A 49,957-nucleotide genomic window follows, 5' to 3' on the forward strand; every position below is an offset into this window, starting at 1 on the left:
AATCAGTGCCTTCATGATCGGCATGCCTTTAGGAATCCCTCGAAAAACCACAACGGCTTGAGGTAAGGTGTGAACACGCTTAAGCAATGCCTTTAGCCCACTTTCCCCCATTGCGAGTGAGGCAAACACCAAAATTTTATGGAGCTTGTAATAGGAGGCTTGCTGTCGGTCTTGACGTGCTTGTTTAAGCGTTGGGTTGGTTTCTGATAACTGATGATAAAGTTGCATGGCCTCTTGTTTTTCTTCAGCCATTTTTGAGGGATGTAGAATATCTGCAAAGTCTTTCTCCTTGGCTTGTGCCATGATTTTTTGGCTTTGTTGAACGATTTTCATGTCCTGATCGGACAGAGAGTTGGCATAGAGAGTGTGAAGGCTCAAAGCCAACACGCTAAAACAACGGATACACACGACCGATAATTTGTTCATTGCTGACGGTTCCCCAATAACGTGAGTCGAAGGATTGATCGCTTTTGCCCATAAACCAATACTGGTTAGGCTTTAAGGTGGTTTTTCCATAGAGTTGTTGTGGTGTTCGACCAAGGATGTCTGCGTAAGTTAGACCATGACCGACACAAGCACCATTGACGAAAATACCTTTTGCATTGATTTGAATTTGATCACCGGGCAGCCCAACTAAGACTTTTGCCATGTGATCTGAGTCGGAGAAAAAAGGCTTTAATTTGCCGGAATGAAAAGCATAGATATGGCCTCGCACTAATGCTTTATCTTTGGTATCCACTAGAAAAAAAGAATAGCCGGGCAAGCATTTTACAGTTTGTGGGTCATAATCGAATCGATAGCGACTACCGAAGACTGCAACACTGCCGACGATGCTCATCACAATAAAAAACTTTAGTCCAAACCACCACCATGATTGTTTTTTTCTGAAGAGCTTCATAGGTCATGCCCCTCGATATAAATGTCACTCGGCGCGGCCATGACTTGATTGGCGTTAAGGACGAGATAACCTGCGTCTTTAAGCTTGGCAATATCAGAGTGCAACTTATTAAGTCGTGCATTAACCGTTTGTTCAGAGGCTCCTTTCGGGTAGCTTTGAACAAATTGGGTCAGATCAACGACTGCAATGGGCGGTGTTTGAGCAAGCTGATTTTCAAGGTGTGATATTTTGTTGTGAAAGAAAAGAAAAACGACAATTGTTGCAATGATACTGCTAACTATGACAGAAATGAGAGTTTGTTTGATGTGCATGATAGCCTCCTAACGAGTTGTTGGAGGCATTGTGACTCATCTCTCTAGGTGGCTACTGGGGCTAGAAGACCAGATTTTGACTTTCAGCGTCGATGAATTGAAAAAACTTTGGTCTGTTTTTGTGCTATAATTGAGACATTATTGAAGACATTTTTTATGGATTTTTGATATAAAGCTAATAATATCAATATATTGATGAATTAACCTTTGAGACATTTGTAGAGACAAAATGATAGATGACTCTGATTTGATAGGCTCTATGAGAAGTTACGATGATAAAGTAGTAACTCACAAGAGTGGCCATTTTAAATTTGTTGTTGGCATTAGTCCTGAAGTAGATCACTTGCTTTTGAGAGCACAAGATGCTCATGATCGCTACTATGAGGCGGCTGCATCTTTCCCTAGTCTTGCGAAAGAGCAAGCAAAATTTTTTCGAGTTTCTTCGATTTATTCAACCAACACCATTGAAGGAGGAACGCTCACTGAGGATGAAACAGAACAAATTGTAAGTCGTGGCAGTCATGAAGTTACAAAGGAACAAGAAGAGCTTAGAGTTTTAAATCTATTAAAAGCCTATGAGTATATTGATCAACTTTTACTCAATAATAAAATAGCTAAAAAAGTTTTAGACCTTAATGATATTAAAGAACTTCATAAGTTGGTTACAGAGGGTTTGGCGCATGAGCAGAATACACCTGGAATATACAGAGATAATAAGCCTGGGGCACCGACTAGAGTTGGCTTAACAGGGTATCGCCCCCCTAAGTGTTTAGATGACATCATTACTCTGATGAACTCATATCGTGCATTTTGGCAGCTTTTGGTAGAAAGTGGTGTTCACCCTTTGTATGTAGCTCCTCTAATTCATTTCTATTATGAGTTAATACACCCCTTTTTTGATGGAAATGGGAGAGTTGGTCGTATCATAGAGGTCTATGCTTTACAAAGTAGTGGTTATCATATAGTTCCCTACAAAGTAAATGACTATTATTTAGCAAACCAAGAAACTTATTTCAAACTGTTTGACGAGTGTAGGCTTGCAATCAAAAATGGAGAACCCTATCCATTAACACCCTTTATTAAGTTTTTCCTCGAAGGGTTTCTAGTCACAGTTAATCGCTGTCAGGCTAGCTTGATTTTAAAGCTAAAAGAGCGAGGCCAACAAGACCATGAAGATGCTGCTGTTGCGAATAAAAAAATCAATTCGCGTCAAGCAATAATATTAAAATTAATTCGAAGTAGAGAAGAAAGTGATAGAAACCGTAGAAGCATAATCAATAGTGTAGACTTCAAGGCGTTATATAAAAATACTAGAATGTATGATCGTGACATCAAAAAACTAGTTGAACTCGGCTTTATGGAAATTAGTGAAGACAATCAGTATGTCATCGCATATTGATTGCCATTAACTCATTAAATGCATTAATTCTCAATGTCTTAATAAAAAGGTGTCAATATGCGCCCTTTTGGAACCTTTTGTGCTATACTCTATCTAACTGATTATGAAAGCTAATGAAAATGAGGTGATAGCAATATGAGCACGACATCCATAAAAATTAATGACGATTATGTCGATACAGCGAGAGGGTTCAGTAACCTTTACGAAAGATCACTCACTGGCCAAATTAACTATTTTGTGAAACTTGGCATTTTAGCGCAGGAAAATCCAGAGTTATCTTTGAACTATATGTTATCCATAGCAGAGGATAACCCTGATTTACCTTTGAACTTTATTTTAGATATTTTAAAAGCTAAAGGTGAAGTAGAGCGTGGTGAGACAGTACCTTTCATCGCAGAAGGTGAATCTGGCGATGGCCGAGAGACTAATTTGTAATGCAGGTTAATCAATCACCATCGTTCAGGAAAGTGTACAAAAAGTTACACAATAACCAAAAAACTGATGTTAATACTGCTGTTAGAGAACTAATGGGCAACCCCTCGTTGGGAGAGTCAAAGACTGGGAACCTTACAGGTGTCTTGGTGTATAAATTCCGTATGGTTAAGCAAGAAACACTACTGGCTTATACTTTTGACGCTTATTCTCAGGTTTTAACCTTGATGAGCCTGGGGTCACATGAGAACTTTTATAGAGATTTGAAAAAGTAAGACACAGCCTTATAGCCCATGCCCCTTACCTCAGAAGGGGCTGAAATATTAGTTTTTGCTGTGGCTAAATTTAAGTACTGAAACCCAATTGAAGTTAACTTTTTAACTTAAGTAACCACTTTCTAAAAGCTTACTAATTGCTTCATTCACGCTTAAGCCTTGGTCAGTGAGATTTTTAATTGCATTTACATCATCCGGGTGCGTGCTATAAAGCAACTTCTGAAAATCATTGACAATTAAGCGACCTACGCCCAAAGACTCTTTCATCTTGATGAATATCTCAGAATATTCACCAGATAAAGTTCTGACGGACTCAAGGAGCCTGAATGCAGGTTCAGACATGACTAAGCGTTTTGACTCTTTTACTTCACTGATCGACTCAGGGTTTTGCATAAGCAGGCACGTAATTGCTGAGTTCGCAGCAATAGCTCGCCCTGCACTTCCTTTGGTGCTATCCAGGTCACTGATGGACTGAGTGGCAATAGCGGCTGAAGCGCCGTATTTTCTAAATCGACGGTAAGCATGTTCCATGAAAACGGCGGTGTCTCCATGCCTTAATAAATCCCAGGCTTCATCAATAATCACAATCTTTTTGCGGTCACGATCACCTAGATAAACCTCTTGCTGGATTTGATAGATCAATTGAAGAAGTACTACTTTTTGTAGGTCTTTTTTCCCCTTCAGCTCTTCGAGTTCAAGCACGGTAAATGAGCCATTGAGATCAACATTATTATCACGATTAAAATATCTGCCATATGCCCCTTTACTTGTAAACGCATAAAGTTGAGTGCCAACATCTCTGACACGCTGATCTTTATCGGTGAGTAGAGATTCTGCGATGTGATCAATCAGCGTGTTTCGATCATGAATAGCCCAAACATCATGTAAATGCTTTTTAAGTTGAGAAGTTTGTAAGTCCGACAGTTTTTCATTTGGCGCGGCCATTGCCTGTAAAATACCAATAATGGCATCTTCCTCACCTTCATCTTCAGTTTCTTTATTACCCACTAAGGATTCGACCATTGGAAATGGATTAATACAGGCATCAGAACTCGCACCGAAGTGTAAAAATGAACCGCCCAGCGTGTTGACTAATTTTTCATAAGAGCGTCCGACATCAATCACCCACACTTGAGCACCTTCAGATAAATAAGAAAGGATAAGCTCGTTTACGAAAAATGATTTACCACTTCCAGATTCCGCAGCGATAATTGCATTTTTATTGGAATTAGAGTCATGCAGTGAAAAACTCATGAGCTGTCCATTGCGTGAAATTAATGAAACATGTGGTGTTCCTGTGCCCTTCCACTCTGAAAATAAAGGCACAATCACTGAGGCATGCTCTGAGGTCATGGTTTTGTATCGAAATAAGTCACGTACTGCATAGCGGTCAGCACCCAGTGGTAACGCATTTAGTAAAACTGGCAGATTAATGTGAACGTCTGCTTTTAAGTTAAACCCTTTCGAGTGCCAGTACTTGTCTGACTTTGAAGTAATTTCATCCAACTCTTTTAGTGATTTAGCAAACAATACCTGTGTCATACTAATGCGTATGGGATTAGAGCTGTTGCGTGACATCGATTTATACATGAGATCAAGGTCATGATGCTTGTCTGCAAGAACAGGAACAAACTTTAATAGTGGCCCATAAGCTTGACGCACAGTAAAAGTTCGCTTTCGCTCAACCTTGCTTTTCTCCTTATCGCTTTTTGGAAAAAACATGTTGCAGACAACCATGTAGTTATTACTAACGGCAGACTTACTATCACTTCCCGCAATCCAGTCGCCTGAATAAGCGGTTGCATCACCAAAGCGTAGGGTTTTAGGAAACGTTTTGACTGATAAGGTGCGTGTGTATGTGTCGCCAATTTTGATATGGTCTTTGAAAACTCCCACCTCTTTACCATAATCAAAAACTTGCTCTGAGATTGGCGTTTCTTCATCCCATTGCATTCGAGTTGACTCGAACTCACGCCAGCCTGCATTTTCTTCCCAGTTCATCATTGTTTCAAGCAGGCGAATATAAATGTCAGGGTTGATATTGATGGGGTATAACTTTATGGCATCTAGGCTGCTGTAGATTTTATTTTTTAACTCAGCACAACGTACCAAGTCATCTTCTGTAGGTTGGTTGTTGGCAATAGGCATTTTACAGGAGACAATAAGCTTTACATCGGATATTCGGCTGCTAATCCGCTTGCTAATGGGTTTCGTGGTGTTACTCAGTAAAAAATCAGCTCGTTTTTTGATGACCTCATTCATATCTTTGTCATAAAAATGCTTGCGGATATTAAAAATCTGAGAGATTTGTTTATAAATATCAGGAGAGCGAAACAAGCAAAATTGCATAAGAAAGTCCGCAGGATAATCCCCATTTAGAAATGACTTCACTTCTTCAAATAAAGTGTCATTAACTCCATTAATCGGCTCACACAAAAACGCAAAACCTAGGCTTTTATCATCGGTAAGATAGAGTTCATCTTCAGCATTGTAGGCTTGAGCTGGAATTAAAGAAGAACAGCGCACAGACTTTGGTATGGTTTCATCGGAGAAAAAACTGCGCTTGATAAACATGCTATGCCTCCAAAAAGCGTTTAAGGTTTAGAGGGCGACCACGCATCATTCTGCCATCGGGAGCGATAACCACAGGCACTCCATTGATTCCTAAAACTTGTGCTGTGACGAGTGTTTTATTGTAAGCACTGAGGTCACAGTCTTTTTTTGACTGGGGTAATTGGTCTATTTTTTCATTAATCAGCGCCTCTAATGCTTTTTTCTTATTGGCTGTGCAGGCTAAAACTTTATCAAGTTGATTAGATTTATCCCCCAAAGCAGGTACAGGCACAACAGTAAAGGTGTAGTCATTAACTAGATGTTGAGCGTCTTTGAGTACACCGTGACAATAAGGGCAGCGAGGGTCTACAAATAGAGTGGCTTTTTTAGGGCCATGTCCAAGAGTTAAAGTGGCTAAGCCATCGAGCTTAATGCCCATTTTGCTAAAATCTAAACGGTTGGCTGTTTGTTGTAGGTCTTTCACATTATCAATTTCTTTGCGATACCAAGCATCAAACAACTCACCACGAAAAACATAGCGGCCATTTTCAGACATAAAATAGAGTTCACCGTTTGAGTCCACTACTTTCATGCTTTTAATGGGTAGAGTAAAGATATGGTTGATTTTAGCAGGGGCTTCGGCAAAAACCTGAGCACTGATAAGTGTAGTAAGGGTAAAGGCCATTAATTTTTTTAACATAGAAAACTCCATTGAAAAAAGTGGGGAGAATCCCCACGCTTATGAAAGTCCGTTGCTTAGGTGGATTAAGCTCGGCGCATAATGAGGCAGGCCGTCTAAAGTGGCAGAGAACAGTTTTTCAATGATGAGGGGTGAATAATACAAGCCCACACCACCGCCTGTTCCTGTTGCCAGTGCCATGATGGATTGGCGAGCAATCCCTGCCACAATACCGACCAAGACCATTGAGCCACAGACAACACGCCCCAAAGAGCCATCGACCCAATCCTTGAGTTTTGTCCATATGGCATCAAAGTCACTGTTCGGGTTCGAGCCGGGTGTGCCATCGGCGTTAATCGAGCCTGCAATCGCAGGTTCAATGAAAAAGAAAAATGCCGCGATGAGAGTCAGTGCATAAAATGCGTAGAGCGCAACACGCTGGGTCTCTTTTTGTTCAGGTGAAATACAGTTTGAATTGGCGAACATAGTGCCTCCTAATTATTTATGTTTTTTTGTTGATGAAACGGTTTGCAGAGGATGGAACACGGTTGGTGAGCTTTCGGCTTGATCATTACCTATAACCCAACGACGATGCTCAATCTCTGTATAGACATAACCGGGCACATTCAAGTCCCCGTCTTTGCTTTGCCAAGGTGCAACCCATATCCGCATAATTTTGGCTGGCGTGCGGATAGGTGTTGGCCCTTCATCTAAAGTCGGTGCAATATAAGCACGGCTTCGGTTGTCTGAAACATTGGTGATTGTTGCTTCTTGATGACTCTCCTCTGTTGAGTTTTCTTTTTTAGGGTGCATGGGTAATGGCACGTTGCCATTGTTGGTTTGGTGGTAAACGTCACGTGCAGACTGACACATCATGCCGTCTGGCATGCCTTTACAACCAAAATCATCGTTGCCAATAGCAAACATTGATGAGCAACCTGATAGTGTGGCTACTGCTAATGCAGCAAGAACTAAAACACGCATTAGGCTTGATCTCCTGCTTTCACTTTGAGTTTTACGCCGTACTCTAAAATCACATCGACCTGACGACCGGCACTGATTTCAATCACGGGGAACATTTTTTCAGCCATCTTGATGTAAAAATCAGCAATGCGTTTAAGTGAGTCCCCTGCCCCTTTTGCTGCGGCACTTTGGAACATGCCTTGGGACATCATGGATTGATATTGCACGGAGCTACCGGCATCACCGTTGCTAAAATTAATGGTGGGCACGGGCACTTTTTGAAAGCCTTCACCGAGTCCACCAAAGAAACCTGAGACAAAAGACTTGGCAATAAGCTGGCCTTGGCGTGACACTAAGCGCCCTCTCACTCCGGCAAGGCCATCTTCTCCTGCAACATAGCCTTTGAGTTCAGCTTCAGTCACATCACCGTTGTTACGAACACAAGACAGGGTTTCGCCGCGCAGATAAACACGTTCTGAACTTAAGTCACCATAACCGCCGACGAGCAAGAAGCATTCTTTAATGTCCTCACTGTATTTGTTGGGTAAAATGGCCTCTTTTTGTAAGCGCAACAAGGCAGGAAAAGGGTGATCTTGAGTGCCATCACTGGTGGGTGCATCCATGCCCGTGACTAATGTTCCTGTCAGGATAGAGCCTGCTGGAATATATAAGAAGTCATCTTTTTGCATGTCTTGCGCCACACTTTTTTCTTTGTTGCCAATGTCATCTAGCTTTGGTGCGCTGTAGGTTTGCACAGAAGTGATACTCCCCTCTTTCGACTTTTCTTCAGGCAATTGAGGTAAGGGGGCATTGGCGAAAATCGCGTTTTTATCTTGCCAATTAATCGGGTGGTTTAAGTAATGATCACCTTCAGAGTGAGGCGTATTGGCAATGGTTTGAACACCTGTTTGGTGCATGCGTGAGTTCAGTTGTTTATTTTCCTCCTGTAAGTAGGCTATTTTTTGGCTGAGCTGTTTATATTGCTCTTTGGAAGCATTTGATGAATCTTTTTTGATTTTGAGTAACTGCGCGTTGAGTTGTTTAATTTGTTGCTGCTTTTCTAGCCCTTCACGGCGCAGCTCATCAATGTTTTTGGCGATTTGATCCATTGTGAAATTGTGTGGACTGCTATCGGTCAAAACATGACGTATGGTGGCTTGGCGTGAGGTATTTTGAGCTTTGGAAGAGCCTCCTGAAAAAAAAGAAACCAGCCCAATTGCAGAAATTAACACCGCACCAATCATGCCATAGCGTCGAAACTTTGGATTAAGACTGAACCAAAACCGTTTAAATATGCCCATGTTGATCTCCTCCTTGCTCTAATAGCGAAGGCCGTTGACTCTCTTGAGAGAACGATTGATGAGGCATATTCATCACCACATAAATCTCACTGGACTGGCCAGAGGTTAAAAAAACATTTGGCCATGCGGCAACGGCTGCAACATTCCAATTTCCACAGGAAGATTCTTTGAGTTCGATGGGGTTGGGTGTGGCGTTGTGAACGGTGCCTACCAGAATTTTAAAATGGTGCCCTGCAATGGTTTGGCCACCATTAAAACTAAAGGATAGTCCGGGTTGAGCACAGTGAGGTAGCGCATCGTTGGGCTGTGTTTTTCCAAGACTATAACCGCTCGGCACTTTACCCAAAGCGGTGTCACGTAATGCTAGGCGTAGCGACTCAATATAGGGTTGGGATTCTTCCCAGCGTTGCGCTTTCTTATTGCTGAAGTTGTAGTGCTGTTGACCTTTGATGTTGAGTTCATATTGTTGCGGTGGAATACGTCTAGGCACTAATGTGATTGATAAAGCCACCGACTCTGAACCGGCATCACGAATATACAGTGTGATCGGAGCTGGGTTTTCAGTGGCGACATAAAGCACATTGTCTTTAATGTCGATGGTGGTTGAGCTGTCCATCTTGATGACTTTGGGTGACGAAAATGGAGTCACGATTCGATTGGCGTGTCCTAATGCAATGGGAAGCACTTCGTTCATACCGGGCTTTAAGCTGACCTGTGATGAAGCACGTAGTGGCACATCGTTGGAAAAAACAGCATGTCGTGGTGTGATGGTGTGACTGATGGGCGCAGTGCCCTTTTTATGATCACAGTCTTTATTGATTGAGCAGGTTTGTGCTGAATGAGAAGCTGTGGTCATAATGGGGAGGTCAGGTAGCACATTGGCACTGGCAACTAATGGCAAGCTGATCAGCAAGGTGATTTTTTTAAGCATCATGTTTGACTCCATGCTGCATGGCGTTGAGTTTTCTAAGGTAAGGCAGTGTTTTAGGTGGGCCTTGGTAAACATCGATGTAGCGAATGAGCGGCTGGTAATTCACAATGTCAATCACGTACTCATAAGTCTTCTCGTCTTTGACTGTCTCGCCTGTCGTTGCGGTTTGATAAGAAATGCCTTCAACAAACACTTTGTTGCTTTGAGGCTCGTAAATGACTTGTTTGGGTTCAAAGCGATAGGTAATGCCATCATGCTTGATTTGCTTGACCTGTGTTTGCATCGCTTTGACCGCTTCACGGTAGATTTTAGGGTCGAGCAGTGGCCCGATCTTATCCTGAATAAAAGAGGCAGTGGCTGGTGTGACATTGCCTGTGAGTTCAGCTAAAAACATGGCCCAGCCTTCCTTATAGGACTCTGAAGCACTGTTAATGCTGACTTGAGCTTCTTTAGTGAGTGTTGTGGGTTGAATAATGACGATGGTTTTTTTATTCAATACCGCAACAATCAATATCAAACTGATGAAAAGAAGTAATGCGATGAATAAACGGCTCCAACGATTTTCTGCTTTTGTTCCTTTCCATGTTTTTAAGTAGTTAGCAAGCTTCATGGTGTCACCTATGAATAAAAAATACGGGCAAAGGGATTCATTAAAGTGCGTGAGCGAGCAAAGAGGTTGACGAATCCATAGCGATATAAAAGATGTAACAAATACCCATCGGGAAACTGGTCACGAAAGCGTTTGTAAACATGAGCAATGACCAAGCCGATGCCAAGGCAAATAGGAACACTGGCTAACATAATCCCAAAAACTAGACCTAAGCCTATGGGCAAGAACTCATCCATGCTCCACAGGAGCAAGTGAGGAGGTTCATCAACACGACGAGGAATTTCAATGGGCTTCATAAATACGCTCCTAAATTATTGGCTTGCTTCATTGTCAATCAGGAACATAGGCTTGCACTTGGGCTAAAAGACCAAATTTTGACTTGCAGCGTCGATTGAATGTACTTAATCGTTGAGTGCTTTTTTGGAGGCTTGTGAGATATATCTCACACGGGTGTAGGAAAGATGCGCTATTTTTGCTTTTGATGTAACGCAAAAAAGGCTGCAACCTATTGATTTATCTTGCTTCTATGGTTTTTAGATAAAGTCTCACCGCATTTTTATGTTTTTGAGTGGTTGTCCTCAAACTTGTGAGTGGTACATTGTAATCAAGCGGTAAGGATAACCGCAAAGGAAAAGGCTCAATGGACTGAGCGAGTAAAGGAAGACATGTTACAGAATTTGGCCACAGGAGTGGTCATGGCACCAAAGCTAACGGATTAGCTATGTTGCTTAGGAAGAGCGGCAACGTGCCAGAGCTGGATGCTCATTATGGATAGAGAATGGCTGATGGATAGGCCGTACATTGGAAGTTGCAGGGACAAAAAAGACTAAAACAAACAAAAAGCAAGCAAGCTAGGCGGAACCACCCCTCCGCCTTGGCTCTATTCTCATTACCTTTTATGTAATTTTTTCTATATAAAATAAACCATATTGGTAGATTTTTAGCTCAAGTTTGGTTATGATCTACCATATTGGTAGATTTTGGGTCTAAACTATAGCATGAGTAAAGAATGCAGAGAGATGCCGACCTATTCTCTTGATACGCTCAAGGCCATTTTTAATTGTCCTGCGAACTTGGTTATGACTGTATTGGCAGTGCGTGGGTATACAGCATTGGGCTTTACTCAGAGCGATGTGGTTGCTGCGATTCAAGCATTAACCAGTGATGACTTTTTCAAAACGATGGAGCCATACACAGAGGGTTTTACTGCATGGCAAGATGTTTATAAGCCCATATATAATGGCATTGGGTTATATATTAAGTTTCAAAAAAACCCAGAAACAGGAGAAACGATTATTTCGTTCAAAGAGAGGTGATGGTGATGAGTAATAAAACACAAAGATGTCCTCTGTGTGGTGCTAAAGGCGCAGTCCATGAAGCACGACGCACTGAGTATACCTATAAAGAGGAAAAGTTTTATATCAACCAACCTGCTTTATGGTGTGATCGTTGTGATGATGCTGTTATAACTCCTGCGGACAACAAAGCGTCTTTAAAAGATATGGCAACCGCTAGAGCAGTGATTGATAAAGTATTAACTCCTGATGAAGTGAGAAAAGCAAGGAAGAAATTAGGATGGACGCAAGAACAGGCCGGAGAGTATTTTGGTGGTGGCCCGTCTGCTTTCGGTAAATATGAACGTGGTGAAATTCAAATCCCTAAAACAGTGAGCGTATTACTTTATACGCTATCAACAAATAAAGCGTTGTTAGATAGTATTGAGAAGTCACTTAACAGCATTATCAAAGAGCATGACGTATTTCTTGATGAGCATGGTGAGTATTTTATCAATACAAAAAAAGCAGGCTAATTTGAATATTGGCCTGTTACGACCAATATTCTTGTCATCTTAGATTCGTTTTTGTACATGTCCTACTGAAAACCCAAATACGACACAGACGATAATCATCACAATAAAAATCAGTAATGGGTGCAAGGGCAAAGGCAACCAAAACAGCATCATGAGTCCTAGCATCAAATGTGTAAATAAATTCCAACCAAAGCGATGAAATACGGGACTTGTATAGTCAAAGTTAGTGCGTTTAAGTTTCCAGGTCATCACTCCGTCAAAAAGTGCAGCCAGAAACAGTACGCTGAGATAGGGTAATAACGCCACGAATAAAATCACTCGCAAGATAAGTTGATAAATGACATAGGCAAACGTTTGTAATCGCCCATCAACCCATTGATACCAAGGTGAACTAATACGCTTAAAATCATCTTTTTGTAGCACCTCTTTGGGAGGAATAAAAAAATGATGTAAGGTTTGATATATACCGCTAGTCACGAAAAGGGAATGGAATAATGTTGTCGATTGGCTCACTATCCAGAGTTCTTCGTTTTTCCCCAAGCTTGCGGAAACGTATTCTGCCTCCTTGACCGAGCAATTCTTGACGAGTGAGCTGGGCAAACAAAGGCTCACGATTAATATTTCCAATATTAGTAACCAGATTCCCAGTTTCAAGGACTTTTTCATAGTCAAACCTCTTCATAATAATTTCTGCACGACCAACAATGAACTCATCGACGAGCCAACGGCGAATTGCGGCCTCATCACGGTATTGATAAGGCTCAACGATCAGAAATTTATCGTTGCGTATGCCTAACCAGAATGAAAATGGAATTTTATCGTCCAATGTCCAAGACTCATCACGAGCTTCATCAACGACTTTGAACTGCATTGTTTTGCAAATAGCTTCACAAAGCGCATCAATGTAAATAGCGAATGAAAGTGCACTTGGGTGATCTCTACGGTCAGATGCAAATCGAGCATATGCATAGTGATGAATGGCATAGCTGAAAATTGAATAAATTATCGGGTCATTGCGCCAACTGGGGCGGTGGCCTCTTAAATGCTCAGAAACAATGCGAAGGCATTGTTGAGTGGTATCCTTTGCATAGCGCCACTGGCTATGAAGCTGTTCTAATTCATCGGCTTCTAATGGCCACCGTTTTTTTAATACACAAAATAGGGGGTAATAGTCAGAGCGTGACCGAGGCACACGCTTAGCATTAGGATAGCGAAAATGCAGTGTATGACTGCGGTTTTGCCTCATCACTTGCATTTCAGCAAGTGGTGTTCCATAAATTTGATCTTCTGTGAACATTAATGAGTCTCCTTATTTTCAACAAGAATAGGAAGTCGGCCTTTGTAGATATAGCCGCCTGAAATTTTGGCGACATATTCGAGATTGGGGAGCATTCCCAAAAGAGGCGCTGGAAATAAATCAGCTTCCTCCTCCATAAGTCGCTCACCTGTGTTGCCGCCAAAAGTGGCTGGGTTATTGGTATTTGTGGAGATGCCTTGCGTTCGCATCACATATTTCACGCGCGTTTTAGGGATGTTATTGACAACAAACTCTTGGCTATCTGGGTCATTAATACGCAGTGAAAATACATTATTGATATTGCCAAGTACTTGTAGCGCCTTATCTTTATTTCCCAGTCGTGCGGTAAAGTCTGGAATGGTTTGAGTAGCAACAAATAAACGCATCGCTGCGCCACGGCCTTTATTAAGAAGCTGAATAAAAGGGTCGTTAATGACCTCCGCGGCCTCATCAACAAAGATATTTACAGGTCGGTTATTGACACCATAGTTATAGCGATTGCCAGCCACTGCGGTTAAGTCAGAGAGAAAAATGGAGCCAATGGTGGCACTGACCATGCCATCGGTTAAAGAATCTAAACCAATATAAGCGACCATGCCATTATTAATGATTTTTGAATTATCCATCACAGGCCGGGTGTCACTGGATTCATTCACGTCAGGTGATAATAAATGACCAATTTCACCGGATGTCAGCATATTTAAAATTGGTAATAAGGACGCAATCATCTTAGAGAGGTGGGTTTTATCATGCTGAAACATACCCAATAACCCTTCTAGGTCAGAGTTGGGGTAGTGGGGTTGGATTTTTTCTTGATAATACTTCATTAGCATTGCTGCTTTTGACTGTAGTGTTTTCGCACGATCTAAATAAGTTGCCGCTTCTGTTAACCAACTTTCACCGATGACACGTAATGCATAAGCACTAATTGCATCAACGACGAGTCCGGCCTCCCCTGTTTCGATATAGCGGCGCAATGCCTTTAAGTCAGGACGAGTGTTTGTAAAGAGTAAGCCTTGCACAATATTATTGAGCGCCATTTGTCCATAGGCTTTAAAAGGGTCGCCACCGCCTTCGCTGGGAATCAAAGCGGCAATTCGGCTGGCGAGTTCGGTGCCTGAGCTAAAGTTACGCAAGGGGTTTAAGCGAATGCTCGATTCAGGAAATGCTGGATGGAATTTTACAAAGCGTTCAGGCTGATTCATTGCTTTGCAAACGCGCTCTGCATTATCACATAATTCTTTATCTCCTTTCGGGTCAATGATAATTACCGTTTCATTGCGTAATATGGCTTGTGAAACTAAAGTATCAAAACAACGTGTTTTGCCTGAGCCTGTAGTGCCTAAGATTAATGTATGCCCTTCAACATGTTTCATAGGTTGATAGACTTTATGTTCCTGATGTTCTAACCCATGTATCCAAGTCATCCCCATATCAGGGCTTTTGTTGTGACGCTTTAATATCTCACTCTGATTGCGCTTTAATATTTCAAATGCTCGTTGAGCATGTGTGTTCTCCCATAGGAAGCCATACCCAAGCCAGAGCTGGTCAGTGTGTCCTTCGATTAAATCTTTCACTTCATCGAGGGTTATAAATTCCAAAGCACGTCCATGAACATGTTTTTGTATCTTGTATAAACGAACTGCCTGGCGTAAACGGGTGCAGCCAAGTAGAGCACAAACTGAACTGGCAATAAAAGCTGACGTGAGCGGTTGTCCCATTAGTTCTGCTAGGCCAAGACAGCCCAGTGCAGCAGTGCCCCAACCTGCAACAATGGCAAATTCGTAGTTGGGTCGCCATGTGACATCGTATTCGAGTGGATTATATTTAATGGCCATTTTTCCTCACAAATAGTTGTTGGTTTTCAATTTTGATTCGTGAATCAAGGCGGAATGACATTTTCAGCGAAGACAAGCTGACTCCTATGGTTTTTAAATCGTTTTCTAAACTCTCCAAAGAAAGGTAATACCAGTCTTTATCTTCATAGATTGGGCTTTTCACATAGCGCTCTTTGCGCGTGAGTATGTCTTCGATAACCTCTGAGGCTAAATCTTTTGTGCCGCCTGACCCTTTACGTTGGCTTTTTTTCTTGGTCAGTTTTAATTGATACTTTTCTAGCAAGCGCAATAATTCTTGTGATATTGGCTTTGATAAAGCGACCCCTCGTGCATTAATGGCTTTATATTCGGTGGCTTGGGAAATAGGAAATGCAGGGTTAAATACAGCAATTCCTGATGAGAAGAGTTGAGCAATACACTCTTTTTCATCCACACCTTCAAAGGCAATAGTTTCAATCAAAATAAACTGAGCGTTATTTTGTCGAAGCCCTTCATTGAGTTGTTTGCGATTAATTAGAGATTCAAGGAGAGTGAGCAAGACATGATGATCTGGATAAGACTGTATCGCAAGCTTGGCTTCATTTAGAAAGTCGGCTTCTTTTTTTGATTTTTTGTTTCTGACTAAAAAAATGCTCGCATGCGAACATTCTGCATCAATAACAGGTTTTTTGGTTAAAGACTCTTTAGTTGCTTTACTGTTATTCTCTTTTTTGTTTAAGGCGTTTATTTTGCTCGCATGCGAGCAATTTGTGTCATTAACATTTTTAGAGGCTTGGTTTTGATTTAAATTACTTAAAACATCACCAACAACCTCGTCAATGTTTAAGGGGTTAGAATTGCTCGCATGCGAGCAATCAACCTCTAAAGCAGAATTATTGTTTTTCTCTGCTTGTGCGAGCACCTGTTCCAATGAGCTTTCTTCGTTCTGGTCATTGCTTTCATGCGAACACGTTGACTCCTCAAAAAGATAATCGAGAGGTGGAGGCTCTGTGTTGTCTTCATCATTGTGCTCAAGATCAGCCGAATAACTTTCCAGAGGAGGTTCTACATCGCTGTCGCTAGAATGGTTCTCTTCATCCTCTACTCCGGCAATTTTTAATAGATCATCAATTGTTTGTGGCTTGCCTGTCACGCTTTGACATTCATCTTTTATTTCAATGTCCGTTTGTGACTGAGAGTTAAGCTCAATGTTCGTGTTGGACTGAGTATTATTTTCTGTGTCCGTATCTGACTTGCTTTTATCTTCTAGCATTTCAACTGCACCATCCACGGCTTTAGGCACAACATCGGGAAAGATGAGTTCAGGAGATTCCAAGTGAAGAGCTAAAAATTTAAATTCAACCTCTTGCTCATTGACTTTGATTTTTGGATTGATCTTCCAAAACTTATACTGCACTTCATTTTCTAGGCAGTTCGCAACAGCTAGGCCACGCTCGATTAAAATATCGGCAAGCGTTTCTGCATTGCTAGGGACTCCCGGCACTTGGTTTTTTTTGATGACCTCCATAATATCGGGCACCGCCTTTTCCCAAACAATAAATGCCCCCTGCTCTAGTACCCACACTTTTGCACCGGGTTCATTCACCTTCCATGTTTTCTCATTGAGCAAGGTTTTCATGGCGTTAAACAAATAGGCTTCAATGGGCACTCCATAGGAGAATTGGTCAACTTCAAGACGACTGGCTTCCATGTCTCGCTTCACACTCATTTGATCACCTTGTTTCATGAGCTTGGCAATTTGCTGTGTGGTTTCTGCACCAGAAATGGCTTCAAGCATGGCCTGTAGAATTTTAGGGCCGCTCTCAGCCAAATAATCCAAACGCTCTTTGCCAATCATGCGCTCGACATTGAGTACAGAAAATTGCTCATGACGTTTGTGGCGGTTTTCACTGTGTCGCCAGTGCAAGTAGTACTGAGTAATACCCTTCGATACCGCCCAGTCTGCCAGTGATTCTGCATAAGGATTCCAACGCTGCGTGCCTTCTTTGTCAGTAACGGACAAATCAGACAACGGCTTGCCGACATCGTGAAGTAAGCCAGCATAAAAGGTGGCAAGTCGCCAAACAGGTTCATTCAGACGGCGTTGACGTGGTGTGCCTTCCATTGTAAATATCACTGCTTCCGAGGCTTGTGTTGCAAAAAAGCCGACTTCAAGTCCGTGCCGAAACAAGCCTCCTGCTCCTCGATGGTGGTGCATTTGCGAGGCTGGTAATAAGTGAACAAAAGATGCATAGCTGTGAATCACAGGCATCACCCAGCGATTAAAATCTTCGTCAGGAAAACCAATCGAAAGTTGAATCCGGCTTATCCAATCTTTTTGTGTGGCAATCACCTGCTCTAAAGATTTAAAGGGAATACCCTCTGCAAAAGGTGGATAGCGAGGGACTTTATCATCATCAAAATGACCTTTGCGAATCATATCGATGGTGACAGGCTGTTCGGTTGGTTGTGGCTTAGCCTCTTCTTTTAGTTTCTTCGTCGGTGGCTCTTCAGCCATTAACGCTGACCAGATATTTTTAATTTTGCGTGTGATCTTCATGCTTCCCCCTTGTTTAGCACTATGATCACACGACCAATTTGCCTTTTACCCCGGCTTTGGAACCAAAAATGAACATGAAGCCGGGGTTAGCTGTAAAAAAGTGATCGTAGACTAGAAGCACGATGAATCACTGAGAGAACTGGAATGAAGAAACTTTGGTTGCCAATGATGCTCACTGCGCTTACGGCTGCATGTACAACACCGCCTGAAAAGCCTGCACCTCATAGCTATGTGCCGAGTAATAATGAGCACTTAAACACTGATCGTTATTTAACGGTTGAATGGGGCAATATGGGACGTGGTGGCGCGGCGCTTAGAGAGCCGGACTATATTCATGTAATTGATGAGCCACGCCTTACTAACCCAGAAGAGGAAACTCCTGCAAAAAACAACAAAAACCTTGCCGCTCAATCAATCTCGACAGTTCAGCAAGTGGAGCATGAGCTATACCTTGGGCCTTGGTATCGTTACTGTAACCGAGGTCAAGACATGATATTTGATGACTGGTCTGCGGTTGCGATTCAAGGTGAAAATAAAGGGATTCCGCAAAGCATGCTCAAATCCTGCTCGCCACCGCCTTATAATTTTGCGGATTATAAGGCAGCTTGGGCGCATTACTGTTATAAGACTGCGCCAATGTCCGTGTTGGACAGGCTAGTGGTGAAGCAGTCTGGGGTGAAGAATTTGCCGAGGGTGTTGTTTAAGGCTAGGCCGTGCTCTAATTTAAACCCTTAACGCTGTGCTCAACTTTTCACCTAGAGGGCACGGTATAGCTTGCTTTTAGGTTGTTAATTTATGAATGACTAGCTTATAAGGCTAGATAACATCAGGCTTTAAAAAAAGTTGAGCGCGGCGTTAGGGTTATAACTAGCCAGAAAAGTCTTGTCTATGCTGAAGAATGTATAACTAATAATATGGTTTTGGAGATTTCGTATGGGACAAGGCCTTTCTGAAGCAATATAGCTATATGAATTAAATTTTAAGTGATTGATTTTAATGGATAATATTTAATTAGAATCTACCGCTACCACAAAAGGAAGCCATTGCCGCAAAAAAATAGTTGAAAAACACTATCAATGGGATAGCACCACAAACTTAGTTAAGACGATAGTTTAGGTTAAATATGAGACACTCTCAAAGTGTTACAAAATGGGAATGTGGCCAACTAAATCCACTCAGAAAATAATTGATATCTATGTATTATCCTGTATATTCTCATTGTATAAATTTCAGAGAGGTGTGTTTTGAAGGTATTAGATTTATTTTGTGGTTGTGGAGGGCTCTCTTTAGGCCTTGAGCAAGCTGGCTTTGATATTGAGCTTGGTATTGACATTTGGCAAGATGCATTAACAACCTTTAAGGCGAACCATATAGACTCTGAGACACATTGTCAAGATTTGTCTGAGGTAAATTTTGATGAAGTTAGCAATCGGTATCTTCCAACTGGGGTTGATTTGATTGTTGGGGGCCCACCTTGTCAAGGCTTTTCTATATCAGGGAAAAGAGACCCAGATGACCCTCGAAATAAACTATATACAGCATTTTTAAAAGCTGTTGATCATTTTAAACCTAAGGCTTTCATTATGGAAAATGTACCTAATCTAGCTTCAATGAATCAGGGAAAAATAAGGGATACTATTGTAAAAGAGTTTGAGAGTATAGGTTACACAGTTTCTCATCGCAACTTATTAGCTTCTGATTTTGGGGTGCCGCAGAACAGAAGACGCTTTATTATGGTTGGTCTATTGGGCGGTGATCAATTTGACTTTCCTTCACCTACTCATATGAAAAATAAGATAAGCTGTGAGCAGGCTATATCTGATTTAGTAGAATCATCAATAATGGATGGAGCTAAGTACCCACTAGAAAGTCAATCGTTGTATCAAGCTGAAATGAGAGTTGGTTCGAGTGGTGTGTTTAATCATGAAACTACAAAACATACTGAAAAAACCGTTTCAATTATATCTTTGGTTCCAGATGGAGGTAACTACAAGGCTTTGCCTGATAGCTTGAAGGGAATCAGAAACGTCAATATAGCATGGACAAGGTATAATAGCCAAAAGCCTAGCCTAACTATAGACACTGGCCATCGCCACCACTTCCATTACAAGTTCAACAGAGTCCCTACTGTGAGAGAGTCCGCTAGGTTACAATCTTTTCCAGATAAATTCGTTTTCCTTTGTTCAAAAACAAGCCAATATAAGCAAGTAGGTAATGCTGTCCCACCCATTTTAGGAAGAGTATTGGGCGAACAGTTGAAAAAGCATTTATAGGGGTTGCAATGTATCAGGTTCCAGAAGAGTTTCATATTAGACTTCACCATTGTAGGCCAAGATTCAAAAACAACAGGGAAAATGTCCTTTTGTATATGGCCAGTGAGATTTGTACTATTGGGGAGTTGCCAAATGATGAGTTTTCTGAGCGCCTGAGTCAGGCAATTAAACTGTTTCCCGGGAATGCATTGAAAGCCAAGAAAACTATAGATAATTGGAGAACTGAAATAAGCGCTCTGCTTGGTCTAGTAGAATATAGTGAAGATGGTAGAAGCAAGCCAAGCAAGATGGCTTATACTTTAAATGAAGAGCAGGATTTGATCGAGTTTTTTAGGTTTTTTTGTTTTAAATTTCAATATCCTGGAGGACACCTTAAACCAGATAGGGTCCGTGAATTGATAGAAAATGGTGTAAAATTTAAGCCTGTAAAGTACATACTAAAGCTTCTTATAGAAGCTAGTAAAGCTACAAAAAAAAGTTTGGAATTTCTAAACAAGAGGCAACGCATTGTATATTTAATGATTTGAGAGTAGTTAGAGATGGACGCACAGTTTCAGAGACTATCCAGCTGATTACAGCTAACAGGGATTCTGGTTCAGAGTATGATTGCCGTGGCGATGTTGTGAGATATGCTGGCGATATTCTTGACTATATGGAGCTAGCAAATCTTGTAGATAGAAAGCCGAATGGTAAGTACTATGCAAGAACTATAGAGCTAGAAGTTATTAATGCGATTACTACAAATGAAGAGTACTTTCCTGCATATGAAGGGCTCTATGGGAAAACCGATTTAGTAACTCAAGATATCTCGAAAACACAAATAGCTTGGTTCAAGTATGTAAACACAGGGTTAAATTCAAAGATATTCCAAACCGACATTTTTAAAATTGTGGAGCCGGAAGCTGAAGAACAAGAAGAAAGTAGCTTCATAGTCGAACTCCTTAACAGCATAAGAAGAAAGCAAGAAATTAGAAAAAAAATTAGAACTAAAGATATTGGTGATGTTGGAGAAGCAATTACTATTCAGCATGAGCAAATTAGACTAACTAATATAGAAAGACCAGATTTAGCGAAAAAAGTCAAAAAAATCCCGGAAGAATTTGCTTTGGGGTTCGATGTAGCTTCACATGAAGGAACAACAGAAAATAAACGCTGTATTGAAGTTAAAACGACGATTAGCCGAAACAAACTTAGCATTCAGCGCTTTCATATGACTCCCAACGAATGGGAAGCTGCTAACACTTTTAGAGATGCCTACTATATATATAGGTTAATGATTTCGTCAAATACCGTATCCCTCTTTATTATGCGCAATCCTGTAGGCTTGTATAAAAATGATGTTATTAACATGACTCCAAGGCATGGGGCTGATATCACTTATGATGAAAAAGCTGGTAATTTTGAAGAGGTTTTGCTATGAAAAGTCTAACAGCTGTATCCCTTTTCTCAGGTTTGGGTGGGATGGACTTAGGCTTGTTAGGTGGGTTTTATTATCTAAATAATTTTTATAAAAGAAATTTATTCAGCATAAAGTTCGCTATGGATTTTCATCTTCCAACCTGCGACATTTACAACAACAACTTCGATCATAAATGTCTGCATAAAGATGTAACTGAATTAAAAGAAAATCAGATTCCTAAACATGATATTTTGCTAGGGGGGTTCCCATGCCAAGCATTTTCAGTTTCTGCGCAAAATCCTCCAAGACTGGGGTTTAAGGATGACAGAGGGAAATTATTCTTTGAGATGTGTAGAATTCTTAAGCATCACAAACCTAGATTTTTTGTTGCAGAAAATGTAAAAGGCATACTTTCAGCAAATAAAAAAAGAGCATTTCCTTTAATAATTAGTGAGTTCCAAAAAGCCGGATATTACGTAAAATATGAAGTGCTTAACTCTGTAAAATTTGGTGTTCCTCAAAAAAGAGAACGTGTATTCATAGTTGGATTCAAAAGAAAGAAAGACTATTTGAAATTCGAGTTCCCACAGGGAAACAGCTCAAGCTATGTACCAATAAAAAAGATTCTTGATGCAGAAGAAACAATTGAAGAAAAATATTATTTCAGTGAGAGAGCAGTTGAAGGATTAAAAAACACAAAGAACTATAAAATAATGAACAAAGGAAGAGCTCAATGCATTGAAGGCCCTAGCAACACAGTAAGCGCACATTTAGCTAAAGTGAGTTTGAATAGTACAGATCCTGTGTTAAAGATTGGTGGTAGATACCGAATGTATACTCCACGAGAGGTTGCAAGAATTCAGTCATTCCCTGAGTCATTTAAATTAACAGGTTCTAAGACAGTAAATTATCAAGCGCTAGGTAATGCTGTGGCTCCGGTTGTTATGTGGCATATAGCACAACAATTAGAAAAAAATTGTTTTGAATGTCGATAACAGCCTGAAAAAAAAGACTAATGAAATCGAATTACTAGTTTGTTAATGTAAGTTATACCATGTTAATTCGAAGTTATATTGAGTATTTTTCAAACTACATACTCCATTCGTTCATTTGTGAATGCTCGGCTGAATTAGAAGAAGTTTGATTTGTCAGTGTTAGAAATGTATTAATCATATTCATTTGAGCCTCATTCGCAGGCTGCGACTCAGTCAAACTTGGACTTGCTACTACAACCGCTAAGCATTGAGCACGAGATATAGCAACATTCAGACGATGCTTATCAAACAAAAAGCTAAAGCCTCTTGGTGATTCATTCGCTGAGCTGGCAGCCATACTCAAGAAAACTATCGGAGCTTCTTGGCCTTGAAACTTATCAACACTACCCACTTTTGCTGCCTCTCCAAGAGCACTGCGTAACTGGTTCACTTGGTGATTATATGGTGCGACAAAGAGCATATCTTCGAGTGAAATGTTACGCTGTTTGCCATTTTTATCAGTGAAAGAGCGTCCGATTAACTCTTCTGCAAGCTGCTTGATTACAGCCACTTCTTCATCGCTTGCTTGACTATTGCCTTCATGAGTTACTGGCACATAGACAATCCCTGCTTCTTTACCCAACATCCCACTATAGCCCTCTGGCACAGCGATGACTTGCCTGTCATTATCCGGGCTAGACTCTAACTTGCCAGCATAAATTGCATGACTGATAAACTGGTTAACCTTGGAGTGCATTCGATAAGTGATGGGCAAGAAAACTCCCATATGATCTTCAATGGTTGGGCTTTCATGCAGTAGATAATCAAGAACGGACAAGCCACTTTCTGCTGGGTGAACTCCCTGTGAAGGTTGGCCAAGCTGCATTTGATCTCCCATGAGTACAATGTTCTTTGTGGCATGACTAATCGCAATCAGATTAGCAACACAAACTTGTCCTGCTTCATCGACGAAGAGGTAATCTAATTGGTCAGCCATATCTTCTTTGGAGAAGCCCCAAGCGGTTGTTCCAATAACACAGCCTTCCTTCACGTAGTCGGTTAAGTCTTTATTCTTGATGATGCTGATGCCTGCTTCAGTTAGTTCACTGCCTGTATCTTTTGTGCAAGCGAAATGACCCTGAATCCCTTGAACAGAGCAATAATTTGCGGTGCCAATAAGAAGGTTATTAATCGCTTTATGGCTATTAGAACAGATTCCAACTTTTAGTCCTTTCTTGACCAGCTCAGCAATAATGTGTTTCCCTGTGTATGTTTTGCCTGCGCCCGGTGGCCCCTGTATCGGCAAATAACTGTGGTCTAGACTCAAAACGGCTTGAGTAATTTGTTGTAGCCGTTCTGTCGCATCATGACTGGGAGCAATTGGCTCTCCTAGGATATGCCCTTTTATTCGAGGAACGCTACGTTTCAAAAAGTCTAATGCTGCACAAGGTGGACATTCATGACGAGCAACTCGTTTAATTTGTTTGAATAGCGCGTCAGGAATAGGCGCTGGCGGCACATGGTCATTTGGTATTAATGTGATGACTTCAGGTGGCTCTTCGGACGTTTCAACAGATAGAACTCCATGCTCAAGTTGGCTTTCTTTTCTCAAAAGGTCAACTTGTTTGTTAAACCCACTGTCGTTTTGCTCACCATGTAGATAGTATTTAGTGGTGCCTGCTTTAAACTCTTGCTGAGTATCAAAGGAATATTCATACACCATTTTCTTTTTGCGTGGTGTTAGTTTGTAGGGGGCTGTCTGTGTGCGCTCACAACATGCCAAGCAATCTAAATCATCAATCAACTCGACGTGGTTTAACCCTAAACGCTCAAACAGTCGCCAGAATACAGGCTTAGCCTCACGCCGGTGAAACTCAATTAACCAAGCAAGGTTATAGGTTAACTTATCTTCTGCTGACTCAGGGAAGTCGCTAGCTTGCTTTAACAATTGATCACGAAACTGTGTGCGCTCATTGATTTCTTCACTTGCTTCAGCCTCAATAACCTCGGTTCGTCCGGCATAAGCAATCCCCTTTTGTTGCTGCTGATCTCTTAGCCAGTCAACCAGTTCCTGTGTTGAGTTGCAATCATCAATATTGTAATCGCGTAGATTCTTTAAAATATCAGAGTTCTGCCATGTCTCACCATCCGGCGCACTGCGCCATTGTTCGTAAGCAACAACAGAATCCCCACCACTGCCGACCTCGGTGTCGCGTTGCTCTCGGTAAAGGTGTTCGACATTTTTGATTGAATAGCGAGGCTCGCCCAGCAACACTCCACCTTTTACGATTTTATACAGATCGACAAAGACTTCGTTGCGTAATAATTGATCAACCTCATACTCACAGATACCATATCGGCTCATTAACTTACGGCAGGCTGCAATTTCATAGTTCGCATAATGATAGATGTGCATTCGAGGGTCTTTTTTCCAGCGTCGATACACCCACTGAATGAAAGATTGAAAAGCTGCTTTTTCTTCGGCCTCGTTATGCGCCCAGAAGTCTTTAAATTGGCGCGCTCCGTGTTCATCAAAGTAGGTACTGCCCCATAGGTACTCTAAGCCGCCTTCTGCTAGCGGATAACCCTCAATATCAAAAAATATATCCAATGGTGATGCAGGTGGTAATAGAGCTAAGCCCTGTAGTTCACCAACTTCAGGAATCATAACTTCAAACAGAGGCTTCTCTTTGCCAGCGCTGGCTTTTTGGATTGCTGCTTGGGCTTTTAGCCGTTTGAAAGCACCATGATTTAGCCCAGAAATGCTACTTAGATCGGTATTCGCTAACTGCTGCATCGTGATAATGCCTGCTGTATTGAGCTTTTTGATCTGTGATCGTGTGATATTGGCAACTTGAGATAAGTGGTCTTGCTCAACTAGGCACTGTTTTGCATAATCTGACCATCGACCCCACGAGCTGAATAAAGCTGGGTTAGGCTGTTTGTTAGTGTCGAAATTGCTTTGGTCTTTAAGGAAGCGAGTTTTGAGTGCTTGGTAATAAAAACTGTAATCGTGAATTCTAAATGCTTTACGTTCTTGATTGCCTAAAATAACAACTGCTTCATTTGAAGAGCTGCCTTGAATTTGAGCAAGCATTTCAGCATAGCAAGATAATTGAATGATGAAATGTGGCTTAACTTCTTTAGCTAACTTAGTGTCTTGAATTTGATATTGGTAATTGCCAAAGTTACTTTGACCTTCTTGCTTTACTAGGAAGTCTGGGTAGCCATGAAAAGGAGGTAGTGATAACTCCGCTTGGTAGATAACATCAACGCCATTTTGCATGGCTTCAATTGTAGCTGCCTGTCTGTTATGGACATGACTCAGATCAACAACTCTTAGCCCTTGTGAGATAAAGGTTTGCAAAATAGCGTGCTCGTGCTCATCCCCTTTGGATTGTAGCATATTGCCCATTAGGTCTTCTGAATCAGGAGTTGGTGCATAGTCTGGGTATTCTTTTGCGTAACGATTCATCCATAGAGCAAAAGGGCTTTCCATGTAAAGAGTCAGGTCAGATGGAGAGAAGGTAAAGGAATGCATTTATCCACCTATTAAAATGATAAACCCACTCTAAATTGAGTGGGTTGCTCTAGTATTGAATATAACTCTCTTAATTAGGATTACTTTTTGTTCATTAGTCCTTTTTCTATCATTTCTCTTTCAAAGTCGGGGTCAATCCACTTCTTTTTGAAAGTGACATCATTTTTACTAATAATATCATTAATATTTTCTTCATCACGAATAAGCTTCTTATCGAACTCAGTAATGTTATTTGCTATTTTTTGTAATGAGTCTGGTTCTTCAATTTCATGGTCCCAAAAAATGATTGCACCATCATGCAACCTTAGTAAAAAATAATTACCACAACCATCTTCAGCAAATGGGAGAAAGTCCTTAATGTTAAGTTCATTAGGCAGCTCCTCCTTAAACTTACTTAGCTCTATGAAATTATTAACGCTATATGTTTTCTCAAAGCTGTTAGTCTCCGGAGTTGAACCGTTGTACCGGTGTAGAAATCCAATGAAGTTTTGTGGTATTTTTAGCTTATTGCGCTCCTCAAAAGCCTTTATTTCTGTATCAGTCAAACTTTTGAAATTTTTTGCTTGTACTGCCATTAATCAAAACCACCATTCTTGATAATTGCCGCTCCACCTGTGTGCCTTGCTGCCCTGTGAATGTTTTTAGGTACTAGTTGCATAGTTTCACCATCCTCAACATGGTGCCAGACATAACCTTCTGGCGTACTAGAGAGTCCTATATCCTGATTAGCTAATCGTTCATCAGTGCTATATCTCCCAGTCAAGCCCTCAATTTGAGTCTCTGCTCTTGAGTAAGGACTAAAGTCAGGAAACCCTTGATCGTTGAATTTTACACCAGACGGATGCGTTTGCCCAGCATACTTACTATTAATCGGATTTCTACCATTAATTTTAGGGATACATATTTGTTCTGATGAAGCGCCAGTTTCATCTGCGATGGCCGCTGGTTCTGATGAGCCTTCAAAGTACTCAATTACACTGTTAACACCCTGCTCAATTTCCTCGGCAACATATTCACCAACTTCTGCAACTATTGGTGCAGCCTCTTCAACAACGGCTGCAACAGCAGCACCTTCAACGATGCATGCATCTTCGATACAAGTTCCATGAGGGTCACTTAGATTTACAGGATTGTTAGCGACATAGGCATAATTATTCAACGAACCGCTTGCTAACCCAAGAGGGTCTGCTTGCAAATACCTTCCTAAACCTGGGATGTAATCTCGAGCGTTGTTATAAACCAACCCTGTAACAGCATCGTCTAACTGACCAGCAAAGCGTAAAGGCTGATTAACGCTCCCTGAAGCATTGACTGAAAATGGATAAACATTGCCATGCCATTGCGATTTATTTGCGCTGTCAACGAGATATTCAGGAGTCCCCAGCGAGTTGTTGATGAAGTAATATACTTGTCCTTGTGTGACTTCTGCTAAAGGCTCGTTATTTAAATAGATGAAGTCTGTGATTTTCCCATTATCATTAATTTCTATCAATTTCCCATTAAGGTCGTAAATATAGTAAGCCTCATTGCTGCCATATTTTTTACTGATGCGTTGTCCTAACCCGTTATAACTGTACGAAGCTAGAGGTTTCCCGGCTTTTGATACGCTTAATAAATGCTTCTGGTCATCATAAGTGAAGGCTTCATCACCAAGTGCAGTAATGTTTCCTACAGCGTCATGAGTAACAGTCTTTGATGCAGAGTTAACTAGCTGATTATTTTTTGAGTTGTATTGATTATTTGATTGGCCTTTTGAAGATGAGGCTTCTGTGAGTCGATTACCATTAGCATCATAGGTATAGTTGATTGTTTCAAGCTGTGACTTAACACTAGTGAGGCGATCAGTTGCATCGTAACTATAGGTTTTGTTTTCTGTCGGTGTTAGATTATTCTTAAATTCAGTAATACTGCCACTTGCATCATAAATATAGCTGTCATCGCTTGAATTGTTGACTGCTTGGTGAGTGAGTTGATAATTGAGGTTGTACTCTCTCGAAAGAGTTGCCCCGTTACCCAGTTTCATTGAGTTCATTGGGCCAAAGGGTAAATACTTTATATTAGTTGCAATGGCCGTTTCGTCTAGCTTAACTGTATTGACTCGACCATCGTTATCATAGCTGAATGTAACTTTTTTTCCACTTGGATAAGTGATTGACTGAAGGCGTTGTGCAATATTGTAGTCATAATTTACTTTAAATTGCTTTTGCCCATCGGTATAAGCTTCTGAAGTTACACTGCCCCAAGGGTTATACGTAAAAGCAACATTTGATTGGTCTGTTGCAACACTCGACAAGCGGCCTTTGCCATAAGCTCCCTGATCAAAAGTGTAATGGATGGTTGAGTGAGGATATTTAATATTGGTCAAACGATTAAGAGCATCATAAGAGTATTGAGCTGTGATACCGTTTGCTACTGTTTCTTGTGTTAATTGCCCAGCCGCATTGTAGCTATAAGTTATCTTACCTTTATCAGGGCTATTTAACTCGATAAGGTCACCATATTTATCATAGGTATATGTTGTTTTATTCCCGTTATAATCGGTGACGCTCGTTATATGTCCTAGAGGGTCATATGTATAGCTAACAGATTGCTTTAATGCGGTTGTGCTTTTGTCTATCTGGTTATTGGCATTGTAGGTACTAGTTGAGGTGTGCTGAAGAGCATCAATGATTGAACTAATATTACCACTGTTATCATATTGATACTTGATTGTGTTGCCATAAGCGTCAATGATAGATGATAACCTTCCAAAGCCATCATAAGTGTATTTATTACTCTCTAATCTATTGCCAGCCTTGGTTTTGATTGTTTGCTCTATAGGCTCTCCTAGAGAGTTTAAGGTGTAAATAACCTGGTTACTTTGACTGTCTGTTTTATCTTTTAAGTGGCCCCAGTAGTTATATGTGAATTTCTTCGTTACTCCATCGGGCAAAACGATTTCTGAAATATGATTATCATCATCATATTTATATTGTGTGGTGGCTCCATTAACCGTCACCCCCGTCAGTAAATCCATCGGGTCATAGGAATACGTTGTCTTAACACCATTGGCTCCGGTACTTTGTGTTAGATAACCACCAGCATCATAAGCATCAAACGTTGTGGTTTGTCCAAGAGAGTTGGTTATGGAGCTTAACAGCCCATTAGCGTACTTATAGTGTGTTAACTGGTCAGGTGTATTGTATGGCGCTTGTGATGTTGATACTAGTTCATTCTTATCATAGGTGTATTGCCATACTCGTGAAGATTGTCCGTCAGTGAGGGTAACTGATAATGGTTGAGCATGCTTATCATAAGTAAACTTTTTTGTATAAAAGCCATTAATCGACACAGATGTTGGTAAGCGAGTTGTTGTATCCCATTGATAGGAGGTTCGTAGCTCTAGTGGTGTACCCTTTGCTTCTATTTTAGAGTCGAGTAGCCCTGCATCGCTATAGTAGTAAAAAGTTTCAGCCCCATTAGGGTATTTGATATAGGCCGGTCGCCCGTTAGCGTCATAGCCATATTTTGTTGTTATCTGTGTGCTTGAGTTAGGAAGTGTTTGTATGACTTGGGTTGAGACTTTTTTTCCGTTAATCGTTGTGAATGTCTCTGTGGTCTTACCACCAAGAGGATTCGAGTATTGTGTTTGTTTATCGGAATATGTGAAATCGTATTGCCCTTGTTCTGCATAAACATTGCTCAAAGCAAATACAGTGAGCAGTGAGCTGGCGATAAGTTTGAGTCTAAGAGGCTTGTTTTTTCTTTTCATGTTAAACCTTTCCGTTGAACTTACTGAAGTTGATTATTAGAAATTGCTTGATTACTATTGCTGTATGTCCAAGAAGACACTTTTCGATGATTACTGTCATATGCTGCAATTAATAACCCTAATTGGTTTGGGTTATCAGAATATTGATAGGATATTGAAGAGCCGTTTGGATAAGTCACTTTTGTTAGATACGGGCCTGTGTATGTGTACTTGATTGACTGACCGTTGGGCAACTCAGCAGAAGTAAGCTTTCCATTTAATGAAGAGAAAATGAGTTTTTGGCCTAAGAAATTTGTTGCGCTACCTTTGTTTAGCGATGGAGCAAAAATAATCGCATGTCCCTGGCGGTCAATAATTTTTGACAGCGCTCCCGAGGTGGTGTTGTAAAACTCAATCTTGCCGGAGGGCAAAGTATATTTAATTGTCGTTTTTGTCTTATCGACATACTCTAGCGAACCAGCTAGGTTGCCGACAGGTGTGAAAGAGTGGCCTGTATTAATAAATTTGTATGTATCCCCGTTAGGTCTGGTTATTGTAACGTATGGGGGTGACTGTGAAATATGTTGAGAGTAATAAAACTGCCATTGCCTCAAGTTACTGTTGTAGAAGCGCTCGACCTTGAACGTATGGTCTAATGGTGATATATAGTCGATTTTTTTCTCAAAGACTGTGCCCGATGAAGTATCTATGGGGTCAGCAACTGAGCTACAACTCTGATTGGTATCTTCTGCATTTATGGGCGTTTTCATTGCAATAGCACTTAGCGCGCCTCCGGTACAAAACAAACTGCTATCTTTATGTGCAAGTTGGTAGAGAAAACTTGTCTTTCCTTTAAAGTCAGGCAAATAATCTGGTTTTGGTGGGGTGCAGTCATAGTACTGGTCTTTGTTAACGTGAATAATCGACGTGGACTTTGATGTTTTGAACTGATATGTGCACTGATAATCATGCGTTGTTCTTAGAAGGTGCTGCATGCCTTGAGCAGTTGCAGGGTTACTCACATAGACAAATTTCCAGCTACCCGTGGATTGTGTTGAAGTCGATATGCAGCCCTGTTCATACTTGCAAGAACATGCTGCCTTTAGAGTGTCAGGCAAAGACTGTGAAGGCTGAAGTATATATTGTGCGCTGTATGTTATTGGTTGCTTAGAGGGTATAGGCTTAAACTGTATTGCATCAGTGGGTATCGTATACATCATTTCCGTTGAGCCTGTTGGCAAAGGAAATGATGCACTTAATGTCAAGAATTGACTGAGGTAGCCGAAACCATGCAAATACTTCTCTAGTGTTTCTTGAGAGTTAAATGATTTTTGCTCTTTTGGTGATTCAAAGGATGTTTGATATAAAAACTGCTTCCCCTCTGCGTTGACTTGTAGGGTCGCAGCAAATAAAGACGCAATAAGTAGAGTTCTAGTTATTTTCATTGGATTACTGACTTTGATTATTTGAAATGGCTAAATTATTGCTGTATTTCCAAGAGGCGACTAAATTACCTGTTCCATCATGAATGCCAGTAAGTAAATCGGTATCACCTTGGTGGATATAGTTATAATGTAGTGTTGACCCATTTGGATAAGTGACTTTAGAAAGCAGATTACCTTCGTACTGATACTTAATCACTTTCCCATTAGGGAGTTGGATGCTTTCAGGTTGATTATTTTCATTATGAATAATTACTTGATGCCCGAACTGGTCTTGAATAATTTTCTCTTGACTAGAAGGATATGAGATAGCTAGAGATAAGCCCTCTCTATTGCTGACTTTAAGTAATTTACCAGAGGAGGCACTGTATGTTTCAATGCTTCCATTGGGTAAGTAATAAATAAGTTGTATATCTGTCGGGCTAGGCTGTACTAATTTTAATTCTCCGACAGCACCGTAAAGACCTTTATAGCTATACCCCTCTTGCGTGAATTGGTATTTGTCTCCATTTGATCTGACGGCTTGTATCCCTGTCGTTAAAATATTAAGGTGCTGGCTGTAATTAAAAAGCCATTTTCCTGTATTACTGCTGTAAAACCTACTGATGATAAGAGGAAAGGCCCATCGTGACCGATAGTCAGTAACGGACTCATGCACAAACCCTGTTGCTATATCGATCGGGTCAGCCATTAAATCACAGCTTTTGTTTTGTGTTCGATCGCCCATCGAAGGAGAAGCAATAACTATCGCGGTTAAATAGCCATCGTAAACACAAGTGGGTTTGATTGTTTTACCTAGCGTATATCTGACTGAAGATTTATCAGTATCCGAAGTTAATTTGTCTTCTGTCGGCGGTGTGCAGCTAAATTCACTTGACTTGTATATTTTTAAGTTGTCTTTGCTGTTAAAAACTTTGCCATAATCAGAGCTATTGGGGTCTTGTACTCTATATGTTTTTGTACATAGATACTCTCTTTGAGTAACAAGGGTTGAATTTTTCTGTGGTGTATCAGGGTTATGCACTGAGTTAAATTGCCAGTCGCCTTTTGCAGCATACTCTGCTTTGATACATAGAGGGAAATCTTTAGAACCTGTATTTATACATTGGCAGTCTTGATTAAGTAATTCGGTTGGAGTACTACCAGTATGGCCAAAGGTATCGCTGAAAGAGTCACGGTTTTTGCTTGTTGCTTTAAAATTAATGATGTCTTTGGGAATAGAGTACGTTAATGAATAAGTTCCACCGCCCAGTGGAGAGCGCTCTGTAAGAGCTAAGTGTTCACTCGCATAGCCAAAGCCATGTAAATAACCTTCAAGAGACTTGGATGTGGAAAATGTTAGCATATTGCCAATTTCTTTGACCTCAAAGCTAGTTTGGTAGTCGAATTGATTTTTAGCATGTGCTGTTCCCAATAGGCTGATGGAAAGAATCAGTGTGTAGTATTTGTTCATGGTGTCATTGATTGATCATGTTAGTTTTTGTTTTGCCTTGAGCATCATATGTCCAAGTAGAAATTTTCTTATCAGAACTGTTAATCGCCCTAGTAAGCAGGTTAGAACTATTGTATTTGTACTGGATGCTACTGTTATTAGGGTAATTAACGAATGAAAGATTTGACTGATTATCATAGGTGTATCGAATTAGATTACCATTAGGAATGATAACGCTTGTTATATTTTCACCTAATTTTTCAAGAGTAATTTTATTGCCAAAATTATTATTTAAAATGATTGATGTTGGGTTGTCTTGGATTTTTATATAATGGTTATTTAAAAATCTTTCCTCAGTTAATCGGCCTTCTTTGTTGAATATTAACTTCACTTTTTTAGGGGTGTCTAATATCAGGTTATTATCTTGTATAGTTAGGTGGTACAGCCCTGACATTGAATACCAGTCAATATTTGCTATTTTGTATAGCGTGATTGCTCCCCATAGTGGGTCAGTAAAAATATAGTGGTCACCTTGTGGAGTTAAAGTTTTTTGAAACCAGAACAACCATTTTTTAGATTGGCTGGTGTAAATGCGCTTTATGATAATTGGCTGAGCACTTTTTAGAGTGTAATCAACCTTTCTCTCAACGAGTTCACCGGAGTTCGGTACGATTGGGTCGGCGATTTGGCTACACAGATTCGAGGTGTCTTGTTTGTCTATGGTGATAGAGTGTGACGCTCTTGCATATCCATGGCTAATGTAATCGGTGCAAGTACCGTTGCTCGAGTTGTCAGCAAGTCCGTACTGTGGCAGGCCAGCATATAGAAAGGGGGGCTTGTCAGGAATGGGGGGAGTGCATCCCCAGGCTATATTTTTAAAAAGGTTTACTTTGGCATTGTTTAGGTTATGATCTTTATCTTGGTAGCTCAATATAAATCTTTTGTACCACTCACTGGTATGGCTTGACGTGTTTTCAGTAAAAATCCAATTAGTTTTAGGGGTGATACTGCATTTACTGACATATTCCTGACATTTCTTCACCAAAGCATTAGTCGCTGATTGCTCTGAATTTAGACCACTCACCATAAAAATAGGCAAATCATCGCCAAATACTAGGGAAGAGTAATCTTCTTCTCCAGTCTTCTGACCTTGAAAAGATAACGATTTTTCAGGCACTGAAAAATAAATATCATAGTAAACTACTCCACTGGGTGTATGATCTCTATCATGCCGCTTTATTGAGGTGATTTTTAAATGGCTGCTGATATAACCAAAAGAGTGAATGTAGTCCTCTAAACTTTCTATTGTTTTAAAAGATTTAAACTGTAGCCTCCCTGCCATTGATTCCAAGTTGTAGCCCTTGCTTGCTTCAGCTCTGCCCTGAATAAAAAGTAAAGTTAATAAACAAGCTAAAATGAAAGCTTTGAGGTTTCTCATTGGGTTTCCTCATTTTTTATTACTTTGCCTTCCTTGTTATAGTTCCATGAGGAAACGGTTTGACTGTTCTTATTCATAACTGCTACGAGTCCATTTTTGTTATAGTTGTATTTGATTTCACGGCCATTAGGGTAATGCACCGAGGATAGTTGACCGAGCTGGCCATATGAATAATTAATTTTGAAAGTGTTGGGTAGAGTTACACTCGTAATATGTCCACCATCCAACCTATAAATCACTTTATGCTGGAACGCATCGCTAATCGTTAAGCTATCAGTATCTGATGTAAGAGAAAGAATCTGACCTTTGGCTGTTGTAATTTGAGTTAGCTGGCCATTATAGTCGTACAGCTCTTTTGCTCCATTGGGTCGAGTGTACTCATAGGACATAAGGCCAATTTTCTTCAGCTTTCCAACGGCTCCATCCACAGCATCATAGCCCTTGTAATTCGATTTAAAACTAAATGAGTCGCCGTTTGCTTTTGTTAATGTGGCCTTGCCCTCTGCGGTAAAAGAAAGGTGTTGTTGATAGTTGAAAGACCACCTTTTAGTGCCTGAGTTGTAAAACCGAATAATTTGAATGGGGTTGATGGTATGGGTTGAATAGTCCTCTACTTGCTCTTGTAAGTAACCAGATGCAATATCAATGGGGTCGCCTGCGAGCTTACATCCTTTGTTGTCTGAGTTATCACTGCCAATTAAAATTTTAGTGACATGAGCTTCCAAACCACTATCACCTGTTTGACTGACTGTGCAGATAGGGTTAGAGCGATTTTCTAAAATATACCATGCCAGGTTAAGGTCATAAGGGTTCGTTAATTGGTCAGTTTCGGGAGGATTGCACTTATAAGCCACACTTTTATAGACACTAAATACTGTTGGAGGGCTATAAGGCTTCCCATCATCACCAAATAGAGCGCAGTTGTATTCTCTTGAATAAATAATGCTTCTGTTACCTGTACGATCACCCCCATTGTCTAGTGCAGATAACTCCCAATCGTTTTTCGGTGAAAAGTGTGCAGTTTGGCACCCTGTCATGCTTTGACAAGAGCAAGCTTGTACTAAAATATCCTCGATATTTTCACTTGTATGGCTCCCACTGCTGTATTGTATGGTTCCTGTCTTTGTTGGAGAAAATGTAATCGTGTCACTTGGAACACTGTAGGTCATAAGAAACTGGCCACCGGGGTAAAGCTCTTCATTACTTAACTTTAAATGCGCACTTAAATATCCAAAACTATGAAGGTATGTTTCTAATGTTTTAAGGTCACTGAAGTGTTTGGGTGGATATACGACTTCTGACTCAAATGCTGTTTCATAGCGGTATATGTTTTTGGAGATACACTGGCCGCTCATAGTCAGCCCTACAAGTAAGGCAACAGTAATAGTTGTTCGGTTCATTTAATTACATCATGCTTCTGGGCAGATCAATCACTGATCTGCCCTATATTGGTTGCTAAGCTTGCTTTTTGGGTTTGGTTGCAGCCGGATAGCCTGCAACATAAGTTAATTTTCCTCCAGCTTTTTTAACGGCTGCAATGATGTCATTAAAAGTGCGAGGTATGAATTGTTCTGAAGAACCCAGCGCAGGCTTCACCATCATTTCACTCAGAGTATTAACATCCCATGCGCCCTCTTTCTCGCTATAACTTGCATTAATATCCAAGGCATATCCTTTATCGTAAGCGTATAAGCAGACCCACATTGTTGTATGTTGGCCATATTGCATAAATCGAGACTCAGTAGCCGTTGCAGAAAGCACCGCGTCAGGACATGACACAAGTGTTGGTAGACTAGTACCTGATAATGCAGCAAAAGCGCCAAGGCCAGAGTCGTTCAATGATTTTTTGACAAAATGGCCGGGCTTCTTAGGTAAAGGATAAGGAGGTGGATTTTCATTGATAACAACTTTAGACGTGTTTTTTTGTAGTGCTTCTTTGATTCCTTGCATCATGGGGTCTAATTCTGCTTCAGAAGCCTTAACGTCATAGATCACATAACTTGCTTTTGTTGTTTGAGTCGGAGTTAAAGAACTACAGGCTGAGAGTGCTGCGGTTGAAAATATAACACCTAAAACTGACAGTTCCTTTAATTTTGAAATTACTTTGTTCATCATACGTCCTTTCACTAAATCAACAGCAAAAGATATTACATTGAAAATGTAAAAAAATCATATGTTTATCATATAATGTTACTAGTTATTGATAATCTGTATTTGCTGTTACTCGACCATCACTGTTAAATGACCAGTCAGTAACCAATTTTTGGCCACTATTTTTCTCAGATGATAATGAGTTAGTGTTGGTAAGAACACCATAGCTATAATAAATTTTCCTGCCATTAGGAAAAGTGATATTCACTAAATTTGTGGTCATGCCATGCCCATCGTCATAGTCGTAAAAAATTACTTTCTTGTTTGGCAATATTATTTTTTCAATATAGTTATAGTGAATTAAGGCTGTAACCTTGTGATTGAAATCGTCCGAAATTGTGATCTGATTATCTACAGAGCGATCAAAAGTGTGAATGAAGCCAGCTCTGTTGATTGTTTTTTGGAGTAGCCCTTTATTGTTGAAAATATAACTCTCACCATTTGATTTTACTAAGGAGTAGCCTGTCTTTGTTTTTAGAAGTTGATCAGGTAGACCTTGTGAGCTAATCCATCGTGAACCAGATTTTTCAAAAACTAGAGCACGGCCATCTTTGTCAAAAAAATACGCATGGTTATTTGATATTGTTAAATAGACACTAAATATACCTGTCCAACCTAGACCAAAAACAGGTGCAGCTCTTACTCCTATTTGAGAATTGTAATATCGATCAATAGTAATTGGGTATGGAGATTGAACCGAATAGTCGACTTGATGCTTGTACAAGTTGCCTGTACCAAGGTTTACCGGGTCAGCCACTAAATTACACGATGTGCCTAAATCTTTTTTTTGGTCTGAAAAGAACTCTTTTGCATCTGAGTCAGTTAGTAAAACTGTCTCTCCTGATTTCACAGGTGAAAATTTGACGACAATGCCTTTTTCATAAGAACTATTGTTGTCCCAGATAAAGGTATCTTCACCATAGGTTTTCCACCATGATGCACAACCTTTCGAATAAAAATCATCTGCATTGCCTGTAATGAAGTCACTAATACATGCTTGGTTGCCTGAATAAAAAGGGATAAGATTAACCGCCCCTAAATTACCATTTGGAGATGACCAAGACTTCATTCCATCAAAGGTCATGGCAAAATATTCACTTGTATTATCGAATGAGCTGCATTCTCCTTTTTGCAGTTGTAGCCAGCCTGCATGAACTGTCGGAGTGCCATCGGGGAATGACTTAGCAATGAAAACCACTTTTTTGGTGTTGTTGCATATACAAGGGCCGTTGTAGGTTTGTGTTTCACAGCGATTGGTGCTTTTGATTTTTGCATTGACATCTAGGCTAGAGGTATTTGTACAGGTGCCGTTTTGGTCTGTAACTGTGTACCTTCCAGTATACAGGTTATCTTCTGTCTCACAGTCAAATGTAATGTATTTTTCTATTGTAATATTAGTACTGTAATCGTCATATTCTTCGGAGTACTCTCGCTCAAGAGCAACCTCAGAAGACATTGGGTATATTTTTCTTAATTTCCAATCACTGGTTGGCTTAATTGATTTAAGCCCTGAAGATGTGCGGATAATGTAGTTAATCAACTCGCCTTCAGTATTGTAAGATTTACCTGCGTATTCATAATACTCAGAATTCTTTTTGCCTTGAAAATTATAAGCTCTTTCTGGAGTCGTCAGAACCAGCTTGTCTTCTGTTGATTTACTACTATTTACTTCCAAGAGATTACTGATTGGGCCTTCTGAGTGAATTGTATTCAGTAATGCTGATTCGTCAAGATACCAGTTAAATGCTTCACCATCTTTACTCCAGACATAAACTTTATCTGGGAATGAGAGGGCAATGCTTGCATGTACTGATAGTGTTGAGATGAGTAAATATTTGTATAGCTTTTTCATTGGCAGGTTAATTATATCCGTATCTCTTCCTTCGTGGTCGCTCATGTTAACCCAAATGAGATTAAAAGAGCAATAAGCCGTATATTTTTTAAGAAGGAGGTTATAATTAGACTCATTGAAATTATGAGATTATCTATGAACCTCTATATCTGCGAAAAACCCAGCCAAGCAAAAGACCTTGCCAAAGTTATCGGCATCACGCCACGAGGCAATGGCTATTTTCATAATGGCGATACCCAAATCACATGGGCGGTTGGTCACTTGCTAGAGTTGTATACGCCTGACCAATATGACGACAAGTACAAATCATGGAATATTGATCTGCTCCCTATTCTGCCTGAGAAATGGAAGTCTAACGTCAAGAAAAAAGTGTCTGGGCAATACAAGATCATCAAGTCACTGTTGGACAAGGCTAACCATGTTTATATTGCCACTGACTTTGATCGTGAAGGTGAAGCTATTGCAAGAAGCTTGTTGGAACGGTGTCGCTATCGAGGTCATGTACAGCGTGTATGTTTGACCGCACTCGACCCCACAAGTATTAAACGTGCTTTGCAGAAAATTAAGCCAGGAAATGAAACTGTACCTTTATATCATGCCGCTTTAGCTCGGCAACGTGCGGATTGGCTGGTCGGTATGAATTTAACGCGTCTCTACACTGATATTTGCAGAAAACTGGGCCACGATGAAACCATTCAAATTGGGCGTGTGTTAACGCCGACTGTGACAATGGTGTGTAACCGAGATGAAGTGATCAAAAATTTTGAGCCGAAGCCTTACTATACGATTGAAGCTTTAGTGAATGTCACAAATGGACAATTTAAAGCCTTTTGGCAATCACCCTCTCATGTCACAGACGGACAGAAACGCTGTATCAATCAAGAGTATGCTCAAAATGTGGCGGCTGCGATTAAAGGTCAACCTGCACAAATCACTAAAGCTGAAACAAAGCCTGCCAAGCAAGCGGCTCCCCTGCCCTTTGATCTGACATCATTGCAGCAATATGCTTCAAAACGTTGGGGCTACACGGCTAAGAAGGTTTTAGAAGTGTGTCAGAAGCTCTATGATGGGCAAGCGATTAGTTATCCTCGAACAGATTCACGTTATATTCCAGTGTCACAGCATGGTGACGCACTTGCCATTCTGAATGCAATGTCTATGTCCGACTCTGACATGCAGCAATTAGCTCAATGTGCGGACGTGACACGCAAGGGCCGAGCCTTTAATGATAAGAAAGTCACCGCTCACCATGCGATTATTCCGACAATGGCGAATGTCAGTGTTGGACAATTTAGTTTAGAAGAGCGTAATCTCTATGATGCGGTGCGTCGATTTTATCTTGCTCAGTTCTATCCTGACTTCTGCTTTATGAAAACTGAAATCGAAGTGATGTGCCAGCAAGAGCGTTTTGTGGCGAAAGGCAAAGCGCCAACCGAGTTAGGCTGGAAGCGCGTTATTGAGCTACCGAAGAAAGAAAAAAGCGACAATGAAGATGAGCAAGAGCAGTCTAATCTACCGCAAGTACAGACGGGAGATGCTGCAAATATCATTGATGCGTTGTTGCAAAATAAAATGACCAAGCCTCCGGCACATCATACTGAAGCGAGTTTGCTTTCTTCAATGGAAAATATTGCAAAGCTGGCTGAAGATGATCGATTTAAGAAAATCCTTAAAGAAACGTCAGGTATAGGCACACCAGCAACACGCGCAGGAATTATTCAAGGCGCTGTAGACCGTGGGTATTTGGTGCGCGAGAAAAAGTCGATGAAAGCGACCGATAAAGCCTATACGCTGTTAAAATTAATCCCTAAATCCATCAAGTCGCCTGAATTAACTGCCGCATGGGAGCAAGAGCTAGAGAAAGTCGCTACAGGTGAAGTAGAGCTGGATAAATTTCTGAACGATATTTCAGGCTGGTTAAATAAATTGGTCACTAAAGTCAGAGAAAGAGCCAAAACGATTCAACCGCAAGTTCAAGCTGTGAGTCAAGATGGGACAGCAACCAGTGAACATGCTTGCCCTGCTTGCAATGGTGCGCTCAAGCGAATCAAAGGCAAATATGGTTTCTTTTGGGGTTGTCAAAACATGACATGCAAGAAAACGTTCAAGGATAATCGCAATAAGCCTGTCCTGATCGTACAAGAAGATGGGCCTGTGTGTCCTGAATGTACAAAGCCGATGAGGTTAAGGCAGGCTAAAGGCAAGGGGAAGAAAACTGGCCAATTTTGGGGGTGTAGTGGCTATCCTGAGTGTCTGGCGACGATGGAGGTTGAAGCAAGTGCGTGATTGATATTGTGGTTTTAAATAATATTTATCAAATGTACAGTGATTTAATCACAGCGTAAATGATACAAAATTGGAGACTAATTTTTATGAAAAAAACTTTCGCTCTACTTCTTGGCCTTGGACTAACGGTGACTACTTTCGCTACTCCCTTAATCTCTAGCTTTGAGGATATTTTAACAGCAGCAGTTAATTATGCCAAAGATGGCAAATTCACAAATTATGTTTGTACAAAAGAGAATTTTAATAATACGTCAGTTTGTGAGTTAGTAAGCTCTGTTTCCTACCCAAGCTGGTCTGGTACAGAAACAAACAAACTCTATAAAAATAAAATTGATGGAATTCTCACGACTGAGTATACACAGCAAGGTTCTACTTTTTATAAATTTGGAGCTTCTGGAAGTCTAGAAATTAAAGGGGTTAATAACATGTACATGGCACCTGCTCAGATGTATATGCAGTATAAAGTATTCAAAGAACATCAGTAGCAAATCGTTTTAAAAAATAGGAGGCTTATAGCCTCTTAATAACAATCCCAGTTATATTGCACATTCGAGAATTTTTTGTTTTTCAAGTCTTCTTCGCTGATGAAAAAATGTGCTACCCCTGAGTCACCCCAGCCAATTTTATTTTTGTAATCACTGTCAATTTGAAGGAGAAGGAAGTCTTTATCTTGGTGATCTTTGTTCCAGCGAGGGTCTTCTTGTGTAAATACTGGGTAGCCTCCTACTTGGTGGCAGCAATCATAACTGGGCACTGTGTCAATGTATTCTTCTTGTGCATCGTCTGGCATGTCAATGTCAAATCTGTGGTCTGAAGCTGTAATTGGCATTTCAGCTTGTTCAAATTTCATTTTAAGAGGATTACCCCAAAAAGGTTTGATCTCAGAATCTCCGACCTCTGGAACATTTTTTTGTTGTGGCGCAGAAACCTTTTCATGATAGACAACCTTAAATTCGTTGGAAAATAGACCATAGCAGTCATCTTCACCAATATAAAACTGCAAAATCCCACAATCAGGCAGAAGATCGAAGCCTATAGTATCTGCTAAGTTAATTTGTGCCAGAAACAATAAAGCGTTGTCGTTGATTTTTGGATAGCTAAATCCTTCTTGGCAATAAGGAGTGCCTCCTATCTTGCTAGATAAATGGTCAATATATTGGTGCTCATTTAAGCTGATTTTTAAGTAAGGTCTGAAGGTTTTTTCTATTCCATGGTAATACTGAGCTAATACTTGGTTACTTTTTATTAAATCACGGTAATTCATATGATTTTGTTTCCTATATGCTTTGGGAGATAACCCAGGATGGGAAGTTGCGTTTTGTATACTTAAGTAAATGACTTTTCTCAGCCAAGTAAAACTGCCTGTAGGCTGCAACTGGGTCGCCAGTGACCTTATACTGTTCAGGCATTGTTTGAGGCCGTTCGGTAATGCCTAAGCTTTTAAGTGGCGGCAGAGACAGTTCCTTAACAACCCCGATGGACTTGTGATCATCTTTTTTATTATATCGATAGCGATATTCGTCATTTAAAGCGAAAGCCAATTGCTTGAGCCATAACCAATTATCAAGAGACTCACCTAACCAAACCACGCATGGGTGATTAGCATGAGTCGGTCGATATGGAGCCTCAATACCTTGTTGATGAAGCACGGTGCACAGCATTTGCGCCGACTCTAAGATCATTTTGACGACATGTGCATCGCAATGGTATTGAGCACATTGTTTGATGTCATTATCGAGATAAAAGATATTCATTAACCGTAATGCGTCTTCCACATTTTACTTGTTGTCGAACTTAACTTTTCTTGCTCTGTGGCAGGTAATGCACTCAAAAATTTAAAGCCAGTTAGTCTTTCTATGTGCTGAATGTTGGTGCGATAATCAGCCACCTTGTTTTTAGCAACTCGCTTATTTGGCATGACGAAAGCAATGGTTTGCTGTTGTTTTGGTGCGTAGATTATTTTGAAAAAAGATGTGGGCACTGCAACTTTACTTTTTCCAATGGTTTTAATCTTTTTGCCTTGAAAAATTGGCCCCGTGTAAACGTACACTTCTCCCTTGTATTTTGCCCAAAATCGAACGTCAGACTCAAGTCGCGCCCAACCTTGACGGTTAAGACCTGCTTTTTGAGGACTCATGTTTGAGAGATAAAATGACTCTTTGGCGCTTTCTTTGTTGAAGTCCATACTTGCATAGCTAGCAAGATGCCCCCGGTCATAGCCTGACTTTTTCCAATCAGAAAGCTCTGATCGGTATTTTTGAGGAATCGTTGGGTCAGGCATGAATTGGTTATGTCGTTTAATGCGCTTTGATACTGATTGCCCTGTTAATTTAAAGGCCACCCATGCAGGCTGTTTTGTCTTATAGTTATAACCCACGGTGTACGCCCTCCGGCATAGATACTGATCAGCTTTACTTGGAGTGCCGTATTTCAGAAAATCATGGCATTGAAAGTCGTTTGCAGCATAAGACGCAATTGTACACGTTGAGAGTGAAAATGAGATAAGTAAGGCGTTTGCTAAGGCTTTCATTGCTTACCTTTGATATTGTTGGATGGTGTCGTTAAAAATTCTATCGACTTCTGCTAGCCAAAACGTGACATCTTCTGTAACGTTGGACTGGCTGATAACATTTTTTATGACTAATAATGTTTTTTTCATCTGATTAAGATCACGAACGCTTTCCCAGCTTGTTGCCTCATAGTAGTGAAAAATAACACGCTCTAAATTAGTAAAAGGTTCATTGGTAGTAAGTGCATTGAAAAAGCAGCTCCATGCCCCTTGCAAATCTGAAAGTATCGTTTTTTCGTAGCCGGTCGGCTCAGTTTCAAATGTCATAATAAGCTAATCTGCAATTGAGTTAATTGTTTTCACAAAAAGTTCTTCAGGTCTTGAGTATTGGGAGCCATGCAGTCTTACTATTGTGTTGTGAACATAGCGATTGATCTCATCCCAATTAATTGATTCGAAATCCACTCCCTGATACTGACCTTCTGCCATATATTTTAAATCTGTCATATGTCCGACTAATTTGCGGTTATCTGTTTTGCAATATCTGACTGTGGTATCTGTATCAAAAAACTGCTCTGCACGCCTTACGTATTGATCTAAGCCATGTTCATATAAGAAATTAACTAAAAAAAGGCGAGTTGCATGGTGAATTTCAGATGCACCACCAATTTCTGAGTATGGAACAAAAAATGTTAGAAACGAGTGCACATGAGTTATCATGCCCACTTTTCTGCGTCCTACTCTAATCATATCGATTACCCAGTCGTCAAAGATGGACTGAGTTTCTGCTGGACTGCCAAGGGCTTTAAGCTTTAAATCTTTTGCAAATTTCTGCGTGACTCGATATTGAGGCATAACTACTCTATGCCGTTTTAACTGGTTTAGGGTCGCCAGCACCCGTTAGTTTATGTTTGCGCTGGTAGCTTTTCCATGACTTTTCGAGTTCAGCCAACTTGTCTGCGCTAATTAGTTTATGAGTGTGTAATGCAAAAATTATTGCCCTTACAGTGACTGCTGTTGGGTTCATGTGATGGTGACCACCACAAGAGTGGCACTTCATCCTTGGGCCTAATATTTTTCGGTCTTCTCTAATTTTATCACGCAGGGCGGTTAACTGTTTTCCTAGAGCGATGAGCTGCTCCCAGTCCATAGATGACTTCCACTTTTTCTTTAGCTCTGTAATCACTTCGTCAAACCATGTTTTCGATGCATCACCTGCTGCCATAACTACCTCTATTCATTATTTTTCAAATGTATTCTAACGTTAAGTTGAGGAGAAAAACAAATAATCAAGTATCAATAAAACATAGAGTCCGAACTTGAACAGCCAGTGTTGTTCTATGCTTCAAGTAGGTCAAATTTATTGTCAATGGTATACGGGCTATGCCAAAGTTACTTCTTGTTATTTGTTTTGTCTCAACCTTTCTAATAGCGAATGCATTTGCCTTTCGTGGCACAGTGAAAGTGTGTGGGGTCGAGTGGCCTCCTTTTACATATAACAAGAATGGGAAGTTGACTAAAGGCATCTCAATAGCTATTTATACCGAAGCCTTTAAACGTATGAATATGACTCTTGATGCCGATACGATACCTTGGGCGCGTTGTTTAGATGCCGTTAAAGAAGGACAGTATATGGCAGTTATAGACAACGCTGCTCTTCCCCCATTTATTTTCGGGAAGCACCCCACAGGTATTTACCCATTAGCGATCTATACCCGAGAGAATTATCCTCTCTCTATATTCTCTTGGAGAGCCATGTGGGGTAAGCCTGTCGGCATGGTAAGAGGTTACGATTACACTCCAAAGATCAAGCGGTTTCGTCGTTGGCAACCGGATTATTCTGACAGTGACGAACAGGCGTTACAAAAGTTAAATGCTCATCGTTATGATTTTGTGGTGATGGATATTTTTGCAGCACCATTACTGGCTTCAAAGTTGAAGATTAATATTAAGCGCCTTACTCCAATGGTTGATGGGACTTATCTCTATTTAGTTTTTAACAAAAAGCACCAGAGGCTATTGCAAGAATATGACAAAAAAATAAAGCAAATGATTGAGGATGGCACGATAGATAACATCTATTTAGACCATATTAACATGACTTATTCGGAATTGATGAGCTTGATGCCGGATAATTGAGTAGACCAATATCATTGGAACGGTCTACCGAGCTGAAAAGCTGTGGCTTGACTTTCAGCAATCATTGTAAGGCCAATGAATAGAAAGATAATGGCAAGAAAAACAGTGGCTCTGATCACAACACACACCTAACCACTTAAAATTGGATAGCTAGAATATAGCTCAATTTGGCATAGACTATGTTAAAAACAGCGCAACAAATAAACTAAACTTTAGTGAAGGGGCAGTTAATCGAATTCCTCTTCGCTCTAAGTCCAGAGCATCTGCCTCAACTACATTTTCAATCAACACAGCACCTTAGACTAACGAGCAATCTTGCTCAATCCAGCTTCCACTATACTTAGCTCATGTTATTGCAACATGAAGAGGTCATTCGATGAAAAAGTTTATCACTACCATGATTTTATTGGCTTTTTCTTTTGGCTCTTATGCTAGCTTGAAGTCAATCAATATCATGACTGAGGAGTATCCTCCGTTTAACTTTAAAGGCGCTGATGGTCAGCCTACAGGGATGGCCGTAGATATTCTGATAGAAGCCTATAAGCGAGCTGGCGTGCCGTTAAGTAAGTCTAAAATCAAACTGTTGCCTTGGGCAAGAGGGTATCAATCAGTTCAAAAACCAGGTGCTAAAAATATGCTGTTTAGCATGACAAGAACGGATTCTCGTGAAAGCTTGTTTAAATGGGTTGGCCCTTATGTGAAATCCTATAATGTGTTTTTCGCACTTAAGTCAAAAGGAATAAAAATAACTTCACCAGACCAAATAAAAAACTATAAGATTGCGGGTGTACGAGGTGATATAGGCTTAGTGCTGGCAACACAGTTAGGAGCTAAAGAAAAGCAACTTATGACGGTCAATAAGTTTAGTTTATTGCCCAAGTTATTGAAAAAAGGGCGTGCTGATTTGTTTTCTTACAATGAGCAAGTCAGTTTATGGTTGATGAAGAAACAAGGGGTTAACCCAAACGACTTTGAGGTTGTTTATAAAGGCGAGCCACCAAGTGAGTTTTACTATGCCTTTAATCTCAGCGTTAGTGATGCGGATATTGATAAGCTTCAAAAAGCAGTCGAAGAAGTGACAAGTGATTCTGCATTCATGGATAATGTTAATAAAAAATACAAATAACCTCATGCTGCCCTGTCGTTCTTTGACAGGGCTATTTTTTGAAGTTAATCAGCTTAAGACCCGTATTAATTTCATGCACAATTTCTTTCGCATATTTATGTTTTTTGGACACCAAAAAGTATGTTGGGATGGAGACAAGAGGCTTTTCAGCAAAAGATAATGCATTTGCTTCTTCTTTTGTGAGGTGTTGCTTAACAAGGCTTAAGCATACTTCTTTGTCACAAGGGAAAGCTTCTATTCGCCCTAAAGCGAGTTTTTTTAAGTTAATCAGGTCGCTACGGGCTAGCTCATAGTTAAACTCTGCCTGAGATGCCTTATCGAATTTTTTACCATAGCTGTAACCTATCGTTCCACCAACCACCACTCCCTTTAAGCTATCGATAGAATCAAAAAATAAAGGGGATTTCTTGTTATACCAAATCATTGTGTCTGAAAACCCAACAGGATCACTAAAATAAAAATACTTCTCTCGCTCAGGAATTTTGAACCAAGGAATAGTTCCATCATAGTTAGCTTCTCTTGCTTCAGAAAAGGCTCGCTTAAAAGGTAACCACTTAAATTCTACGGCAACCCCTCTTGCTGCGAATGCCTGTATCACCACGGAGGAGGTAATACCATAGCCTGTTAGTGTTTGAGTAGTATAAGGAGGCCACTCGCCGGTGACTACGGTGATGTCGGTAATGGGTTGAGCATAAGCTTGATTTAAAGTAAATATCCAGATCAAGATGTTAAGCCAGCTTCTCATAGTCAGTCTGCCGTCTTATCTGATAAATTAAACCCTTCTGCAATAAATTTAATTGCAGCATCCAAAATCGTCGTAAGGGTTTCTTTGTCATAGGGCTTAATTACAAATCCTGCGGCCCCAACTTCTAACGCTTGTCGAATATATTCTTCGTCGTTTACTGAAGTGACCATAATGACATGAGCATCGGGAGCTTGTTTCATAAGCTGCTTCAGCGCATCTAACCCACTGTTTTCCATTTGAATATCGAGAAAGACAAGGTGTGGATGATATTGATCAAAAAGAGAGATCAAGTCTTTCCCATCGTGCGCAGTAGCAACAAGATCAAATCGATCTTTATCAAGTGTACGCTTTAAAAAATCCAAGCTTGTCTGAGAGTCATCGATAGCAATCACGCGAAATAGGTTGCTCATGTTTCATTCCTTAAAGTAAGCACACACTACCTTCCTGTATATTGATGAATTATTTTATTTAAGTAATTGTCATTCTTTAGCTTCTTAAGTGCTTGATCTATTTTTTGAGGCAAGTCAACGAGTTTACTTTTTTTGCTGACCGCTAAATACGTTGGGCTTTGAAAATATTTTAAAGGAAGGTTAGCTTCTGCCACCATCTCAATATCATTAATTTTCATTTTGCTTAGATAAAACAAGGCTGGATGCTTATCAGCAATGAAAGCATCTACCCGGCCTTTATTGAGTAAATTAATCATTGTGGCAATATTTTTAACTTCTTTTCTTCCTGCAAAATGCTTCCTATCAAGATAACTTTGAAGCTCCCCTCCATAATGGTAGCCAAGTTGTGTTGCTAGTTTCAGTGTACTTAGCATGCTTGAAGAGTAAGATTTTTGTGTGTTTACCTTCATAAACAAGACATACTCTTCGTTATAAAGAACTTCTTGTGTGTATATTAAATATTTCTCACGTTTGGGGTTTTTAGCGGCATTATAAATAATGTCAGCCTGTCCATGCTCGACTTCGCTTAATGCCCTTTTCCATGGTTTTATTTTTATTTGTGCTGATAAATTTAAATCACTTAATATTTTTTTTACGTAGTCATATAAGATGCCTTTTCTTTTCCCTTCTTCGCTGTACGTTAAAGGTGGATTATCTAGAGTCACAACGGTCAAAGTAGTCGCATAACAAGTGCAGGCACTGAAGAAAACAAAGAAGCCAATGAGCTTAAAATAAGTCGTTCTGCTAAAAGAAAGCATAAAGCATTAGGGAGGCTCTATTTTTTGCTACTACTCTAAATATAGACTGAGCTTCTTTAGTTGCAGGTATCGCATTAAGTTTTATCTTTGCCATAATTAAATGTAGAAGCTAGCAGTTGATTAAGGGTGTTATGGCTGGTGTTTTAGATACTGTTGATGCAAGAACACAACTTGTTGGAAAAAACAGATTAGAATCACTTTTGTTTCGTTTAGGTGATGATAACATCTATTCGATGAATGTTTTTAAGATTAGAGAAGTATTACAGCAGCAGCCATTGACTCACTTGCCTAAAAGCCATCCATGTGTGCTTGGCGTTATGCATACGCGAGGTCATGCAATCCCTGTAATCGACCTTTCGCGCGAAATAGGCATGAAAAGTTTGGCTAATGATAAAAATGCGGTCATCGTTATTTCAGAATATTACGGCCACACCCAAGGTTTTCTCGTCAGTAGTGTCGAACGCATCATTAATCTTGAATGGAATGAGATTAGGCTGCCGCCTAGTGGACTAGGGAACTCTCACTATGTCACTGCAACGCTGTCCTTTGAAGACCATACGGTGCAAGTTATCGATGTTGAAAAAGTGTTAGCTGATATTATTGAGTTTGAGGTTGATGCTGGTGATATTGATGTTGATGAAAACTTGGCGGATAGTGAAGCTTCTATTCTTGTTGTTGATGACTCAACCTTCGCACGTAATCATATCTCTAGGATTTTGAGTAAGCTCAAAATTAATATTGTCACTTGCAATAGTGGTGCTGAAGCGTTTGTCTTGCTGAAAAAAGCAGCTTATGAAGAAGGGGCTGATATTAATAAGCTCTACCCTCTTGTCATTACTGACGCTGAAATGCCTGAAATGGATGGGTATACTTTGACAGTCAAGTGTCGCGAAGACCCGAAGCTCAAAGACTTGTACATTATTTTACATACATCATTGAGTGGTGAATTTAATAAGGCAATGGTTGAACATGTTGGCTGTAATGGCTTTATTGCTAAGTTTGACCCTGCTCAGACACTGAAAACTGCGCAAGATCGGTTCAAATCACTTAAATCTGCCAAGTGAAGGAGCCTATCTTGTCATTAGAAGCGTACTTACAACAAGCAAAGAAACAATGTTTTATAGTCACTCTAAACGGGTTGATTGTTATTAATGATTTAGAGTGGCAGTATGAATACACAGGCTATGTTATAGAAATCGAAGGTGAAACTATTCACCTTGATCCCACATTCCGCACACCCAATTAACTATATGAATATTTTGTAATTTCCGGCGATAATGGAGCTTTTTGGACAAGGAAACTCTTAAGTGTCAATGCATATTGAAACCAATAATATGGCTCCACCAAGCAATCTGAGCAGTAAAACTATCAACCACCTCGGTTTAGTTGCTGGGATGTATGATGAATTAGAGATTGGCGAATTGATAGACAAAATCATACCCCAAGACAAAATCAAACGTGTCGTGTCAATTGGTCAAACTGTAAAGGCAATGGTTCTTAACGGTTTAGGTTTCACTAACAGAGCGATGTATTTAACACCGCTATTTTTTAAGGATAAGCCTACTGAGCGCTTAATTGCTCAGGGAATAAACCCTGAGCATTTAAATGATGATCTGCTTGGCAGAAGTTTAGATAAGCTTTATGAATATGGCGTAGAGTCCTTGTATTCTCAAATTTCAGCTTATGCCCTTAAATTGCTTGGGCTAAATGGAAAATTTAGTCATCTTGATTCTACAAGCTTTCACGTGGATGGGAAGTATAATCATGAGCAGTCTGAGGATGAGCATATTATCCATATTTCAAAAGGTCATAGCCGAGATCATAGACCAGACTTAAATCAGGTGATATTACAGCTAATTTGTGATGGCAAAGCTGGT

Annotated in this window: 49 protein-coding genes and 1 pseudogene (1 of these 50 only partly in view); 17 read left to right on the forward strand and 33 right to left on the reverse strand. The window is 40.3% G+C overall.

What is annotated here, in order from left to right:
- The 3 genes in view from BGC07_RS16610 to BGC07_RS16620 are tightly spaced (each overlapping or abutting the next) and all read right to left on the reverse strand, a layout consistent with a single transcriptional unit that may run on beyond the window.
- A protein-coding gene (locus tag BGC07_RS16610; protein ID WP_069314186.1) for a TrbC family F-type conjugative pilus assembly protein crosses the window boundary here: on the reverse strand, window positions 1-426 show its 5' end (the start). The gene continues 810 nt to the left of window position 1, outside the view; only the first 426 of its 1,236 coding nucleotides appear in the window; it begins with the start codon at window positions 424-426; its stop codon lies beyond the left edge, outside the window.
- Window positions 389-898: a signal peptidase I gene (gene lepB / locus BGC07_RS16615; protein WP_069314187.1), complete on the reverse strand. Its 510-nt coding sequence runs from the start codon at window positions 896-898 to the stop codon at window positions 389-391. Before lepB ends, BGC07_RS16610 begins: the two co-directional genes overlap by 38 nt.
- Complete coding sequence (locus BGC07_RS16620) at window positions 895-1,209, reverse strand: hypothetical protein (protein WP_069314188.1); 315 nt, start codon at window positions 1,207-1,209, stop codon at window positions 895-897. Before BGC07_RS16620 ends, lepB begins: the two co-directional genes overlap by 4 nt.
- A 229-nt stretch (window positions 1,210-1,438) precedes the next feature.
- Here BGC07_RS16620 and BGC07_RS16625 point away from each other — a divergent pair, with 229 nt between their 5' ends.
- The 3 genes from BGC07_RS16625 to BGC07_RS16635 all read left to right on the forward strand — a co-directional run bounded on the left by BGC07_RS16625 (window position 1,439) and on the right by BGC07_RS16635 (window position 3,315).
- Window positions 1,439-2,608, forward strand: coding sequence for a Fic family protein (locus tag BGC07_RS16625; protein ID WP_069314189.1), 1,170 nt, complete (start codon window positions 1,439-1,441; stop codon window positions 2,606-2,608).
- 135 nt (window positions 2,609-2,743) lie between these two features.
- Window positions 2,744-3,043, forward strand: a complete 300-nt coding sequence (locus BGC07_RS16630) for a TA system antitoxin ParD family protein (RefSeq protein ID WP_069314190.1) — start codon at window positions 2,744-2,746, stop codon at window positions 3,041-3,043.
- Window positions 3,043-3,315, forward strand: coding sequence for a type II toxin-antitoxin system RelE/ParE family toxin (locus BGC07_RS16635; protein WP_069314191.1), 273 nt, complete (start codon window positions 3,043-3,045; stop codon window positions 3,313-3,315). The genes BGC07_RS16630 and BGC07_RS16635 overlap by 1 nt, the downstream gene beginning before the upstream one ends.
- 102 nt (window positions 3,316-3,417) lie before the next feature.
- Here BGC07_RS16635 and traC read toward each other — a convergent pair whose 3' ends face one another.
- Genes traC through traL form a run of 8 tightly spaced genes read right to left on the reverse strand, consistent with a single transcriptional unit; the run spans window position 3,418 to window position 10,648 of the window.
- Window positions 3,418-5,889, reverse strand: coding sequence for a type IV secretion system protein TraC (traC, locus tag BGC07_RS16640; protein ID WP_077217016.1), 2,472 nt, complete (start codon window positions 5,887-5,889; stop codon window positions 3,418-3,420).
- A gap of 1 nt (window position 5,890) precedes the next feature.
- Complete coding sequence (locus BGC07_RS16645; RefSeq protein ID WP_069314192.1) at window positions 5,891-6,568, reverse strand: DsbC family protein; 678 nt, start codon at window positions 6,566-6,568, stop codon at window positions 5,891-5,893.
- Window positions 6,569-6,607: 39 nt separating this feature from the next.
- On the reverse strand, window positions 6,608-7,033 hold the full coding sequence (gene traA, locus BGC07_RS23545; RefSeq protein WP_069314193.1) for a TraA family conjugative transfer protein: 426 nt from the start codon (window positions 7,031-7,033) through the stop codon (window positions 6,608-6,610).
- Between the two features lie 12 nt (window positions 7,034-7,045).
- Window positions 7,046-7,531 (reverse strand): type IV conjugative transfer system lipoprotein TraV, encoded by a 486-nt coding sequence (traV, locus tag BGC07_RS16655; RefSeq protein ID WP_069314194.1) that lies wholly within the window; start codon window positions 7,529-7,531, stop codon window positions 7,046-7,048.
- On the reverse strand, window positions 7,531-8,811 hold the full coding sequence (locus tag BGC07_RS16660; protein ID WP_077217018.1) for a TrbI/VirB10 family protein: 1,281 nt from the start codon (window positions 8,809-8,811) through the stop codon (window positions 7,531-7,533). Before BGC07_RS16660 ends, traV begins: the two co-directional genes overlap by 1 nt.
- Window positions 8,798-9,745, reverse strand: coding sequence for a TraK domain-containing protein (locus BGC07_RS16665; protein WP_158006997.1), 948 nt, complete (start codon window positions 9,743-9,745; stop codon window positions 8,798-8,800). Before BGC07_RS16665 ends, BGC07_RS16660 begins: the two co-directional genes overlap by 14 nt.
- Window positions 9,735-10,352 carry a TraE/TraK family type IV conjugative transfer system protein gene (locus BGC07_RS16670; RefSeq protein ID WP_069314195.1) on the reverse strand — a complete coding sequence of 206 codons (618 nt, stop codon included), beginning with the start codon at window positions 10,350-10,352 and terminating at the stop codon, window positions 9,735-9,737. The genes BGC07_RS16665 and BGC07_RS16670 overlap by 11 nt, the downstream gene beginning before the upstream one ends.
- Before the next feature lie 8 nt (window positions 10,353-10,360).
- On the reverse strand, window positions 10,361-10,648 hold the full coding sequence (gene traL / locus BGC07_RS16675; RefSeq protein WP_069314196.1) for a type IV conjugative transfer system protein TraL: 288 nt from the start codon (window positions 10,646-10,648) through the stop codon (window positions 10,361-10,363).
- Window positions 10,649-11,371: 723 nt separating this feature from the next.
- On the opposite strand from traL, the gene BGC07_RS16680 reads away from it, so the two are divergent.
- Window positions 11,372-11,668, forward strand: coding sequence for a type II toxin-antitoxin system MqsR family toxin (locus BGC07_RS16680; RefSeq protein WP_069314197.1), 297 nt, complete (start codon window positions 11,372-11,374; stop codon window positions 11,666-11,668).
- Window positions 11,669-11,673: 5 nt separating this feature from the next.
- A complete protein-coding gene (locus BGC07_RS16685) occupies window positions 11,674-12,162 on the forward strand; it encodes a type II toxin-antitoxin system MqsA family antitoxin (RefSeq protein ID WP_158006998.1) in 489 nt (162 codons plus the stop codon).
- Window positions 12,163-12,201: 39 nt separating this feature from the next.
- Here the strand turns inward: BGC07_RS16685 and BGC07_RS16690 are convergent, their stop codons facing one another.
- From BGC07_RS16690 to mobH, 4 genes are read right to left on the reverse strand one after another with little or no spacing between them, the layout of a single operon-like run.
- Window positions 12,202-12,675 carry a DUF4400 domain-containing protein gene (locus BGC07_RS16690; RefSeq protein WP_235603471.1) on the reverse strand — a complete coding sequence of 158 codons (474 nt, stop codon included), beginning with the start codon at window positions 12,673-12,675 and terminating at the stop codon, window positions 12,202-12,204.
- Window positions 12,632-13,459: a hypothetical protein gene (locus BGC07_RS20915; protein WP_069314200.1), complete on the reverse strand. Its 828-nt coding sequence runs from the start codon at window positions 13,457-13,459 to the stop codon at window positions 12,632-12,634. The genes BGC07_RS16690 and BGC07_RS20915 overlap by 44 nt, the downstream gene beginning before the upstream one ends.
- On the reverse strand, window positions 13,459-15,297 hold the full coding sequence (traD, locus tag BGC07_RS16700; protein ID WP_139121813.1) for a conjugative transfer system coupling protein TraD: 1,839 nt from the start codon (window positions 15,295-15,297) through the stop codon (window positions 13,459-13,461). Before traD ends, BGC07_RS20915 begins: the two co-directional genes overlap by 1 nt.
- Window positions 15,287-17,836, reverse strand: a complete 2,550-nt coding sequence (gene mobH / locus BGC07_RS16705) for a MobH family relaxase (protein ID WP_069314201.1) — start codon at window positions 17,834-17,836, stop codon at window positions 15,287-15,289. Before mobH ends, traD begins: the two co-directional genes overlap by 11 nt.
- Before the next feature lie 144 nt (window positions 17,837-17,980).
- Between mobH and BGC07_RS16710 the strand changes: the two genes are divergently transcribed.
- The 5 genes and pseudogenes from BGC07_RS16710 (at window position 17,981) to dcm (ending at window position 22,503) form a co-directional block, all read left to right on the forward strand.
- Window positions 17,981-18,571: a hypothetical protein gene (locus BGC07_RS16710; protein ID WP_069314202.1), complete on the forward strand. Its 591-nt coding sequence runs from the start codon at window positions 17,981-17,983 to the stop codon at window positions 18,569-18,571.
- A 509-nt stretch (window positions 18,572-19,080) separates the two neighbouring features.
- Window positions 19,081-20,109, forward strand: coding sequence for a DNA cytosine methyltransferase (locus tag BGC07_RS16715; protein ID WP_235603472.1), 1,029 nt, complete (start codon window positions 19,081-19,083; stop codon window positions 20,107-20,109).
- Between the two features lie 8 nt (window positions 20,110-20,117).
- Window positions 20,118-20,881 (forward strand): annotated as a pseudogene (locus BGC07_RS19780) (hypothetical protein); the annotation flags it as partial.
- 117 nt (window positions 20,882-20,998) lie between these two features.
- The gene (locus tag BGC07_RS19785) at window positions 20,999-21,529 is read left to right on the forward strand and encodes a DUF3883 domain-containing protein (RefSeq protein ID WP_235603474.1); all 531 of its coding nucleotides are present in this window, start codon (window positions 20,999-21,001) and stop codon (window positions 21,527-21,529) included.
- Window positions 21,526-22,503, forward strand: coding sequence for a DNA (cytosine-5-)-methyltransferase (dcm, locus tag BGC07_RS16725; protein WP_069314204.1), 978 nt, complete (start codon window positions 21,526-21,528; stop codon window positions 22,501-22,503). Before BGC07_RS19785 ends, dcm begins: the two co-directional genes overlap by 4 nt.
- A gap of 94 nt (window positions 22,504-22,597) precedes the next feature.
- Here dcm and BGC07_RS16730 read toward each other — a convergent pair whose 3' ends face one another.
- The 9 genes from BGC07_RS16730 to BGC07_RS16770 form a co-directional block, all read right to left on the reverse strand.
- Window positions 22,598-26,023, reverse strand: coding sequence for a TM0106 family RecB-like putative nuclease (locus tag BGC07_RS16730; protein WP_069314205.1), 3,426 nt, complete (start codon window positions 26,021-26,023; stop codon window positions 22,598-22,600).
- 80 nt (window positions 26,024-26,103) lie between these two features.
- Window positions 26,104-26,598: an SMI1/KNR4 family protein gene (locus BGC07_RS16735; protein ID WP_069314206.1), complete on the reverse strand. Its 495-nt coding sequence runs from the start codon at window positions 26,596-26,598 to the stop codon at window positions 26,104-26,106.
- Window positions 26,598-29,774, reverse strand: a complete 3,177-nt coding sequence (locus tag BGC07_RS16740) for an RHS repeat-associated core domain-containing protein (protein ID WP_069314207.1) — start codon at window positions 29,772-29,774, stop codon at window positions 26,598-26,600. The genes BGC07_RS16735 and BGC07_RS16740 overlap by 1 nt, the downstream gene beginning before the upstream one ends.
- Window positions 29,775-29,794: 20 nt before the next feature.
- Window positions 29,795-31,198: a DUF6531 domain-containing protein gene (locus tag BGC07_RS16745; protein WP_069314208.1), complete on the reverse strand. Its 1,404-nt coding sequence runs from the start codon at window positions 31,196-31,198 to the stop codon at window positions 29,795-29,797.
- Window positions 31,199-31,202: 4 nt separating this feature from the next.
- Window positions 31,203-32,648: a DUF6531 domain-containing protein gene (locus BGC07_RS16750; protein WP_069314209.1), complete on the reverse strand. Its 1,446-nt coding sequence runs from the start codon at window positions 32,646-32,648 to the stop codon at window positions 31,203-31,205.
- 4 nt (window positions 32,649-32,652) lie between these two features.
- Entirely contained in the window at window positions 32,653-34,065 is a 1,413-nt protein-coding gene (locus BGC07_RS16755; RefSeq protein WP_069314210.1) for a hypothetical protein, read from the reverse strand.
- Entirely contained in the window at window positions 34,062-35,465 is a 1,404-nt protein-coding gene (locus tag BGC07_RS16760) for an RHS repeat domain-containing protein (protein ID WP_069314211.1), read from the reverse strand. Before BGC07_RS16760 ends, BGC07_RS16755 begins: the two co-directional genes overlap by 4 nt.
- Before the next feature lie 55 nt (window positions 35,466-35,520).
- Complete coding sequence (locus BGC07_RS16765; protein ID WP_139121815.1) at window positions 35,521-36,180, reverse strand: hypothetical protein; 660 nt, start codon at window positions 36,178-36,180, stop codon at window positions 35,521-35,523.
- A gap of 82 nt (window positions 36,181-36,262) precedes the next feature.
- Complete coding sequence (locus BGC07_RS16770; protein WP_077217025.1) at window positions 36,263-38,113, reverse strand: DUF6531 domain-containing protein; 1,851 nt, start codon at window positions 38,111-38,113, stop codon at window positions 36,263-36,265.
- Window positions 38,114-38,203: 90 nt separating this feature from the next.
- Here BGC07_RS16770 and BGC07_RS16775 point away from each other — a divergent pair, with 90 nt between their 5' ends.
- Window positions 38,204-40,354 carry a DNA topoisomerase 3 gene (locus tag BGC07_RS16775; protein ID WP_069314235.1) on the forward strand — a complete coding sequence of 717 codons (2,151 nt, stop codon included), beginning with the start codon at window positions 38,204-38,206 and terminating at the stop codon, window positions 40,352-40,354.
- 86 nt (window positions 40,355-40,440) lie between these two features.
- Window positions 40,441-40,839 carry a hypothetical protein gene (locus BGC07_RS16780; RefSeq protein WP_069314214.1) on the forward strand — a complete coding sequence of 133 codons (399 nt, stop codon included), beginning with the start codon at window positions 40,441-40,443 and terminating at the stop codon, window positions 40,837-40,839.
- A gap of 35 nt (window positions 40,840-40,874) precedes the next feature.
- On the opposite strand, the gene BGC07_RS16785 is transcribed toward BGC07_RS16780, so the two are convergent.
- From BGC07_RS16785 to BGC07_RS16810, 6 genes are read right to left on the reverse strand one after another with little or no spacing between them, the layout of a single operon-like run.
- Window positions 40,875-41,618, reverse strand: a complete 744-nt coding sequence (locus BGC07_RS16785) for a YwqG family protein (RefSeq protein WP_069314215.1) — start codon at window positions 41,616-41,618, stop codon at window positions 40,875-40,877.
- 13 nt (window positions 41,619-41,631) lie between these two features.
- Window positions 41,632-42,108, reverse strand: coding sequence for a pyrimidine dimer DNA glycosylase/endonuclease V (locus tag BGC07_RS16790; protein WP_069314216.1), 477 nt, complete (start codon window positions 42,106-42,108; stop codon window positions 41,632-41,634).
- On the reverse strand, window positions 42,108-42,884 hold the full coding sequence (locus BGC07_RS16795; RefSeq protein ID WP_069314217.1) for a DNA/RNA non-specific endonuclease: 777 nt from the start codon (window positions 42,882-42,884) through the stop codon (window positions 42,108-42,110). The genes BGC07_RS16790 and BGC07_RS16795 overlap by 1 nt, the downstream gene beginning before the upstream one ends.
- 3 nt (window positions 42,885-42,887) lie before the next feature.
- Window positions 42,888-43,190, reverse strand: a complete 303-nt coding sequence (locus BGC07_RS16800; protein ID WP_069314218.1) for a hypothetical protein — start codon at window positions 43,188-43,190, stop codon at window positions 42,888-42,890.
- A 6-nt stretch (window positions 43,191-43,196) separates the two neighbouring features.
- Window positions 43,197-43,718 carry a DUF6933 domain-containing protein gene (locus tag BGC07_RS16805; RefSeq protein ID WP_069314219.1) on the reverse strand — a complete coding sequence of 174 codons (522 nt, stop codon included), beginning with the start codon at window positions 43,716-43,718 and terminating at the stop codon, window positions 43,197-43,199.
- 7 nt (window positions 43,719-43,725) lie between these two features.
- Entirely contained in the window at window positions 43,726-44,088 is a 363-nt protein-coding gene (locus BGC07_RS16810) for a hypothetical protein (RefSeq protein WP_069314220.1), read from the reverse strand.
- Between the two features lie 158 nt (window positions 44,089-44,246).
- Here BGC07_RS16810 and BGC07_RS16815 point away from each other — a divergent pair, with 158 nt between their 5' ends.
- Both BGC07_RS16815 and BGC07_RS16820 read left to right on the forward strand, forming a co-directional pair.
- The gene (locus BGC07_RS16815) at window positions 44,247-45,002 is read left to right on the forward strand and encodes a substrate-binding periplasmic protein (RefSeq protein ID WP_069314221.1); all 756 of its coding nucleotides are present in this window, start codon (window positions 44,247-44,249) and stop codon (window positions 45,000-45,002) included.
- A 376-nt stretch (window positions 45,003-45,378) separates the two neighbouring features.
- Window positions 45,379-46,128, forward strand: coding sequence for a substrate-binding periplasmic protein (locus BGC07_RS16820; RefSeq protein WP_069314222.1), 750 nt, complete (start codon window positions 45,379-45,381; stop codon window positions 46,126-46,128).
- Window positions 46,129-46,159: 31 nt separating this feature from the next.
- On the opposite strand, the gene BGC07_RS16825 is transcribed toward BGC07_RS16820, so the two are convergent.
- From BGC07_RS16825 to BGC07_RS16835, 3 genes are read right to left on the reverse strand one after another with little or no spacing between them, the layout of a single operon-like run.
- Window positions 46,160-46,873, reverse strand: coding sequence for a substrate-binding periplasmic protein (locus BGC07_RS16825; RefSeq protein ID WP_069314223.1), 714 nt, complete (start codon window positions 46,871-46,873; stop codon window positions 46,160-46,162).
- Between the two features lie 2 nt (window positions 46,874-46,875).
- Window positions 46,876-47,283 carry a response regulator transcription factor gene (locus BGC07_RS16830; RefSeq protein WP_069314224.1) on the reverse strand — a complete coding sequence of 136 codons (408 nt, stop codon included), beginning with the start codon at window positions 47,281-47,283 and terminating at the stop codon, window positions 46,876-46,878.
- Between the two features lie 26 nt (window positions 47,284-47,309).
- A complete protein-coding gene (locus tag BGC07_RS16835; RefSeq protein WP_235603475.1) occupies window positions 47,310-47,987 on the reverse strand; it encodes a substrate-binding periplasmic protein in 678 nt (225 codons plus the stop codon).
- Between the two features lie 224 nt (window positions 47,988-48,211).
- Here BGC07_RS16835 and BGC07_RS16840 point away from each other — a divergent pair, with 224 nt between their 5' ends.
- The 3 genes from BGC07_RS16840 to BGC07_RS16845 all read left to right on the forward strand — a co-directional run.
- The gene (locus tag BGC07_RS16840) at window positions 48,212-49,144 is read left to right on the forward strand and encodes a chemotaxis protein (protein WP_069314226.1); all 933 of its coding nucleotides are present in this window, start codon (window positions 48,212-48,214) and stop codon (window positions 49,142-49,144) included.
- 11 nt (window positions 49,145-49,155) lie between these two features.
- On the forward strand, window positions 49,156-49,326 hold the full coding sequence (locus BGC07_RS20920) for a hypothetical protein (RefSeq protein WP_158007001.1): 171 nt from the start codon (window positions 49,156-49,158) through the stop codon (window positions 49,324-49,326).
- 67 nt (window positions 49,327-49,393) lie between these two features.
- On the forward strand, window positions 49,394-49,957 hold a 564-nt coding region (locus BGC07_RS16845), incomplete at its 3' end, for an IS1634 family transposase (RefSeq protein ID WP_235603476.1).

This window comes from Piscirickettsia litoralis (assembly GCF_001720395.1).
Lineage (GTDB): Bacteria > Pseudomonadota > Gammaproteobacteria > Piscirickettsiales > Piscirickettsiaceae > Piscirickettsia > Piscirickettsia litoralis.

Coding starts and splice junctions, on each gene's coding strand:
- BGC07_RS16730 (WP_069314205.1), bottom strand. CDS start 26,023: ATGCATTCCTTTACCTTCTCTCCATCTGACCTGACTCTTTACATGGAA.
- BGC07_RS16820 (WP_069314222.1), top strand. CDS start 45,379: ATGAAAAAGTTTATCACTACCATGATTTTATTGGCTTTTTCTTTTGGC.
- BGC07_RS16770 (WP_077217025.1), bottom strand. CDS start 38,113: ATGAGCGACCACGAAGGAAGAGATACGGATATAATTAACCTGCCAATG.
- traA (WP_069314193.1), bottom strand. CDS start 7,033: ATGTTCGCCAATTCAAACTGTATTTCACCTGAACAAAAAGAGACCCAG.
- BGC07_RS16740 (WP_069314207.1), bottom strand. CDS start 29,774: ATGAAAAGAAAAAACAAGCCTCTTAGACTCAAACTTATCGCCAGCTCA.
- BGC07_RS16710 (WP_069314202.1), top strand. CDS start 17,981: ATGAAGAAACTTTGGTTGCCAATGATGCTCACTGCGCTTACGGCTGCA.
- traL (WP_069314196.1), bottom strand. CDS start 10,648: ATGAAGCCCATTGAAATTCCTCGTCGTGTTGATGAACCTCCTCACTTG.
- BGC07_RS16680 (WP_069314197.1), top strand. CDS start 11,372: ATGCCGACCTATTCTCTTGATACGCTCAAGGCCATTTTTAATTGTCCT.
- BGC07_RS16630 (WP_069314190.1), top strand. CDS start 2,744: ATGAGCACGACATCCATAAAAATTAATGACGATTATGTCGATACAGCG.
- BGC07_RS16810 (WP_069314220.1), bottom strand. CDS start 44,088: ATGGCAGCAGGTGATGCATCGAAAACATGGTTTGACGAAGTGATTACA.
- BGC07_RS16825 (WP_069314223.1), bottom strand. CDS start 46,873: ATGAGAAGCTGGCTTAACATCTTGATCTGGATATTTACTTTAAATCAA.
- BGC07_RS16745 (WP_069314208.1), bottom strand. CDS start 31,198: ATGAAAATAACTAGAACTCTACTTATTGCGTCTTTATTTGCTGCGACC.
- dcm (WP_069314204.1), top strand. CDS start 21,526: ATGAAAAGTCTAACAGCTGTATCCCTTTTCTCAGGTTTGGGTGGGATG.
- traD (WP_139121813.1), bottom strand. CDS start 15,297: ATGGCCATTAAATATAATCCACTCGAATACGATGTCACATGGCGACCC.
- BGC07_RS16785 (WP_069314215.1), bottom strand. CDS start 41,618: ATGAATTACCGTGATTTAATAAAAAGTAACCAAGTATTAGCTCAGTAT.
- BGC07_RS16665 (WP_158006997.1), bottom strand. CDS start 9,745: ATGATGCTTAAAAAAATCACCTTGCTGATCAGCTTGCCATTAGTTGCC.
- BGC07_RS16755 (WP_069314210.1), bottom strand. CDS start 34,065: ATGAGAAACCTCAAAGCTTTCATTTTAGCTTGTTTATTAACTTTACTT.
- BGC07_RS16645 (WP_069314192.1), bottom strand. CDS start 6,568: ATGTTAAAAAAATTAATGGCCTTTACCCTTACTACACTTATCAGTGCT.
- BGC07_RS16765 (WP_139121815.1), bottom strand. CDS start 36,180: ATGATGAACAAAGTAATTTCAAAATTAAAGGAACTGTCAGTTTTAGGT.
- BGC07_RS16805 (WP_069314219.1), bottom strand. CDS start 43,718: ATGCCTCAATATCGAGTCACGCAGAAATTTGCAAAAGATTTAAAGCTT.
- lepB (WP_069314187.1), bottom strand. CDS start 898: ATGAAGCTCTTCAGAAAAAAACAATCATGGTGGTGGTTTGGACTAAAG.
- mobH (WP_069314201.1), bottom strand. CDS start 17,836: ATGAAGATCACACGCAAAATTAAAAATATCTGGTCAGCGTTAATGGCT.
- BGC07_RS16685 (WP_158006998.1), top strand. CDS start 11,674: ATGAGTAATAAAACACAAAGATGTCCTCTGTGTGGTGCTAAAGGCGCA.
- BGC07_RS16795 (WP_069314217.1), bottom strand. CDS start 42,884: ATGAAAGCCTTAGCAAACGCCTTACTTATCTCATTTTCACTCTCAACG.
- BGC07_RS16775 (WP_069314235.1), top strand. CDS start 38,204: ATGAACCTCTATATCTGCGAAAAACCCAGCCAAGCAAAAGACCTTGCC.
- BGC07_RS16760 (WP_069314211.1), bottom strand. CDS start 35,465: ATGAACCGAACAACTATTACTGTTGCCTTACTTGTAGGGCTGACTATG.
- BGC07_RS16635 (WP_069314191.1), top strand. CDS start 3,043: ATGCAGGTTAATCAATCACCATCGTTCAGGAAAGTGTACAAAAAGTTA.
- BGC07_RS16750 (WP_069314209.1), bottom strand. CDS start 32,648: ATGAACAAATACTACACACTGATTCTTTCCATCAGCCTATTGGGAACA.
- traV (WP_069314194.1), bottom strand. CDS start 7,531: ATGCGTGTTTTAGTTCTTGCTGCATTAGCAGTAGCCACACTATCAGGT.
- BGC07_RS16625 (WP_069314189.1), top strand. CDS start 1,439: ATGATAGATGACTCTGATTTGATAGGCTCTATGAGAAGTTACGATGAT.
- BGC07_RS16660 (WP_077217018.1), bottom strand. CDS start 8,811: ATGGGCATATTTAAACGGTTTTGGTTCAGTCTTAATCCAAAGTTTCGA.
- BGC07_RS16830 (WP_069314224.1), bottom strand. CDS start 47,283: ATGAGCAACCTATTTCGCGTGATTGCTATCGATGACTCTCAGACAAGC.
- BGC07_RS16735 (WP_069314206.1), bottom strand. CDS start 26,598: ATGGCAGTACAAGCAAAAAATTTCAAAAGTTTGACTGATACAGAAATA.
- BGC07_RS16800 (WP_069314218.1), bottom strand. CDS start 43,190: ATGACATTTGAAACTGAGCCGACCGGCTACGAAAAAACGATACTTTCA.
- BGC07_RS16840 (WP_069314226.1), top strand. CDS start 48,212: ATGGCTGGTGTTTTAGATACTGTTGATGCAAGAACACAACTTGTTGGA.
- BGC07_RS16670 (WP_069314195.1), bottom strand. CDS start 10,352: ATGAAGCTTGCTAACTACTTAAAAACATGGAAAGGAACAAAAGCAGAA.
- BGC07_RS20915 (WP_069314200.1), bottom strand. CDS start 13,459: ATGTTCACAGAAGATCAAATTTATGGAACACCACTTGCTGAAATGCAA.
- BGC07_RS16815 (WP_069314221.1), top strand. CDS start 44,247: ATGCCAAAGTTACTTCTTGTTATTTGTTTTGTCTCAACCTTTCTAATA.
- BGC07_RS16790 (WP_069314216.1), bottom strand. CDS start 42,108: ATGAATATCTTTTATCTCGATAATGACATCAAACAATGTGCTCAATAC.
- BGC07_RS16780 (WP_069314214.1), top strand. CDS start 40,441: ATGAAAAAAACTTTCGCTCTACTTCTTGGCCTTGGACTAACGGTGACT.
- BGC07_RS16620 (WP_069314188.1), bottom strand. CDS start 1,209: ATGCACATCAAACAAACTCTCATTTCTGTCATAGTTAGCAGTATCATT.
- traC (WP_077217016.1), bottom strand. CDS start 5,889: ATGTTTATCAAGCGCAGTTTTTTCTCCGATGAAACCATACCAAAGTCT.